General features: G+C 67.2%; 51 protein-coding genes (1 of these 51 cut by a window edge). 22 read left to right on the top strand and 29 right to left on the bottom strand.

Annotated features, from left to right (window positions below; translation table 11 throughout):
* A protein-coding gene (locus U5809_RS30460) for a LysR family transcriptional regulator (RefSeq protein WP_282508516.1) crosses the window boundary here: on the bottom strand, positions 1 to 59 show its 5' end (the start). Its footprint begins 853 nt before the window's first position; the window shows 59 of its 912 coding nt (coding positions 1–59); the start codon lies at positions 57 to 59; its stop codon lies beyond the left edge, outside the window.
* Between the two features lie 94 nt (positions 60 to 153).
* Here U5809_RS30460 and U5809_RS30455 point away from each other — a divergent pair, with 94 nt between their 5' ends.
* Together U5809_RS30455 and add are read left to right on the top strand one after the other, a co-directional pair.
* A complete protein-coding gene (locus tag U5809_RS30455) occupies positions 154 to 1,503 on the top strand; it encodes an NCS2 family permease (protein ID WP_282508517.1) in 1,350 nt (449 codons plus the stop codon).
* A 46-nt stretch (positions 1,504 to 1,549) separates the two neighbouring features.
* On the top strand, positions 1,550 to 2,650 hold the full coding sequence (gene add / locus U5809_RS30450) for an adenosine deaminase (protein ID WP_322089236.1): 1,101 nt from the start codon (positions 1,550 to 1,552) through the stop codon (positions 2,648 to 2,650).
* A gap of 30 nt (positions 2,651 to 2,680) precedes the next feature.
* Here the strand turns inward: add and U5809_RS30445 are convergent, their stop codons facing one another.
* The gene (locus tag U5809_RS30445) at positions 2,681 to 3,133 is read right to left on the bottom strand and encodes a nuclear transport factor 2 family protein (protein WP_322089235.1); all 453 of its coding nucleotides are present in this window, start codon (positions 3,131 to 3,133) and stop codon (positions 2,681 to 2,683) included.
* Between the two features lie 99 nt (positions 3,134 to 3,232).
* Here U5809_RS30445 and U5809_RS30440 point away from each other — a divergent pair, with 99 nt between their 5' ends.
* The 3 genes from U5809_RS30440 (at position 3,233) to U5809_RS30430 (ending at position 5,036) form a co-directional block, all read left to right on the top strand.
* Positions 3,233 to 3,835, top strand: a complete 603-nt coding sequence (locus U5809_RS30440; RefSeq protein ID WP_322089234.1) for a hypothetical protein — start codon at positions 3,233 to 3,235, stop codon at positions 3,833 to 3,835.
* Positions 3,760 to 4,650 (top strand): hypothetical protein, encoded by an 891-nt coding sequence (locus tag U5809_RS30435; RefSeq protein WP_322089233.1) that lies wholly within the window; start codon positions 3,760 to 3,762, stop codon positions 4,648 to 4,650. Before U5809_RS30440 ends, U5809_RS30435 begins: the two co-directional genes overlap by 76 nt.
* 200 nt (positions 4,651 to 4,850) lie before the next feature.
* On the top strand, positions 4,851 to 5,036 hold the full coding sequence (locus U5809_RS30430) for a hypothetical protein (RefSeq protein WP_322089232.1): 186 nt from the start codon (positions 4,851 to 4,853) through the stop codon (positions 5,034 to 5,036).
* Between the two features lie 34 nt (positions 5,037 to 5,070).
* Here the strand turns inward: U5809_RS30430 and U5809_RS30425 are convergent, their stop codons facing one another.
* Complete coding sequence (locus U5809_RS30425; RefSeq protein WP_322089231.1) at positions 5,071 to 7,302, bottom strand: penicillin-binding protein 1A; 2,232 nt, start codon at positions 7,300 to 7,302, stop codon at positions 5,071 to 5,073.
* Positions 7,303 to 7,399: 97 nt separating this feature from the next.
* Positions 7,400 to 8,935 carry a PLP-dependent aminotransferase family protein gene (locus tag U5809_RS30420; protein WP_322089230.1) on the bottom strand — a complete coding sequence of 512 codons (1,536 nt, stop codon included), beginning with the start codon at positions 8,933 to 8,935 and terminating at the stop codon, positions 7,400 to 7,402.
* A gap of 123 nt (positions 8,936 to 9,058) precedes the next feature.
* Between U5809_RS30420 and U5809_RS30415 the strand changes: the two genes are divergently transcribed.
* Entirely contained in the window at positions 9,059 to 9,697 is a 639-nt protein-coding gene (locus tag U5809_RS30415; RefSeq protein ID WP_322089229.1) for an FMN-binding negative transcriptional regulator, read from the top strand.
* Between the two features lie 56 nt (positions 9,698 to 9,753).
* On the opposite strand, the gene U5809_RS30410 is transcribed toward U5809_RS30415, so the two are convergent.
* Positions 9,754 to 10,335 (bottom strand): thioredoxin family protein, encoded by a 582-nt coding sequence (locus tag U5809_RS30410; protein ID WP_322089228.1) that lies wholly within the window; start codon positions 10,333 to 10,335, stop codon positions 9,754 to 9,756.
* A 225-nt stretch (positions 10,336 to 10,560) separates the two neighbouring features.
* Between U5809_RS30410 and U5809_RS30405 the strand changes: the two genes are divergently transcribed.
* Together U5809_RS30405 and U5809_RS30400 are read left to right on the top strand one after the other, a co-directional pair.
* Positions 10,561 to 11,301, top strand: a complete 741-nt coding sequence (locus U5809_RS30405) for a response regulator (RefSeq protein ID WP_322089227.1) — start codon at positions 10,561 to 10,563, stop codon at positions 11,299 to 11,301.
* Entirely contained in the window at positions 11,298 to 12,620 is a 1,323-nt protein-coding gene (locus U5809_RS30400) for an ATP-binding protein (RefSeq protein ID WP_322089226.1), read from the top strand. Before U5809_RS30405 ends, U5809_RS30400 begins: the two co-directional genes overlap by 4 nt.
* Before the next feature lie 84 nt (positions 12,621 to 12,704).
* Here the strand turns inward: U5809_RS30400 and U5809_RS30395 are convergent, their stop codons facing one another.
* The 4 genes from U5809_RS30395 to U5809_RS30380 form a co-directional block, all read right to left on the bottom strand.
* Complete coding sequence (locus U5809_RS30395) at positions 12,705 to 13,316, bottom strand: alpha/beta fold hydrolase (RefSeq protein WP_322089225.1); 612 nt, start codon at positions 13,314 to 13,316, stop codon at positions 12,705 to 12,707.
* 55 nt (positions 13,317 to 13,371) lie between these two features.
* On the bottom strand, positions 13,372 to 14,106 hold the full coding sequence (locus tag U5809_RS30390; RefSeq protein WP_322089224.1) for a metallophosphoesterase family protein: 735 nt from the start codon (positions 14,104 to 14,106) through the stop codon (positions 13,372 to 13,374).
* A gap of 97 nt (positions 14,107 to 14,203) precedes the next feature.
* Positions 14,204 to 14,740, bottom strand: a complete 537-nt coding sequence (locus tag U5809_RS30385) for a GNAT family protein (RefSeq protein WP_322089223.1) — start codon at positions 14,738 to 14,740, stop codon at positions 14,204 to 14,206.
* A gap of 12 nt (positions 14,741 to 14,752) precedes the next feature.
* Positions 14,753 to 15,385: a LysE family translocator gene (locus tag U5809_RS30380; protein WP_322089222.1), complete on the bottom strand. Its 633-nt coding sequence runs from the start codon at positions 15,383 to 15,385 to the stop codon at positions 14,753 to 14,755.
* Between the two features lie 305 nt (positions 15,386 to 15,690).
* On the opposite strand from U5809_RS30380, the gene U5809_RS30375 reads away from it, so the two are divergent.
* The 4 genes from U5809_RS30375 to U5809_RS30360 all read left to right on the top strand — a co-directional run bounded on the left by U5809_RS30375 (position 15,691) and on the right by U5809_RS30360 (position 19,779).
* Entirely contained in the window at positions 15,691 to 16,884 is a 1,194-nt protein-coding gene (locus tag U5809_RS30375) for a porin (RefSeq protein WP_322089221.1), read from the top strand.
* Positions 16,885 to 16,977: 93 nt separating this feature from the next.
* Positions 16,978 to 17,409 (top strand): GFA family protein, encoded by a 432-nt coding sequence (locus U5809_RS30370; protein ID WP_322089220.1) that lies wholly within the window; start codon positions 16,978 to 16,980, stop codon positions 17,407 to 17,409.
* Positions 17,410 to 17,579: 170 nt separating this feature from the next.
* Positions 17,580 to 17,753 carry a hypothetical protein gene (locus tag U5809_RS30365; protein WP_322089219.1) on the top strand — a complete coding sequence of 58 codons (174 nt, stop codon included), beginning with the start codon at positions 17,580 to 17,582 and terminating at the stop codon, positions 17,751 to 17,753.
* Positions 17,754 to 17,853: 100 nt separating this feature from the next.
* Complete coding sequence (locus U5809_RS30360; protein ID WP_322089218.1) at positions 17,854 to 19,779, top strand: SMP-30/gluconolaconase/LRE-like region family protein; 1,926 nt, start codon at positions 17,854 to 17,856, stop codon at positions 19,777 to 19,779.
* Between the two features lie 52 nt (positions 19,780 to 19,831).
* Here the strand turns inward: U5809_RS30360 and U5809_RS30355 are convergent, their stop codons facing one another.
* The 5 genes from U5809_RS30355 to U5809_RS30335 form a co-directional block, all read right to left on the bottom strand.
* Entirely contained in the window at positions 19,832 to 20,770 is a 939-nt protein-coding gene (locus U5809_RS30355; RefSeq protein WP_322089217.1) for a c-type cytochrome, read from the bottom strand.
* Positions 20,767 to 21,465, bottom strand: a complete 699-nt coding sequence (locus U5809_RS30350; RefSeq protein WP_322089216.1) for a c-type cytochrome — start codon at positions 21,463 to 21,465, stop codon at positions 20,767 to 20,769. The genes U5809_RS30355 and U5809_RS30350 overlap by 4 nt, the downstream gene beginning before the upstream one ends.
* Before the next feature lie 56 nt (positions 21,466 to 21,521).
* Positions 21,522 to 22,586 carry a substrate-binding domain-containing protein gene (locus U5809_RS30345; RefSeq protein WP_322089215.1) on the bottom strand — a complete coding sequence of 355 codons (1,065 nt, stop codon included), beginning with the start codon at positions 22,584 to 22,586 and terminating at the stop codon, positions 21,522 to 21,524.
* 8 nt (positions 22,587 to 22,594) lie between these two features.
* Entirely contained in the window at positions 22,595 to 23,386 is a 792-nt protein-coding gene (locus U5809_RS30340; RefSeq protein WP_322089214.1) for a transcriptional initiation protein Tat, read from the bottom strand.
* 239 nt (positions 23,387 to 23,625) lie between these two features.
* The gene (locus U5809_RS30335) at positions 23,626 to 25,794 is read right to left on the bottom strand and encodes a TonB-dependent siderophore receptor (protein WP_322089213.1); all 2,169 of its coding nucleotides are present in this window, start codon (positions 25,792 to 25,794) and stop codon (positions 23,626 to 23,628) included.
* Positions 25,795 to 26,193: 399 nt separating this feature from the next.
* Here U5809_RS30335 and U5809_RS30330 point away from each other — a divergent pair, with 399 nt between their 5' ends.
* On the top strand, positions 26,194 to 26,640 hold the full coding sequence (locus tag U5809_RS30330; RefSeq protein ID WP_322089212.1) for a hypothetical protein: 447 nt from the start codon (positions 26,194 to 26,196) through the stop codon (positions 26,638 to 26,640).
* Positions 26,641 to 26,666: 26 nt separating this feature from the next.
* Here U5809_RS30330 and U5809_RS30325 read toward each other — a convergent pair whose 3' ends face one another.
* The 5 genes from U5809_RS30325 to U5809_RS30305 all read right to left on the bottom strand — a co-directional run bounded on the left by U5809_RS30325 (position 26,667) and on the right by U5809_RS30305 (position 32,492).
* Positions 26,667 to 27,761 (bottom strand): porin, encoded by a 1,095-nt coding sequence (locus U5809_RS30325; RefSeq protein ID WP_322089211.1) that lies wholly within the window; start codon positions 27,759 to 27,761, stop codon positions 26,667 to 26,669.
* A gap of 101 nt (positions 27,762 to 27,862) precedes the next feature.
* Positions 27,863 to 29,200 (bottom strand): MFS transporter, encoded by a 1,338-nt coding sequence (locus U5809_RS30320; protein WP_322089210.1) that lies wholly within the window; start codon positions 29,198 to 29,200, stop codon positions 27,863 to 27,865.
* Positions 29,201 to 29,332: 132 nt separating this feature from the next.
* Positions 29,333 to 30,394: a Rieske 2Fe-2S domain-containing protein gene (locus tag U5809_RS30315; protein ID WP_322089209.1), complete on the bottom strand. Its 1,062-nt coding sequence runs from the start codon at positions 30,392 to 30,394 to the stop codon at positions 29,333 to 29,335.
* A 56-nt stretch (positions 30,395 to 30,450) separates the two neighbouring features.
* A complete protein-coding gene (locus tag U5809_RS30310; protein WP_322089208.1) occupies positions 30,451 to 31,416 on the bottom strand; it encodes a PDR/VanB family oxidoreductase in 966 nt (321 codons plus the stop codon).
* The gene (locus U5809_RS30305; protein WP_322089262.1) at positions 31,413 to 32,492 is read right to left on the bottom strand and encodes an aromatic ring-hydroxylating dioxygenase subunit alpha; all 1,080 of its coding nucleotides are present in this window, start codon (positions 32,490 to 32,492) and stop codon (positions 31,413 to 31,415) included. Before U5809_RS30305 ends, U5809_RS30310 begins: the two co-directional genes overlap by 4 nt.
* Before the next feature lie 199 nt (positions 32,493 to 32,691).
* On the opposite strand from U5809_RS30305, the gene U5809_RS30300 reads away from it, so the two are divergent.
* Positions 32,692 to 33,180 (top strand): MarR family winged helix-turn-helix transcriptional regulator, encoded by a 489-nt coding sequence (locus U5809_RS30300; protein ID WP_011354034.1) that lies wholly within the window; start codon positions 32,692 to 32,694, stop codon positions 33,178 to 33,180.
* 58 nt (positions 33,181 to 33,238) lie between these two features.
* Here the strand turns inward: U5809_RS30300 and U5809_RS30295 are convergent, their stop codons facing one another.
* The gene (locus tag U5809_RS30295) at positions 33,239 to 33,985 is read right to left on the bottom strand and encodes a TetR/AcrR family transcriptional regulator (RefSeq protein ID WP_322089207.1); all 747 of its coding nucleotides are present in this window, start codon (positions 33,983 to 33,985) and stop codon (positions 33,239 to 33,241) included.
* A 170-nt stretch (positions 33,986 to 34,155) separates the two neighbouring features.
* On the opposite strand from U5809_RS30295, the gene U5809_RS30290 reads away from it, so the two are divergent.
* The 5 genes from U5809_RS30290 (at position 34,156) to U5809_RS30270 (ending at position 42,495) form a co-directional block, all read left to right on the top strand.
* Entirely contained in the window at positions 34,156 to 35,337 is a 1,182-nt protein-coding gene (locus U5809_RS30290) for an isovaleryl-CoA dehydrogenase (protein WP_069749126.1), read from the top strand.
* Positions 35,338 to 35,368: 31 nt separating this feature from the next.
* The gene (locus U5809_RS30285) at positions 35,369 to 36,976 is read left to right on the top strand and encodes a carboxyl transferase domain-containing protein (RefSeq protein ID WP_322089206.1); all 1,608 of its coding nucleotides are present in this window, start codon (positions 35,369 to 35,371) and stop codon (positions 36,974 to 36,976) included.
* 19 nt (positions 36,977 to 36,995) lie between these two features.
* Positions 36,996 to 37,781, top strand: coding sequence for an enoyl-CoA hydratase/isomerase family protein (locus U5809_RS30280; protein ID WP_322089205.1), 786 nt, complete (start codon positions 36,996 to 36,998; stop codon positions 37,779 to 37,781).
* A 36-nt stretch (positions 37,782 to 37,817) separates the two neighbouring features.
* Positions 37,818 to 39,815: an acetyl/propionyl/methylcrotonyl-CoA carboxylase subunit alpha gene (locus U5809_RS30275; protein ID WP_322089204.1), complete on the top strand. Its 1,998-nt coding sequence runs from the start codon at positions 37,818 to 37,820 to the stop codon at positions 39,813 to 39,815.
* A gap of 565 nt (positions 39,816 to 40,380) precedes the next feature.
* Positions 40,381 to 42,495 (top strand): phosphocholine-specific phospholipase C, encoded by a 2,115-nt coding sequence (locus U5809_RS30270; RefSeq protein WP_322089203.1) that lies wholly within the window; start codon positions 40,381 to 40,383, stop codon positions 42,493 to 42,495.
* Between the two features lie 82 nt (positions 42,496 to 42,577).
* Here U5809_RS30270 and U5809_RS30265 read toward each other — a convergent pair whose 3' ends face one another.
* A complete protein-coding gene (locus U5809_RS30265) occupies positions 42,578 to 43,897 on the bottom strand; it encodes a galactosyl transferase GMA12/MNN10 domain protein (RefSeq protein WP_322089202.1) in 1,320 nt (439 codons plus the stop codon).
* Positions 43,894 to 44,088 carry a hypothetical protein gene (locus U5809_RS30260; RefSeq protein ID WP_322089201.1) on the bottom strand — a complete coding sequence of 65 codons (195 nt, stop codon included), beginning with the start codon at positions 44,086 to 44,088 and terminating at the stop codon, positions 43,894 to 43,896. Before U5809_RS30260 ends, U5809_RS30265 begins: the two co-directional genes overlap by 4 nt.
* A gap of 277 nt (positions 44,089 to 44,365) precedes the next feature.
* On the opposite strand from U5809_RS30260, the gene U5809_RS30255 reads away from it, so the two are divergent.
* The 3 genes from U5809_RS30255 (at position 44,366) to U5809_RS30245 (ending at position 47,559) form a co-directional block, all read left to right on the top strand.
* A complete protein-coding gene (locus tag U5809_RS30255; protein WP_322089200.1) occupies positions 44,366 to 45,508 on the top strand; it encodes a DUF2827 domain-containing protein in 1,143 nt (380 codons plus the stop codon).
* Between the two features lie 784 nt (positions 45,509 to 46,292).
* A complete protein-coding gene (locus U5809_RS30250; RefSeq protein WP_322089199.1) occupies positions 46,293 to 47,096 on the top strand; it encodes an EAL domain-containing protein in 804 nt (267 codons plus the stop codon).
* Positions 47,097 to 47,142: 46 nt separating this feature from the next.
* Positions 47,143 to 47,559, top strand: a complete 417-nt coding sequence (locus U5809_RS30245; RefSeq protein WP_322089198.1) for a hypothetical protein — start codon at positions 47,143 to 47,145, stop codon at positions 47,557 to 47,559.
* Between the two features lie 98 nt (positions 47,560 to 47,657).
* On the opposite strand, the gene U5809_RS30240 is transcribed toward U5809_RS30245, so the two are convergent.
* The 7 genes from U5809_RS30240 to U5809_RS30210 form a co-directional block, all read right to left on the bottom strand.
* Positions 47,658 to 49,631: an FkbM family methyltransferase gene (locus tag U5809_RS30240; protein ID WP_322089197.1), complete on the bottom strand. Its 1,974-nt coding sequence runs from the start codon at positions 49,629 to 49,631 to the stop codon at positions 47,658 to 47,660.
* A 24-nt stretch (positions 49,632 to 49,655) separates the two neighbouring features.
* Entirely contained in the window at positions 49,656 to 50,792 is a 1,137-nt protein-coding gene (locus tag U5809_RS30235) for a DUF2827 family protein (RefSeq protein WP_322089196.1), read from the bottom strand.
* A 31-nt stretch (positions 50,793 to 50,823) separates the two neighbouring features.
* A complete protein-coding gene (locus U5809_RS30230; protein WP_322089195.1) occupies positions 50,824 to 51,291 on the bottom strand; it encodes a DUF4019 domain-containing protein in 468 nt (155 codons plus the stop codon).
* Between the two features lie 26 nt (positions 51,292 to 51,317).
* Positions 51,318 to 52,472, bottom strand: a complete 1,155-nt coding sequence (locus U5809_RS30225) for a DUF2827 domain-containing protein (protein WP_322089194.1) — start codon at positions 52,470 to 52,472, stop codon at positions 51,318 to 51,320.
* 14 nt (positions 52,473 to 52,486) lie between these two features.
* Positions 52,487 to 53,632 carry a DUF2827 domain-containing protein gene (locus tag U5809_RS30220; protein WP_322089193.1) on the bottom strand — a complete coding sequence of 382 codons (1,146 nt, stop codon included), beginning with the start codon at positions 53,630 to 53,632 and terminating at the stop codon, positions 52,487 to 52,489.
* Between the two features lie 382 nt (positions 53,633 to 54,014).
* Positions 54,015 to 54,677: an OmpA family protein gene (locus U5809_RS30215; RefSeq protein ID WP_176048464.1), complete on the bottom strand. Its 663-nt coding sequence runs from the start codon at positions 54,675 to 54,677 to the stop codon at positions 54,015 to 54,017.
* A gap of 124 nt (positions 54,678 to 54,801) precedes the next feature.
* Positions 54,802 to 57,235: YadA family autotransporter adhesin (locus U5809_RS30210; RefSeq protein WP_322089192.1), on the bottom strand; the 2,434-nt coding region annotated here is incomplete at its 5' end.

Here is a 57,235-nt window from a genome sequence, read left to right as displayed (position 1 = left end):
AAGTGCTGGACCTGCCGCAGCGTGAGCGCGGGCAGCAGCGACGAGCGATCGGACGACATCGGGCAATAACGGTCGGGATGCGGTACGCGGCAGTATAAGACCGCGCTGCAGGAATCGACACACGACAATATTCGGAATCACAGGAGAACCACCATGTCAGCGACTGACACGATCCCGGCGCGAGCGCCGGCCAACTGGCTCGAACGCCGCTTCGCGCTCGCCGCGCGCGGCACGAGCGTGCGCACCGAGACGATCGCGGGCGTCACGTCTTTCCTCGCGGCTGCGTACCTGCTCGTCGTGATCCCGTCGCTGCTCGCGACGGGCGGCATGGAGCGCGGGGCGGCGACGACCGCGACGATCATCGTGTTCGTGCTGTTCACGACGCTGATGGGGCTCTACGCGAACCTGCCGTTCCTCGTCGGCCCCGGCATCGGCGGCTCGGTGATCATCGGCGTGACGCTCGCGACGACGGAGCATGTGGGCTGGCAGACCGGCCTCGGCATCGCATGCGTGTCGGGCGTGCTGTTCTTCCTGCTGACGATCCTCGGTGCGCGCGGCGTCGTGATGAAGCTGATTCCGGTGCAGATCAAGCTCGGGCTCGGTGCGTCGATCGGCCTGTTCGTCACGATGCTCGGGCTGCGCAATGCGGGGATGGTCGTCGCGAACGCGAAGACCAACGCGTTCGCGCTCGGCGACTTCTCGCGGCCGGGTGCGCTCGTCGCGCTGATCGGCCTCGCGGTCGCGATCCTGCTGCAGGCACGCAAGGTGCCAGGCGCGATCCTGATCGCGATCCTCGTCGCGGCCGCGGCCGGCGTGCCGCTCGGCGTCACGCATTTGCCCGCGTCGTTCGTGTCGCTGCCGCACAGCATCGCGCCGATCGCGTTCAAGCTCGACATCGGCAGCGCGCTGAGCCTCGCGGCCGCGCCGTACTTGTTCGCGTTCTTCGCGGCGGAATTCTTCTCGACACTCGGCACCGCGCTCGCGGTCGGCGCGAAGGCGAACCTGCTCGACGAACAGGGCAACCTGCCGAACATCAACCGGCCGTTCCTCGTCGATTCGCTCGCTGCGACGATCGGGCCCGTGTTCGGCATCCCCGCGCTGACCGCGCTGATCGAATCGGCGGCAGGCGTCGAGGCCGGTGGCCGCAGCGGGCTGTCGTCGCTGGCCGCGGCCGTGCTGTTCGCCGCGATGCTGCTGTTCGTGCCGGTCGCGCTCGCGATCCCGAAGGAGGCGACCGCACCGGCGCTGATCCTGATCGGGCTGTCGATGTTCGCGACGATCCGCCACACGCATTTCGACGACTTCACCGATGCGCTGCCCGTGATGTCGATGGTGCTGCTCACGCTGATGTCGAACAGCTTCGGCACCGGCATCGCGGGCGGGCTGCTGTGCTACGTGCTCGTCAAGCTGCTGGCCGGCCGCTGGCGCGACGTGTCGTGGGGGCTCGTCGTGCTCGCGATTCCGCTCGGCTATTACTTCTGGACCGTCGTGAAGCCGCACTGAGAGACGGCTTTCACGACGCAATGGCACTACCGAAAAAGAGACTGAAATGAAGGGAACACCAGGCAACGTCCCGGCCGCGCGCACGGGCATCGAGATCACGCCGGCCCATCGGGCCTTCTTCCACGCGCTGCCGAAGGTCGAGCTGCATTGCCACCTGCTAGGCGCAGTGCGGCACGACACGTTCGTCGCACTCGCGGAGCGCAGCGGCGCGCCGATCGAGCGCGCGGAGATCGACGCGTTCTATGCGCGCGGCGAGAAGCCGGTCGGCGTGCTGCACGTGCTGCGCGCGCTTGACAAATATCTGCTCACGCAGCCCGACGACATGCGGCGGATCGCATACGAGTATCTGGAAGATGCGGCCGCACACAACGTTCGGCATGCAGAGTTCTTCTGGAATCCGACCGGCACGGTTCATGTATCGGGCATCGCGTATGCCGATGCGCAGGCGGCGATCGTGACGGCGATCCGCGATGCCGCGCGCGATTTCGGGATCGGCGCGCGCCTGATTCCGAGCATCGACCGCGAGCAGGATCCCGACGAAGCGGTGGCGATCGTCGAATGGATGAAGGCGAATCGTGCGGACGAAGTGGCGGGGCTCGGCATCGACTATCGCGAGAACGACCGGCCGCCGGAACTGTTCTGGAAGGCGTACCGCAACGCGCGCGCGGCAGGCTTTCGCACGACCGCACACGCGGGCGAGTTCGGGATGCCGTGGCGCAACGTCGAGACGGCCGTCGATCTGCTGCAGGTCGATCGCGTCGATCACGGCTATACGATCGTCGACAACCCCGAGCTGTGCGCACGCTATGCGGAGCGCGGGATCGTCTTCACCGTCGTGCCGACGAATTCCTACTACCTGCGCACGCTGCCGCCGGAGCAATGGGCGGAACTGCATCCGATGCGCAAGATGCCGGGCCTCGGGCTGAAGATCCATCCGAACACCGACGATCCTACGCTGCACAAGGTCAATCCGAGCGAAGCGTGGGAGCTGATGTTCAGCCATTTCGGCTTCACCGTGGCCGACCTGAAGCAGTTCATGCTGAACGGGATCGACGGCGCATGGGTCGACGATGCAACGAAGGCTGCGTGGCGTGCGGCATGGGCGCCGGAGTTCGATGCGCTGGCCGCCACGCTCGCGACGGGCTGAGCGCGACCGTGTTGGCCGCCGGCCGGTGCTTCAACCGGCCGGCGGTTCGTTCAGGTTCAGGTGGTAGCGCAGGTCGCCCGCGAAATCGAACAGCGTGTAGTCGCGAAATGAAAAACGCCATACGCCGTCGACACGCTCGAATGCGTCGTGATAGCGGCCTGCCGCGATCGGTTGCAGCGGGAATCCCGCGACGGCCTGCAGCACCGTGTAGTACGAGCGCACTGTCGCGCGATGCGCGGTTTCGTCGATCTCGATGATCGGATTCGTGACGACATGCTTCGTGCGCGGTGTGCCGCACGGGTAGCGCTTCACGCTCGCGCTGAACAGCGCGAGCAATTCATCCGCGCCGATCGTCGGCGCACCTTCCTTCGTCTTGATGCGGGCGTGCCGGAACAGCTCGGCGACGCCCGGCAGGTCGCCGCCATCGAGCAATTCCGCGTAGCGGTACAGCAGGTTCGCGATTGCGACAGCGCTTGCGGTCATGCGGCCTCCGGTATCGATGGACGATGACGGCGATGGTGCGCGGTGCGTGGCCGGGCCGCTTCGTCCAGGTGGACTAAGGCGGCGCATCGTCCAGGCACGATGCCGCGCACGCGTTGCGCGACATGCCGCCTTGCAGGCTGGCATACATCGGTCGCGTTCGCTATATTGGCGTCCGGCAGCGCCCGGTCGTGTCGCTGCCGCCGTGCGCGCCCGCGCCGGCATTCCGACAACAATTCGAATCCTGAGAGGCCCGCCGTGCGCATTCCTGTTTTCTGTCTGATGTTGTTCGTCTCGTTGTCCGCGCGAGCCGGCAGTGCCTGCGATGCGCTGCTCGGCGATTACGCGCCGGCCGCCGGCAAGCCCGCGACCCTGCGCGTCGAGAAAGTGGGCGGCGAGATCGTGCTGCGCGGGCGCGACGCCGGCCGATGGAGTGTCGAAACGGCACCGACGCACGAGGCCGAACTGGAAACCGACGGCCCTGACAAGGCGCCGCCGGGCGCCTGTGTGCTCGACGTGCCGGGCGGGGAGTTGATCAAGATGCCGATCGGCGCGCCGTATCAGGTCACGTCGATCACGGGCAGCAACTTCACGACGAAACATTCGACCACGGGCGTCCTGCTGCGCATGTGCAGGGCTTCCAGGTCGACGGCATCGAGCTGTATCCGGTCGCGCGCAGCGGCGATTCGCCGCCGGCCGCGGTGAAGGCGGTACGGGGCCGCGAGGTCGCCGGCGCGGGGCCGTGCCCCGGCTACCATGCGCCCGACATGAGCCAGGCCGACTTCGACGGACTGTCGGACCGCGTGCACACCTACTTCGCCGGTCTCGACCCGGTGCAGCAGCGCGCATTCGTGTGCGGGCAGACGCTCGACGAAATCGTCGGCGACGGGCTGTCGTCGAGCGACGCGAAGACGGTCGATGCGATGTGGCGCTGGCTCGACGTGATGCTGCACGCACACCAGGTGCCGCGCGACGAGCATGGCAGCGACGATCGCTGGCGTGTGGCCGGCCAGTTGCTGCGGCACAACCGTTCGGACGACGGTGCCAAGGCGTCACCGGACCGAGCACGCCGGCAGGCGCTCGTGCGGGATCTGCTGGTGCCGAACCTGCCGCCGCCCGACACGTTGCGCGACGGCCGCGAGGAGCAGGCGAGCGACCTCGTCGCCGAGCTCGTGAAGTTGCCGGAAGCGGACGCGCTTGCCGCGCTCGGCAAGCTGCACGCGAGCGGCGCACTGAGCTGGCAGATCCACGACAACAATCCGTACCATCTCGCCGACGCCGCGTTGTCCGACGCGTTGAACCCGCCCGTGTCGGCGGCGGTGTTCGCGCTGCTCGTGAAGGATACGAACCCGGTGGTGCTGCAGAGCGACACGCTGCTTCACGGCGAGGTGATCGAGCATCATGTCGAGGGCGTGCGGCGGCTGTTGGGTGTCGGCGTAAAGCCGACCGCGAAGGTGCTGGCCGATGCGGGCGACGATCCGGAGATCCTGCGGCTGTTGAAGGCGGCTGCGGCGCGCTGAAGGCACCCGCCCCGGCTTACCGCGACGCACGACGACACGACGACACGACGACACGACCACGAGGGCGACCCTTCCGATGGGAAATCGATCCTGGCGCTATCTCCAGGCCGGTGACGGCGGCGACGCGCGAACGATCGAGTTCGCGGAATCCAACAATCGCTTTCCGCAGCAGTGGCGCTGAGCGGCACCCCGCGCGTTACATGCGAATCGGCGACGATGCGTTGTTCGACGGCAATGCGGCGCGCACGCCGCTGATGCCGTGGTTCGTGCGCCGCGTCGCGATCGCGCGCAACTGGAGCAGCGGCGAACCGGTTGCGGCATTGCGCGACGACGGCATGCCCGTCTGGTTGTACGCGGACGGGCGCGCATCGACGTCGCGTCGATGACACGTGCAGCCGGCGTGATCCGCCGGCCGCACGCTCAGCGGAACATTCTCAGCCAGTCGAACAAGCCGGGGTGCGGACGCCGTTTCGGCGCCGGCGCCGGTGCGCTGCGCGGACGGAAGTCGGGCGAGAACTGCGCACGCGGATCGATCGCGCGCGTACGCAGCGCCGCATCGTAGAACGACCCGACGATCGGCAACGCGCTATGCGCGCCCGCGCCCCAGTAGTCGCTGCGCAGCGTCACGCTGCCGTCGTCGAAGCCGACCCACGCGCCGGCCACCAGTTGCGGATGCATCAGGATGAACCAGCCGTCCGTGTTGTCCTGCGTCGTGCCGGTCTTGCCCGCGACGTCGGTGCGGATCCCGTAGCGCCAGCGGATGTCCGCGCCGGTCCCGTAATCGACGACGCCGCGCATCACGTCGACCAGCGTCTGGGCGGCGGCCACCGGCAACGCGCGTTCGGGCGGGGCGCTGTTGAATGCGGCGAGCACCTTGCCGTCGCGATCCTCGATGCGCGTGATCATCTGCGGCGCGACGTACACGCCACGATTCGCGATCGTCCCGTACGCGGACACCATTTCCTTCAGCGTGACGGGGCTCGTGCCGAGCGCGAGCGACGGTACCGCGTCGAGCGGGCTTTCGCGCACGCCCATCGCGCGCGCGAGCTGCGCGACCCTGGCCGCGCCTTCGCGCTGCATCACCTGCGCGGTGATGCGGTTACGCGACAGCGCGAGCGCGTCGCGCAACGTCATCGGCGCACCGGTGGGCGCCTCGGCATCGGTCGGGCGCCACACGGCGTGCGTGCCGATCGGGATCGCGACGGGGCGATCGACGAACGTATCGCCCGGCTGCATGCCGTCCGCGAACGCGGCGCCATAGACGAACGGCTTGAACGTCGAACCCGGCTGACGCCGCGCCTGCGCGACGTGATCGAACGGCTCGCTGCCGAAGTCTGGGCTGCCGACCCATGCGCGGATCGCGCCGTTGCGCGGATCGATCGCGACGAAGCCGGCCTGCACCTGCGTCTTGCGCTCGCACAGCGCGCGCATGAACTCGCGTTTCGCACCGAGCTGCTTCAGCGCCGGCACATCGGCGAGCCCCGCGTCGCGGGCCTGGCGATAGTCGGGCGTCTGGCGGATGAAGCCGCGGAACAGGTCGTTGCGCAGCCCGCAGCCGGACGGGCCGCGCCATGCGCTGTCCGCGACCGCCTGCAGGCGATCGGTTTGCTGCGTCAGCGCCTGGGTCGCCATGTCCTGCAGTTGCGCATCGAGCGTCGTGCGCACGACGAGGCCGTCGGAATAGAGGTCGTAGTTGTTGCGGTCGGCCCAGGCGATCAGCCACTTGCGCAGCTGCACCGCGAAGTGCGGAGCCGGGCCCTGCTGCGCGGTCTGCGGTTCGAAGTCGACGCGCAGCGGCTGGCGTTGCAGTTTCGCGAGCTGCTTCGGCGTGAGCATGCCCATCTGCGCCATCCGGTCGAGCACGATGTTGCGCCGCTGGACCGCGCGTTCCGGATTGAGCACCGGGTTGTAGTAGCTGTTGCCCTTCAGCATCCCGACGAGCGTTGCGCTTTCGACGATGTCGAGCTGGTCGGCCGACTTGCCGAAGTAGGTACGCGCGGCCATTTCGACGCCGTACGCGTTGTACAGGAACGGGACGGTGTTCAGGTAGGTCTCGAGAATCTCGTTCTTGCTGTACACCGACTCGATCTTGAAGGCGGTGATCAGCTCCTTCACCTTGCGCGTGAGCGTCAGCGAACGGCCGACTTCGTCCGGATACAGGTTGCGTGCGAGCTGCTGCGTGATCGTCGAGCCGCCCTGACGTTCGCCCGAGAACGTGTGCAGGCCGGCCGCGAGCGTGCGGCGCCAGTCGATGCCGTGATGCGAGTAGAAGCGGTGGTCCTCGGTCGCGATCAGCGCGTCGACCATATGCGGCGAGATCTGCTTGAGCGGCACCCATTCGCGATTGACGGGCCGGAATTCGGCGATCAGCTGGCCATCGGCGGACAGCACGCGCGCGGGGCGGTCGATGCGCGCCTTGCGGATGTCGCCGATGCTCGGCGTGAACGGGACGAACGCGATCAGCACCAGCAGACCCAGCGCCGGAATCGCGGCGAGCGTCAGCGCGACGCCGCGTCGCGTCGGGTGACGCAGGCGGTGCAGCACGCCGGCGCACAGCGCGCGGATGCGCGCGCCGCAGGCGGCGGCGAACGGTGCGACGCGGGCGCGGCAACGGAGCCACGCGTCTCGGAGAAACGGCACGAAGCGGTTCAAGGCGGCAGGAGCGCGGATGGAAGAGGCGCGATCCTAGCAAACGACACAGGTGCGGCCCCGGCTAAAACGGCCGTTTGCTTGCAGGATTTACAGACGATTACGTTTGTTGCCTGCCGACAACCTTTTGCGACGCGCGTGGCCGCGATTCCACTGACGAAACCACGTCCGCGAGCCGCTGCGCGGCCGCCTCCATCTGCGCGCGGCCGAACCCGCCGAAGCCGAGCACCAGGCCCGGGCGGGCCGTGCCGGGCGCGAACATCGGCGACACCGCGCGCACCGCGACGCCGGCCTGCGCGGCGCGCGCGACCACGTCGAGATCGTCGATGTCTTCCGCGAGCCACAGCACGACGTGCATCCCCTGGTCGCCCGGCTGTACCCACGCGCGTTCGCGCGGGAGCCGTGCGCCGAGCGTGTCGATCAGCAGCGCGCGCTGTTCCGCATACACGCCGCGCACGCGGCGGATGTGGCGGTCGAGATGGCCTTCCGCGATGAATGCGGCCAGCACGTGCTGATCGGCGGTCGGCGCGTGGCGATCCATCAGCACGCGCGCGCCGCAGAACGCGGGCACGAGATCGTCGGGCGCGATCACGTAGCCGAGCCGCAGCGACGGAAACAGGATCTTGCTGAACGTGCCGAGGTAGATCACGCGATCGGGGTCGAGCCCCTGCAGCGACGGGAACGGATAACCTTCGTAGCGCAGCTCGCTGTCGTAGTCGTCCTCGACGACCCAGGCGCGATGCGTGCGCGCCCACGCGAGCAGCGCGTTGCGCCGGGCCATGCTCAGCGGCATGCCGAGCGGGTACTGGTGCGACGGCGTGACGAACGCGGCGCGCGCGTCCGGCGCGAGCCGCATGCCGGCGTCGACGTCGAGGCCGTCGGCGTCGACCGGCACGCGCACCATCGCATCGCGTCGCCCGGTGCTTTCGAGCAATGCGGTGATGCCGCGATAGGCGGGATTCTCGACCCATGCGCGGTCGTTGTCGCCGAGCAGTATCTGACTCGCGAGATGCAGCCCCTGCTGCGTGCCGCTCGTGATCACGACCTGACCGGCATCGCAGCGCACCGAGCGTGACCGGCGCACATAGTCGGCGATCGCTTCGCGCAGCGGCAGCGCGCCTTGCGGATCGGCATAGCCGGACGGCGCGCCGGCGCCGCGGGCGCGCAGGCGGTTGCCGAGCCGGCGCCAGATGTCGTCGGGCGCGGTGAGGCCGATCGGCACCGAGATCGCGAACGGCATGGCCGGCAACGGGCTGAATTCGCGGGCGATCCGTGCGAAGGTGGCGGCGGGCTCGGGCAGGCCGGCGTGTGCGGGGCGCTGGCGCGGTGCCGGCGGTGCCGGTTCGTTGCCGGGCGGCGGTTCGGCGAGCGCGTTCGCGACCCGCGTGCCCGCGCCGCCGCGCGATTCGAGAAAGCCTTCGGCGATGAGCTGCGCATACGCGTCGACGACGGTACCGCGTGCAACCTGCAGCGAGGTGGCGAGCAGCCGGGTGGACGGCAGCGTGTCGCCGGGCTGGACGTCGCCGCGGCGCACGGCGTCGCGCAGCGCCTGCGCGAGCTGGCGGCTCAGGTCGCCGGCCGCGCGGTCGAGCGCGCCGAGCGACGGGATTTCGACGATCCGGGCCGTTCTTGCCATGATTCTGGTCTGCTGAGAATGTTTCAAACCGGCTCTACAGCATAAACCAGTTTGGGATCACAATCGCCGCATGACGGGCTCGCGCCCGCGCCATTTCCAACTCCGTACGACCGTGGAGCCGACATGTACGTCCCCGCCGATTTCAACGAGCCCAATCCCGACGCGCTGCGCGAGCTGATCGTCCAGCATCCGTTCGGCAGCCTGATCACGCACGGCAAGAGCGGGCTCGACGCGAACCACATTCCGTTCGAATTGCTGCCCGACGACGGCGGGCTCGGCGAACTGCATGCGCACGTCGCCCGCGCGAATCCGGTCTGGCAGGACGTCGCGAACGGTGACGAGGTGCTCGTGATCCTCCGCGCCGGCGACGCGTACATCTCGCCGACCTGGTATCCGAGCAAGCACGTCGAGCACCGGCAGGTGCCGACGTGGAACTACGTGGTCGTGCATGCGCACGGCCGCATCACGGTGCGTGACGACGAGAAGTTCGTGCGCGGCGTGGTTGCGCGGCTGACGCGCACGCACGAGGCGTCGCAGCCGGTGCCGTGGAAGATGGGCGACGCGCCGAAGGACTACATCGACACGATGCTGCAGTCGATCGTCGGGCTGCAGATCGAGATCACGCGGCTCGTCGGCAAGCGCAAGCTCGGGCAGAACAAGGCCGAGGCCGATATCCGGGGCGCCGGCGAAGCGTTGGTCGCGGACGGCAACCTCGCGATCGGCGAAGCGATGCTCGCGGCGGCCGACGCGAAGCGCGAGTAAGCGAGTGAGGGCACGATGCGCGTGCAGGCGCGTGCCGCGCCCGCACGTCGCACGGATCACTGCGTGCGTGTCGCATCCTTCGCCGGTGTGCCCGCCTGCGCGAGCGCGCCACGAATCGCGGCCTCGGTCTTGTCGTACCCGCCTTCGCCGTAGCGCGTATAGACGACCTTGCCGTTCGCATCGATCAGGTACAGTGCGGGCCAGTACTGGTTCCCGTACGCGCGCCACGTGTCGTAACGGTTGTCCTGCGCGACCGGATACTGAATGCCGAAGCGCTTGATCGCATCGGCGACGTTGCCCGCATCGCGCTCGAACGGATATTCGGGCGTATGCACGCCGACCACCACGAGCCCCTGGTCGCGATACTTGCGGTCCCATTCCTTCACGTACGGAATCGTATGAATGCAGTTGATGCACGAGTACGTCCAGAAATCGACGAGCACGACCTTGCCGTGCAACTGGCCGAGCGTCAGCGGCGCGCTGTTGTGCCAGCGGTCGATGCCGGTGAAATCGGGCGCCGGCGTGCCGGCCAGCGACGTCGGCATGCCCGCGTCGTCGCGGGTGCCGGCGAAGGCGGCGAGCCCGGCCGTGGCGGCGAGGGCGATGACGATGGCGGCGGTCTTGAGTCGGGGCAGCATGGCGTTCTCCTGATCGGTGGGGCCGCTGCTCGGGGGCGCGGCCGGACGGGTTTCGTCAGGCCCCATTAGGCGGCGCCGACGTATCTGCGATGTGTCCGGCCAGCCGCGCGTGTGCAATGTTGTGTGTCGTCACGGCGGCGAGATACATTGGGATACAAACGCGTGCCTGCCTTGCGGTATAACAGCGGACATCGCCAGCCCGAACCACGACACCGACAACGATTCATGGACAAGATCGACCACGTGCTGATCGTCGACGACGATCGCGCGATTCGCGAACTGATCGCGGACTACCTGGAAAAGAACGGCATGCGCGTGTCGCTGGCCGCGAACGGCCGCGAGATGCGCAACGTGCTGGACGACGGTGCGCCCGACCTGATCGTGCTCGACCTGATGATGCCGGGCGAGGACGGCCTCACGCTGTGCCGCGACCTGCGCGCCGGCAAGTTCCGCGCGGTGCCCGTGCTGATGCTGACCGCCCGCGGCGAGGAAACCGACCGCATCATCGGCCTCGAGATGGGGGCCGACGACTACCTGGCCAAGCCGTTCGCGGTGCGCGAGCTGCTCGCGCGGATCCGCTCGGTGCTGCGCCGTGCGCGCATGCTGCCGCCCGGCATGCAGGTGACGGAATCGGCCGAGATGCTCGCGTTCGGCGAATGGCGGCTCGACACGACCGGGCGCCACCTGCTCGACGCCGAAGGCACGCTGGTCGCGCTGAGCGGTGCCGAATACCGGCTGCTGCGCGTGTTCCTCGACAACCCGCAACGCGTGCTGACGCGCGACCAGTTGCTCAACCTCACGCAGGGGCGGCAGTCCGATCCGTTCGACCGATCGATCGACCTGCTCGTGAGCCGGCTGCGCCAGCGCCTGCGCGACGGTGCGCGTGAACCGCGCTACATCAAGACGCTGCGCAACGAGGGCTACGTGTTCTCGTCGGCCGTGACCGCCGTCGACGGTACGCCATGAGCGCGCGCACTCTGTGGCACTGGCCGCGCTCGCTGTTCGCGCGGCTCGCACTGATCCTGTGCGTGGGTCTCGCGCTCGCGCAGACGCTGTCGTTCTGGCTCACAGTGACCGAGCGCGACCAGGCGACCACCAACCTGATGATGGGCTACATCGAGCGCGAGGTCGCGAGCTCGGTCGCGCTGCTCGATCACCTGCCGCCGGCCGAGCGCGCCGCGTGGCTGCCGCGTCTCGCGCGGCGCAGCTATGCGTTCATCCTCGGGCCCGGCGAGACCGGCACGCCGCCGGAAGCGCGGCTGTCGGCGCGCGTCGAGCGCTCGATCTCGGACGGCATCGGCGGCGACTACCCGCTGACCGCGAACGCGATCCCCGGCGACCGCGAACATCTGCAGGTGCATCTGCGGCTGACCGACGGATCGCCGCTGACGATCGACATCCATCCGATGTCGACGGTGCCGCTGTCGGGCTGGCTGCCGGTCGTGCTCGCGCTGCAGCTCGCGGTGCTGGCCGCGTGCTGCTGGCTCGCGGTGCGGCTCGCGACGCGGCCGCTCAAGCAGCTCGCGCAGGCCGCCGACGCGCTCGGCCCCGACCTGAAGGGCGAGCGGCTGAACGAAGGCGGGCCGTCGGAAGTCGCGCGTGCCGCACGGGCGTTCAACGCGATGCAGGACCGTATCGCGCAGTACATGGCCGAACGCATGCAGATCCTCGCGTCGATCTCGCACGACCTGCAGACGCCGATCACGCGGATGCGGCTGCGCGTCGACGTGATGGACGACGACACGCAGGGTGCGAAGCTGCGCCAGGACCTGATCGAGATGGAACATCTGGTGAAGGAGGGCGTCGCGTACGCGCGGACGCTGCACGGCACCGAGGAAGCCGCGCGCCGCATCGATCTCGACGCGCTGCTCGACAGCATCGTGTGCGACTACACGGATGCGGGGCAGGACGTCGCACTGCACAGCCGCGCGCCGCTCGCGCTCGTCACGCGGCCGAAGGCGCTGCGCCGCATCGTCGGCAACCTCGTCGACAACGCGCTGAAGTTCGCGGGCGCGGCCGAGATCGACGTGCAGGCCGTGCCGGACGGCGGCGCGGTGATTGCCGTGCTCGACCGCGGGCCCGGCATTCCGGCCGATCAGCTCGACGCGGTGTTCGAGCCGTTCCGGCGTGTGGAGACGTCGCGCAACCGCGACACGGGCGGCACCGGGCTCGGCCTGGCGATCGCGCGGCAACTCGCGCTCGCGATGGGCGGCACGCTGACGTTGACCAACCGGCCCGACGGCGGCGGGCTCGAAGCGAGGCTCACGCTGAGGAATGCGGGGTGAGGCGGCGCGGCGCGTGAGCGTCGCGGTTTCAGGTGCGTGCCGAAGCCAACGCCAAGACTGACGGCGACGCCGGCGCGCGTGACGTCACACGCGCTGCAGATGCGCGTCGACGAGCGGGGCGAGCGCTTGCGCATGCACGGCCGCGAGATCGTGCCGGCCGCCCGGCACGACATGCAGCTGCGCATCGGGCAGTTGTTCGAGCAGGCGCCGGCCGGCCGCGACGGGGCTGATCGGATCGTCGTCGCCCCACAGCAGCAGCGTCGGCTGTGCAACGCGGCCGATTTCTTGCGAGAAGTCCGCGCGGAACGTCAGGAACCAGTCGGGCAACTGCGGGTTTGCCTCGGCGAAACCGGCCCGCCAGTCCTGCGCACCGAGCCCTGCCATGTCGAGCCCGCCGGACGTGACCGTCAGCACGAGGTGCGTGACGAGCCCCGGCTTGTCGAGCGCCGCGCGCATCGCGATTACGCCGCCCATCGATTGGGCGATCACGGCGGTCGGCCGGTCGATCTGCTCGAGGACATCGCGCACGAGGCTGTCGAAATCGTCGACGGCCGGATTGCGCGGCGTGTCGCCGAAGCCCGGATAGGCGACGATCCGCCGCTCGGCCGGATGCGTCAGCAGGCCGGCCAGCGGCTGCCAGAAAGCAGTGCTGCCCGATGCACCGGGCAGGAAGAGCAGTTGCGACGGAACGGGCATGGCGCTCGATTTTCCTTCGAAAGAAGCGAAGCGGGGTGATCGGGCGGCGCGCGTGTCAGCAGCGGCCGGTGCGCAGCGCGACGGTCCAGTCGTCGCGCCCGCGCGAGGCCGCGGTGACGGCGGCCGTGTGCCAGTCGTATTCGACCGCATGGAATTCGACGTTCCAGCCGGCCGCCGTGCGCGACACCATTGCGTAGCGCGCATGCGGCGAGCCCGTCTCGATACGGTGCGGATGCGGCAGGTCGTCCTCGTACGCCTGCAGTCCGACGCTGCCCGGATTGACGATCAGCCGGCCGTCGTCGAGCTTCGCGGTGCGCGGCACGTGCGTGTGGCCGCACAGGATCAGCGAGGCTGTTTCGCTGCCCGCGCGCTGCGCGATTTCATCGGGCGTGGCTGCGCGGCAGCCGTCGGGCGTGACCGTTTCGAGGAAGTAGACGAGATCGCTGGCCGGCGTGCCGTGCACCATCAGTACGTCGTCGTCGAGCGTCATGCGTTCGGGCAGCGCGGCGATCCAGTCGCGCTGGTCGTCGCGCAGCGTGTCGTGCGCCCAGCGATCGGACAGCCGCATCGCTTCTCGATCGTAGGTCAGCAACTGCCGCTCGTGATTGCCCTTGACGGTCGGCAAATCGAGCGCGATCAGGCGGTCGGCCGTTTCGGCCGGATGGAGCGCGCCCGATACGATGTCGCCGAGATTGACGATCACGTCGGCGCCGCGGCGGCGGACGTCGTCGAGCACCGCGTCGAGCGCGGCGAGGTTGCCGTGGATGTCGGAAAGCGCGGCAATTTTCATGGCGGAGTGTCGATGAGGTGAACGGCGATTGTCGCCAATTCGGCACGGGTCGTCCAATCGCTTCACGGCATCGGCGCGCGATGCCGCATGCTGCGCGTCAGTCGGTCGCGAGGCGCGCGTACATTGCGAAATCGCCCGGCGTGCCGCGCACCATCTTGTAGGCGCGCAACAGCCCTTCGTAGCGGTAGCCGCACTTCTGCAGCACGCGCGCGGAGCCCGCGTTGCTGGTCAGCACGACGGCCTGCATGCGCATGAAGCCGCCATGCGTGAACGCCCACGCGGTGACGGCTTCGCACACGGCGCTTGCGACGCCGCGCCCCCAGTACGGCGGCGCGAGGTCGTACGCAATCTCCGCCGAGCGGTTCACGGTGGACACCGTGTGCAGCCCGACCGTCCCCGCGAGCATGCCCGATGCGGTATCGATGATCGCGAGACGCCGGATCGAATCCGGATCGGCCGATTCGATGTTGTCGAACAGCGGCAGCAGATCGTCGGGTGTGCGCAGGTTCCAGCTCGTGTGGTGGAAGACGTCGGGGTTCGACAGGTACGCGTACCACGCGTCGAGGTCAGCGCGGTCGAGTTGCCTGAGCGACAGGCCGGGAAAGCCGGAGCGGGGCGGTGCGGCAATTTTCATCGGAACGGGCTCCTACGTCGCATGGCGCCGGTACAGCGCCAGCGAACCGGCGAGCGCGAGCAGCATCGCGCCGCAGGTGCGTTCGAGCCACAGCGCGCCCGAGCGTTTCAGCAGCCGCACCGCGCGTGCGCCGAGCAGCGCGTAGCCGAACATCACCGCGCCGTCGAGCAGCGCGAACGTGACCGCGAGTGCGACGTACTGCGGCGCGAGCGGCGCGGACGGATCGAGGAATTGCGGCAGGAACGCGGAGAAGAACAGATAGCCCTTCGGGTTCGTGACCGCGGTCAGGAAGCTCTTCGCGAAGATCGACGCATTGCGCTCGGCTGCCGTGCCGTTTTGCGCGGCGGCGACATCGAGCGCCCCCTTCGACATCAGCAGCCGGATGCCGACATACGCGAGGTAGGCGGCGCCGAGCCACTTCACCACCGAGAACCAGAACGCCGACGCCATCAGCAGCGCGCCGAGGCCGAGCGCGACCGCGACGATCAGCACGAAGTCGGACAGCATCGCGCCCGCGAAACCGTAGGCCGCGCGGCGCACGCCGTAGCGCGAGCCGTTGGTCAGCGCGAGCAGCACGGTCGGGCCGGGTGTCGCGATGCCGACGAACGCGACGGCGGCGAAGATCAGCAAGGTCGTTTCATGCATGACGGAACTCCCGAGGGAAGGGGCGCGCTCGATTATCGGGTGTGCCAGCCCGTGCTGTACAGGCGCGGCAGCCGTCAAAGACGGCCGCGCCCCGACTATCTCGATTTTGGCAAAAAACTGTTGTCATTATTCCGCTTTGGAACGGAACCGGTTCCATCTACCATGGCGGCCGCAGCGGGCATGCCCGCCGCGTCGTCGCGCGCGGACGCTGCCGGCCTCGGACCGCCGGCGGTTCTCGGCGCCCGCGCGCGCTACTCGCAACAGCACGCCAGAACAACGGGTTCACCGCCCGGAGACATAAAACCATGAACAAGCAACTGATCGCAGCCCCGCTGCTGCTCTCGCTCGCGGGTATCGCCGCCGCGCAAAGCTCCGTCACGCTGTACGGCATCGTCGACGCGGGCGTGACCTACCGCAGCAACGAACGGGTCGGCTCGGCGGGCGCCTACACCGGGCATTCGAACGTCGCGCTCACGACCGGCAACCTGTCGGGCAGCCGCTGGGGCATCAAGGGTTCCGAGGATCTCGGCGGCGGGATGCGCGCGCTGTTCGTCCTCGAGAACGGCTTCGACGTCACGAACGGCACGTCGGGCCAGGGCGGCCGCCAGTTTGGCCGCCAGGCATTCGTCGGCGTCGGCAGCGACCGCTACGGCACGGTCACGCTCGGCCGCCAGTACACGTCGCTCGACGACTTCGTGAGCCCGGTCGGTCCGTCGTCGTTCATCGGCGGTTTCGGCGCACATCCGGGCGACATCGACGATCTCGACCAGACCGCCCGCGTCGACAGCTCGATCAAGTACACGAGCGCGAATTACTCGGGCTTCACGTTCGGCGCGCTGTACGGTTTCGGCAGCCAGCCGGGCAGCATGAAGCAGCGCAACACGTGGAGCGTCGGCGCGGCGTACGCGGCGGGCCCGCTGCGCGTCGGCGTCGGCTACGAGCGTTCGGACAACAGCAAGACGGGCGCGACCGACCCGACGGCCGGCAAGTGGCAGAGCACCGATGACGGCCTCTTCAACTCGTCGATCAACGAAGGCTATGCGAGCGCGCAATCGCAGCAGGTGATCGCAACGGGCGCGACGTACGACTTCGGCACGGCTGTCGTCGGCGTGAACTACAGCAACGTGCAGTACCGCAGCGGCGGCCAGTCGCTGTTCACCGGTCACGCGACGTTCAACGTCGCGGGCGTGTTTACGCGCTGGAACGTGCAGCCGCAGACGCAACTGTTCGCGGGCTACAGCTACACGCGCGGCAGCGATGTCGATGGCGTCGACGATCGCGCGCAGTATCACAACGTCACGCTCGGCGCCGTGTACGACCTGTCGAAGCGCACCAGCGTGTACCTGCTCGGCGCGTACCAGCATGCGTCGGGCATGACGCTCGACGCGCTCGGCCGTCCGGTGGCCGCGACCGCGTCGGTGTCCGACAAGGCGAACGGCCACTCGTCCGACTCGCGGTCGCAGGCGATCGTCAGCCTCGGGCTTCGCCAGAAGTTCTGACGCAGCGGTCGTTGCGTGCGCAACGGGGCCCGCGGTCGACGCGGGCCTCGATGCATGCTCCTATACTGTCGCCTCCCTTTCAGAGGAGACGACATGACCCGAACGCTTTCCGCGCGCTGCCGGTGCGGTGCCGTGACCGTCACGCTGCGTGGCGAACCGGCGGCGCGCGCGAACTGCCATTGCACGATGTGCCGCGACTTCTACGGCACGCCGATGCTGTCCGCAACCGCATGGCCGCCGGAGCAGGTGAGCATCGACGGTAGCCACGCGACGTTCCCGCATCCGGAGAAGTCGATGTCGCGCACGTGGTGCGCGTCGTGCGGCGAGATCGTGTTCGGGACGAACCGGCTCGACATGCGCGTCGTGCCGAACAGCCTGGCCGCGCGTGCGCACGGCGGGCAACTGCCCGGCGACCTGCGGCCGACGATGCATCTGTTCTACCGGCAACGCGTGATCGACGTCGTCGATGCGCTGCCGAAATACCTTGACGGCTGGGACGGCCCGACGCTCGACCCGGCGGCCTGATCGATCGCTGCGCGTGCCGGCGTCGCCGGTGCGCGGTTTCCCCGCCGCATTCCTCTTTTCCCTCCCGCTTCCCCCGGTGCGCCAGATCGCGAAAAATCGATCGGGCCGAATATTATTTTTTCTCTTTCATTTCAATTTCGATTTGTAATCATTGAAATGATTTCCGGGGAATGAAAAAGCAATGCGGACATATCAGAAAAAATGACGTATTCGCATTGGTCGAACCGGAAGAAAATGCCGGGGAAAAGCACCGAAATCGTGCGGCCGGCAAGCCGTTGCGGCGTGGTTTCGCGGGTTTACCTTCGTTGACGAAAAAGCGCCGGACGGCAAAAGGCGCGGAGTGAATAATCCGTGATAAAGGCGAATGCGTATTTGCCGAAATCACCAATATTTCATGCGCCGCGATTTACAGTGTCGACCATTGATCGTCTGGGAGCATTATTCATGTCAATGAAACAAATTCGCGCGGCGTTGCTGGGAATGTGCATGGCGATGCTGGCGCCGGCGAGTCACGCGCAGGTGCAGTATTCGACGGACTGGCTCGCGAACACGTACGGCACGCTGGTCTCGCACGTCGGCAACGGCGCGCGCTCGATGTGGGTCGCGCCCGAAGGCGTGATCTACACGGCGTCGCGCTGGGACGAGAACGCGGGCGGCGTCGCGATCTACCAGAACGGTCAGCCGCTCGGCACGATCGGTATCCACGACGAATTCCAGGGCGGGGCGATCACCGGCAATTCGACGTCGCTGTTCGTCGCGCTCGGCTACAACCGCACGTTCGGCAGCGGCTCGGTGGGCCGCTACAACCGAAGCTCGAACCAGCGCGACCTGCGCATCCCGGTCAGCACGTGGACGGGCATTCAGTATGCGGACGTGATCACGGGCCTCGCGACGGGCGGCAACCTGCTGTACGTGAGCGACTTCTACGGCAATCGCGTGCGCGTCTATACGACCGACGGCGTATGGCAGCGCGACATCGGCGTATCGGGACCGGGCGCGCTGGCGCTCGATGCGGCCGGCAACCTGTGGGTCGCGCGCAAGAGTGCGGGCGTCGTCGCGCAGTTCAGCGCGACCGGCGCCGCGATGAGCACGATCCAGATGGCGGCCGGCGCGCGGCCGGCGTCGCTCTTCTTCGATGCTTCGCTGGGCCGGTTGATGGTGGGCGACGAAGGGCCCGACATGAACATCAAGGTCTACACCGGGCTGCTCGGCTTGCCCGTACAGGTCGGCACGTTCGGCGTGCAGGGCGGCTATCTCGACACGACGACGGGCATCAAGGGGCAGGTCGGCGACAAGCGCTTCACGCGCGTCGCCGCGCTCGGCAAGGATTCGGCCGGTAACCTGTACGTGCTGAACAATGCCTGGGGCGGCGGCTGGGATCTCGGCCGCAACGGCAGCACCGACCTCCATTCGTACAGCCCGACGGGCGCGCTGCAGTGGAAGCTGCAGGCGCTGAACTTCGAGGGGATCGCCGCGCCCGATCCGGTGACGGACGGCACGTTGTTCTACAGCGGCAACAACGTATATACGGGCTCGGCGGGCGGTACGTTCGTCGCGAACACGGTCGACCCGTTCACCTATCCGAAGGACCCGCGCCTCGACATGAACGACTACCAGCGCGGCCAGCACTTCGGCCAGGTCGTGAACGTCGGCGGCAACCGGATCCTCGTCGCGTCGGGCCAGAACCCCGGCAACTTCAACTTCTATTACTTCAACACCGCGAGCGGCTATATCGCGATTCCGGCCGGTTCGCTGCCGGGCAAGCCGTTCAACACGACGCTGCAGGTGACGGCCGGTTTCGACATCGACGGCAACGGCGACGTGTGGGCCGGGTTGAACGGATCGAACGTGATTGCGCGCTACCCGATGACGGGCTTCGACGCGACCGGCAAGCCGTCGTGGGGCAAGGCGACGACGACGCCCGTGCCAACTAGCGTCGCGCCGGTCACGCGCATCATCTACCAGGCCGACAGCGACACGATGATCCTCGCGCAGGGTCTGGCGGGCAACTGGGACTGGACCGCGATGAACGGGCACATCGAGGTCTATCACGGCTGGAAGAACGGCAACACGAACGCGCCGAACCCGGTGATCAACCTGACGAGCGCGAACCCGAAGTCGATCGCGGCGGCCGGCCACTACCTGTTCGTCGGCTATGTGCACACGGTGCCGAACATCGATGTGTTCGACCTGAACACCGGTGCGCTCGTCACGACGCTGACGAATTCGAACACGTCGGCGATGGATGTCGGCAACGACGTCGACTCGATGTACGGTGTGCGCGCGTACCTTCGCTCGACCGGCGAGTACGTGATCACGAAGGACAACTACAACGGGTCGAGCATCGTCGTGTATCGCTGGCATCCGTGACCGAGTCGGCCGCGCCTGCCGCGCCGGCCGACTCGACCGGCGCGGCCGATCGTCACGGCGCGCCGAGCACGCGGCCGTTCACGCTGCGTCCGTACATCGAGTCGGGCGAATCGTGGAACTTCGCGCGTGTGTCCTGCACGGAGCCCGTGAAGCGTGGGTCCTGCGGGCGTTCGTGGCTGTCCATGAAGGTCGCGACGTCCCACGCTTCCTGATCGGTCAACGTGCCGCCGAGCCCGAGCGGCATGTTCGCCTTGATGAAGCCGGCTGCGTTGCGGATGTCGCCCATCCCCGCGCCCCAGTTGAACGAGCGCGCGCCCCACAGTGCCGGGAACGCCGGCTTGCCGCCGCTCGACTGACCCTGACCGTCCGCGCCGTGACACAGCGCGCAGTGCTGCGTGTAGACGGCTGCGCCGCGTGTGTAGTCGGCTTTCTGCGCGGGCGGCGGCAATTTCGGGAATCCCTGGCCCGGCAGCTTCGTGCCGACCGGCGCGCCCTTCGCAAGCCAGTACGAATACGTCTCGAGCGCGACGAGGATCGGGTCGCCGGCCGGCGGCGCCTTGCCGTTCATGCTGTAGCGGAAGCACCCCTGCAGGCGTTCGGAGAACGTGTTCACGTGGCCGTTCTTGCTGCGGTACGCCGGATACAGCAGGTATGCGGCCCACATCGGGCTCGAATCGGGCCGGCGTCCGGCGTCGAGGTGACAGCTCGCACAGGTCAGCTTGTTGCCGACGTACTTGCCCGCGAACTCGGGCGTGTGCAGGAAGATCTGTTCGCCGAGCTTCACGGTCTTGCCGAAGTCGTCGGCAGGGATCGCCGATTCGGGCGGCGGCGTGAACGGCCTGGGCGCCGGCGCGGCGGCGGGGGCGGTCGCGGGCGAGGACGCGGCGGCCGGTGCGTCCTGCGGGGTCGCCGCGAACGCGAGCGCAGGCAACCAGGCCATGCCGAGCAACGTCGCGCGGGCGTGGCGGATCAGCGTCGTGCGGTCGATCATCGCTTGTCTCCTTGTGCGGCGCCGCCGCGCGCATAGTAGGCGGCCACCGCGTCGATGTCGGCGTCGGACAGCTTGCCGGCGATCATCGGCATCAATCCCATTGGCCCGGGCGGACGCGTGCCGTGTTTCCAGCCGTTCAACTGGCCGGCGACATACGCGGCCGGCTGGCCCGCGAGCGGCGGAAACGCGGTGCCGACGCCAAGGCCGCCGGGGCCGTGACATTGGGCGCACGCGGGCAGGCCCTGCGACCAGCGCCCGCGCGTGGCGAGCCACGCACCGGTGTTCGCCGGATCGATCGAGGCATCGTCGGGCGTGAAGACGCTGGCCGGCGCGGGCAGGCTCGCGAAGTACGCGGAGACGGCGTCGCGCTCGTGCGGCGACAGCAGCTTCGAGAGCGGCTGCATGATCGGGTTCTGGCGGCTGCCGTCCGCGAACGCGGCAAGCTGCGCGGACAGGTACGCGGCGTTGGTGCCCGCGAGGCGCGGGAAGCCGGCCGCCGCGTTGCCTTCGCCCTGGCTGCCGTGGCAGCCGATGCAGGCGGCCACGCCCGTCGCCGTGCCCTGCGTCGCGATCGTCTTGCCGGACGTTGCGTCCTCCGCGTGCGCGTGGCCGGCCAGCAGCGCGGCGGCGGCGAGCAGCAGCGGCGCGAACCGGCGTCGCGATGGTGCTCGCGGTGTATCGACCGTATCGTTCACGTGTCCCCCTCCTTGTTGTATGTGGTGTGCGCCCCGTGCGGCGGCGCGACCGGCGGTCAGCCGGCGGCGGGCCCGTCCTGCTGCGGCGCGAGGTGCTGCGTCGGCCGCGTCGCATCGTATCGGCCGAAACCGTAGCGCTCGAAGATCCGGAACGCTTCCGGCGACCGGATGAACGCGAGCCACGCGCGCGCGGCTTCCGGATGCGGCGCGTCCTTCACCATCGCGCCGGCATAGATCGCCGTCGTATTCTGCGCGGCCGGAATGTCGATGTGCATCAGCGGATGCCCGACCTGTTCCTGGAACGCCGCTTCGGATTGCCACAGCACGCCCGCGTCCGCGCGCCCCTGCATCAGGAACAGCGCGGTTTCCCGATGATGGATGTGCGTGAGTTCGGTCGTGCCGGCGCGCACCTTGTCGTCGTAGACGGCGCGTGCGAGCGTATCGCCGCCGGCCTTCACGAGCGACGCGCGGATCTGCCGCGCGACGCCTTCGAATGCCGGGTTCGGCATCGCGAGCTTCACGTCGGCGCGCGCGAGATCGTTCAGCGACGCGATGCGCTTCGGATTGCCGGCGCGCACCAGGATCGTCAGCTGGTTCGTCACGTACGGCACGGCCGGGCCCGTGAGCGTGCCGTCCGCGATCAGGCCGTCGATCTTGCCGAGCCCCGCGAAATACGCGTCGGGCTTGACCGTCCACGTCATGTTGCCGACGGTGATCGTGCCGCCGGCCTGGATCTGCTTCACGAGCAGCCCGGGCGGGATCGTTTCCCAGTAGATGCGGCCACGGTACTCGGGATGGTCCTCCTCGAATTTCGCGACGAGCGGCGCCATCGCGAAGAAGTAGTTGCCGCCGACGTACAGCACGAGCTTCGGTGCGGTGAGGTCGCCGTGGAAATCGGCGAGCACGTCGACTTGCGGCACCGTGAATTCGAGGCCGCGATGGATCGCGTCGTTGTTGCGGCCGTCTTGCCAGGGCGGAAAGACGGTCGCGTCGGTGGTGGCGGGTGCGGCGAGCGCAAGCGCCGACGCACCGCACAGCCAGGCAGCCAGCGCGGCCCGCAGCGTGCGCCGGCGGCGGCGCGACTGCGATTGCAATAGCGGTTTCGTTTGGATCGGTGTCATCGCGGCTCTCATTTCGCGTACGTGAAACCGGCCTGCTGCAGCTCTGGCAGCGTGCCGACCGCGCCCGGCGTGACGATTGCCGACGGGATCACGTGGTTGGTCAGGTCGGCCGCGAGCGCGTCGAGCGGCAGCTTGTCCGGGTTCGCATTTGCGCTGTCGAGCCGTTCCGCGAGTTCCCAGATCGCGTTGTGGCACGACAGGAACACGACGCCGCGCTGCTGTAGCGCGGCGAGGCTGTTGTCATGCGACGAGAATGCGCCGTCGGGCGCTTCATGGTCCTGCACGCCTTTCGATTGCGCGGGCTTTGCGTCGAGCAGCGTGTTGGCCGGGAACGCGGCGCCGGCGAATTTCGCGAGGCCGTATTTGTTCCACGCGGCCTGGTCGAACAGCGCGAGATGCGCGCTGCCGTGCGTGGCCGACACGACGAGGAAATCCGGATGACGGTAGGACCAGATCTGCGCGTTCAGTGAATTGCGCATCAGGTTCAGCCACGGGCCGCCGAGTTCGGTGTTGTCCCACACCTGCTTCGGGCCGCCGCGATAGCCGATCACTTCGGCGAGCGCCGCGTGATCCCACTGGTCGAGGTGCTCGAGGATCATCGGCACCGTCTTGAAGTCGCGCCGTCTCGGCGCGGCCGCGAGGCGGCGCGTGAGGTCGGCGAGGCGCGCGGCGCCGCCAGGCAGCAGCGTGGCGGTGTCAGGCGCCGCGGCGTGAGCCTGGCGCGTGGCGGCGAGCAGTGCGGTGCCGGCCGCGAGGCCGAGTGTCTTGAGCGCGCCTCGGCGCGCGTGCCGGTCGGACATGGGGTATCTCCCGGAATCGTTTTTGTGGGGGCGCGTTGCCGTGCGGCGGCGCGGCGTCACGATCGCGTAGCCAGTCTAGAGGCGCGCGATCGATCCCGGAAATCGCGATATCGGATGGGAGATATTCGAAGGTCTGATGATTGACCCGGAGGCAGGCGCCGCTGCGTGGCGCGGCGGTATGGAGGGGCAGGGGGATGCGCGGCCGACGGATGCCGTTCTGCGTCGGCCGCGCGGGTGCGTCAGAACGACACCGTCGTCGTCAGCGTAACGAGCCGCGGCTCGCCGACCGCGACGATCAGGTTGTTGTTGCTCGACGGGTAGTAGGTCTTGTCGAGCAGATTCTTCACGTTGAGCTGAAAGCGCGTCGGGAACTTGCCGATCGTCGTTTCGTACGCCGCGAACGCGTCGACGGTCACGTAGCCGGGCAGCGTGAAGCTGTTTGCGGTGTCGCCGGAGCGTGCGCCGACCAGGCGCGCACCGCCGCCGAAGCGCCAGCGGCCGGGCAGGTTTGCGATGGCCGTGTCGTACACGGCGAACAGGCTGCCCGTGTGGCGCGCGACGTTGACGAGCGGCGTGTTGCTGTCGCGATCGGTCGCATTCGTATATGCATAGCTGCCGATCACGCTCAGGTGGCGGGTGATTTGCCCGGCCACGTCGAGCTCGATCCCGCGCGAGCGCGCGGTGCCGATGGTCGACGTGATGTCGCCGACCGTGACCGCGACGTTGCGCTTGTCGATCTGGTAGACCGCGAGCGTGCCGGTGATCGCGGGCTTCAGGCTGAACTTCAGCCCGGCCTCGAGCACGCGGCCGTATTCCGGCGCGAGCGGCGCGGCGACGTTCGTTGCGACGTTCGGCTTGAACGAGCGGCTCACGTTCGCGTAGGCGGTCAGCGCCGGCGTCAGCGCATACGCGAGCCCGAACTGCGGCAGCCAGACGCTGCCGCGCGAACGGTCGGCGAACACGAACGGCCGCCCCATTCCCGATTCCTGCTGCCAGTTTTCCCAGCGCAGCCCGCCCACCGCGGTGAGGCGGTCGGTGATCTTCACCGAATCCTGCACGATCGTCGAATAGGCATGCACGACCGAGCGCGAATCGCTTTGTTTCGCGTTGGGCGTGCCGCCCGCCGCGAGCAGGCCATACACGGGATCGTAGAGATTGAAGCCGGTCGTCGCCTTGCCGCGGATCGTGTCGCCGCGAAAGCTGCGCTGTCGCTCGTATTCGCCGCCGATGTAGATCGCGTGGTTCATCCCCGCGAGCGTCACGTTGCCGAGCAGGCCGAGCGTCGCGATCTGGTCGGAATCGTTGCGTCCGAGGTTCGCATCGGACGAGCGCATCATCGCGCCGGTCTTGCTGTTGAACGCGGTGGCGCGCGTGATGGTCTGGTCGTAGCGGTCGCGGCCCCAGCCGTAGGTTGCGCGCACGCGCCATGCCTCGGAGAAGCGGTGCTCGATGCGCGTACGCAGCGTTTCCTGGATGCCGCTGCTTTGCGACCACGCCTCCTCGTAGCGGCGATAGCGCAGCGCGTCGTCGAGCTGGCCGTTCACGAGCACGGTGCCGCGATCGAACGGCATCGTGTAGTCGACGTACTGGTAGCTGACGTCGATCGACGTGTTCGCGTCGTGCCACGACAGCGCGGGCGCGATCAGCGCGTTGCGTTCGCGGCCGAAGCTGCGCCAGTAGCGGCTCGTGTCGTATTCGCCGGTCAGCCGGAACGCGAGCGTGCCGCCCGCGACCTGGCCCGGCTTGCCGAGCGGGCCCGTGAGATCGAACTGCGCGCTGCTGCCGCCGTGACTCGTGCGCGATGCGGAGATCGACCCGCCGAACGTGTCTTCCGGCTTGCGCGTGACGAGGTTGATCACGCCGCCCGGATCCTGCATCCCGTACAGCAGCGAGGCCGGGCCTTTCAGCACCTCGACGCGGTCGATCGTCGCGAGATAGCTGTGCAGCACCGGCGTGCGCACGCCGTCGACGAGCACCGAGCCGTCGTTGTTCGACCCGAAGCCGCGCTTGATGAACGCGTCGCGCGTGCCGCCGAGCGTGTTCGTCTGCGTGACGCCGCTGATGTTGCCGAGCACGTCGTCGAGCGAGCGCGCCTGCTGGTCCTGCATCACGCTGCTGCTGACCACCGCGACCGATTGCGGAATCTCCTTCAGCGAACGGTCGTCGCCGCCCGCGATGCTGGTGGTGCGCGGCTGGTAGCCGACCGTCGGGTCGACGGCCGACGATGCGTTGACGCTGATCACCGGGAGTTCTTGCCCGGCGGGCGTCGTGGGAGTCGATGCGGGTGCGACGGGTTCGGCGCTGGCCGCATGCGCGCCGCTCGCGGCGCACAGGGTGATCAGGACAGGCAGGCTTGCGCGCCACGGACGCAGGGTCCGGGCGCGGCGGGGCGTTCGACGGGATGGCATGAATCGAGGCAGGATGGAGTACTAAGGATCGTGTCGCGAGCCGCGGCGTTTTGTTGCGGCCAGGTTGCGCATAATATATGTAATGAGAATCATTTGCAATTGTAAAGGGATATCCGGCAGCGTCCGGGCCTCGGTTGCCGGGCCGCCGGCCGTCTGCTACCGTAACGGCCAAAATCAGACGCAGTGAAATTCAATGAGAGAACCGGGGGCCGCACCATGTCATCGTCCTGTCACGTCGCGTTCCGCGCGGCGCCAAGCACCGCGCACGACCATGCGGGTGACGAAGTGATCGCAGCCGTATTCCGCCATTCGAACGATTAAAGCAACGGAAGCGAATTCATCCGGCGTTGCGCCGGGCTTCAATCACTTCAACCACCACGCTGGACGGGAGACCAACCCATGAAAAAGATTTCCGCGCCGTTCGCGGCGGCCGCGCTTGCGGCATGCACGCTGCTGGCGGGCGTTCACCAGGCTGCTTGCGCGGCTTCGGACGCCGAACCCGCGATCGCCGCGCATTACGGCGCCGTGATCGAGGCCTATACGCAGGACATGGCCGCCGCGAAGGCGAAATACGACGGCAAGCGCCTCGCGTTCGTCGGCGCCGTGATCCGGATGGGCGGCGACCCGGGCGGCACCTACTTCGGCGCGCTGACGGCCGACGGCGAGCAGTTCGACACGCATTTCGACGTGGCCGACCAGGATGCGCTGAAGCCGAAATTCCCCGGCGGCGAGATCAAGCCGTTCGTCACGTCGTCGGCGTTCCGCTTCAGCTGCGTGAACGAGGGCTATATCGACGCGCCGGTGCTGCCGGGGTTGAAGCTCTCGCATTGCCGGCTCGCCGATTGAGGATGCGCTGGTGCGGTGTCCGGCGTTCAGAACTTCTGCTGGATGCCGGCCATCACGCCGAGCTGGTTCATCCCGGTGCCGACCGTCCCGCCCGCGGCGACCGCGTTCGCGGCCAGCTTGCTGTTGAACATGTAGCCCGCCGACGTATAGACGGTCGTCCGCTTCGACAGGAAATAGTTCGCGCGTCCGACGAGCAGCGTGGCATTCGTGCCGCCTTCGCTGTTCTCGCGGCGTTGCAGGTAGCGGACGCCCTGAAGATCGAGCGCGAGGTAGGGCGTCGCGTAGTACGTGCCCCCGGCGAAAATGATATCGGCCTGCAGGTGTTCGGCCGCCGCGAGGTTGCGGCGGATCCACCCGGCGCCCAGTTTCGCGGGGCCGATCTTCACGTAGCCGGCGACGATGTCGCGCGTGTCGGTGTACGCCGGATTGTTCAGCGGCGCGAGTGCGCCGCCACCGCCGCGCATCACGTCGTGCGACGCGGCGATCCCGAAATTGCTCGCGTCGTACGCGAGCATCGCCGTATATTGGCGGCAAGCGACGATGTCGCCGGGCACCTGTCCGGCGCAGCCCGTCGCTGACGGCCCCGCCGGCCCGGCCGCGTCGCGGCCGAAGCTGTAGGTGGCGCCGAGCGTCACGCCGTGGAACGTACCCTTGTAGCCGATCGCGTTGTCGCTGCGCGCGTTCGGCAGATAGGAGTCGAAATCCGCCATGGAGTGAATCGAAGGGCCGATCACGTCGGCATTGGTCAGCACGATCATCGACATGTTCATCTGGCGGCCGAGGGTCAGCGCGCCGAACGGACTGTTCACGCCGACGTTCGCCTGCCGCCCGAACAGGCGCCCGCCGTAGTTCAGCGCGCCGGTGCCGGGCTGGAAGCCGTTCTCGAGCACGAAGAAGGCCTGGTAGCCGCCGCCGAGATCCTCGGTGCCTCTCAGCCCCCACCGTGACGGCACCTCGCCGGTCAGCGTCGGCACGCCCGTGAACGATCCGCCGTGCGCGGCGTTGTTGTAGTAGGACATGCCGGTATCGATGATCCCGTACAGCGTGACGCTGCTTTGTGCGCAGGCCGGTCCGGCCAGCGCCATCGCCGTCGCGAGTGCGACGCCCAGTTTCGTTTTCATGGCTGTCTCCAAACAGTATGTAGATCTACTTATTGATTTTTTAATGACCCGGACGTATCCGGGATGCCGACGGGTATCGGCAAGACTGCGGGCGTTGCGTGTTACGACATCGCCGGATCGCGTTGCCGGCGAGGTACCGCGGCACGCGTGCCCGCCACGGCGACGGCGATCGCCGCGCCGGCCATCGGCACGAGGAACGCGAGGTAGAGGTGGGAAACGGACCAGCCGTCGTCCAGCAGCGCACCGACCGTCATCGGCGACAGGATTGCGCCGAGGCGGCCGATGCCGACCGCGAGGCCGATGCCGGTCGTGCGGATTTCGGCGGGGTACGGCGTCGGCGACAGCGCATACATGCCGGCCACGCACGCATTGATCACGGCGCCGAGGAACACGCCGACGGTCATCCCGATGCCGAGCGAGCCCGTGTTCGCGCCGAACACGACCATCAGTACGCCGCCGAGCAGCAGCGTCGCGCCGAGCAGGTTGCGCAGGCCGAACCGCGTCGACAGCAGGCTGAAGAGCGACGCGCCCGCAATGCCGCCGAGGTTGAGCAGTACGCCGCCGGTGACGCCCTGCGATGCCGACAGCCCGGCCTGGACCAGCAGCTTCGGCGTCCAGCTCACGACGAAGTAGAAGCTGCCCATCACGAGGAAGAACGCGATCCACAACGCAATCGTGCGGCGCGCAAGCGGTGCGCGCAGCACGGCTGTCCAGCTCGACGAGGGGCTCGCCGTGTCGATGGACGAGGTCGGCAGCGTGTCGATCGGCGCGCGCTTCATTCTCGCGAGGATGCGGTTGATTTTCTGCAGCGCGTTGTCCGGACGCCTCGCCAGCAGGAAGTCGAGCGATTCCGGCAGGAGCGCGAGCACCATCGGGATCGACAGCAAGGTCAGGATGCCGCCGAATGCGAACACGCTGCGCCATCCCCACGTCGACAGCAGGTAGCCGGCGATCACGCCGCCGGCGGTGGCGCCGATCGCGTAGCCGGTCGACTGCATGCCGATCGCGGCGCTGCGCCATTTGTTCGACGCGTACTCGCCGCTGATGACGGTCAGGCTCGCCAGCATGCCGCCGATGCCGAGCCCCGTGTACGCACGCGCGACGGCGAGTTGCAGCGTGCCGTGCGTGGCCGCGCAGGCGAGCATCCCGGTCGAGATCACGGCGAGGCAGAGCAGGATGATGCGGCGGCGGCCGACGCGGTCGGCCAGCGGCGCGATCAGCACCGAGCCGATACCCATGCCGGCCAGCCCGGCACTCAGCAGCAGACCGATTTCCTTGCCGCTCAGTTTCCATTCGGCCGCCAGATGCGGCGCGGCAAACGCGATGGCCAGCACGTCGAAGCCGTCGAGCATGTTCAGCACGACGCAGGCCGTGACCGCCATCGTCTGGAACACGCTCATCGGGGATTCGTCGATCGTATTGCGGATACTTGCGCTCACGTCAAAGATCCTTGAAAAATAGTATGACTAATCAAATTGGATGGAATCGAAGCCACGGTAAAGAATGGGACGAAAGCGAATACGAATGCGTGGGCTGGCGGGCATCCCGGGGCCCGCCAGCCCGCGCGATGCTTACGCGGGTTCGGGTTGCAGCAGCAGCCGCTCGATCACGCGCCGCGCGCGATTGGGGCCCGCGTCGACGTGAATGTCGATCTGGCGGCGGTCCGGAAAGCGCAGATGATTCCGGTATTGCGCTTCGATCACGGTCTTGTCCTCGTCGAACGTCGCGGCGGATTGCTCGATGACCGTTTGCGCGACGCGCTCCACGTCATGTTGCGGATTGGTCGCGACGGTCCAGAAGTAGTGCGTCGTCGTGTCCGTCTCGGGCGTGATGCCGTGGAAGCCGCGCATGTGAAAGCCGCCGCGCGCCGGATCGTGCAGGTCGCCGGTGCCGGCGTCCATTGCGCCGGTCCAGATCCGGATGTGCGACACGTGAAACTCGATTTCCTGCCAGCGATCGACGCGGCCCGCGAACGGCCAGGCGGCGGTGTAGGTCGGCGGCGGATCGGAATCCGGCATCAGGCGAACCAGTTTCACCGTGTCGCCGTCGCTGCCGACGCGGGTTTCCGCGCCCATGTGCAACTGCGCGTTGCCGCCGATCGTTTTCAGATGGACATAGCCGAGGTGGCTGAGGTCCATCAGGTTGTCGTGGATCAGTTGATACGGCGCGTCGTAATGGTAGTTGCCGCCGCCGAACCGGTACTGCGGATCCGCGTGGAACGCGTAGCGTGGCGGTGTGCAGGTCGGTTGAGCGTGCGCATCGGCGCCAATCCAGATCCACACGATCGCGTCCTGCTCGTACACCGGATACGACGACACGCACGCTTTCGCCGGAATCCGCTCCTGGCCGGGAATTTCCACGCATGCGCCGCCGCGGTCGAACAGCAGGCCGTGATAGCCGCAGCGCAGGCCGCGCGCTTCGAGCGAGCCGCACGACAGCGGCAGCGACTTGTGGCAGCAGCGATCCTCCAGCGCGCCGACTTCCCCGGACGGCAACCGGAACAGCACGACCGGACGGTCGAGCAGTGTGCGCGCGACGGGTTTGTCCGTCAGTTCGGACGACAGCGCGGCGACCCACCAGCGGTCCATCGGGAAATTGGTCGTATTGATTGGTGGTCGGGCATGTTGCTCCATTGATCGTCTCCAGTATTGTGGTTGGCCGCCGCGAGTCGGGCGGTCCGTCTGCGGATCTACAGATCGAGTACCAGCAGGTCGCTTCGCGATCGCGAACAGCACGGCATGAACTGGTCGCCGGCCGCCTGTTCCGCCTCGGTGAGATACGAATCGCGATGATCGGGCTCGCCTTCGAGCACGCGCGTCACGCAGGTGCCGCATACGCCTTGCTCGCACGACGTCAGCACGTCGACGCCGTTCGCCGCCAGCGCCGCGATGACCGTGCATTCGGCCGGCACGTCGATCACCTTGCCGCTGCTCGCGATCCGGACCTGGAACGCACGGTCCGCGCCGGACGACGTGACTGCGCCGCCGAAGAACTCGTAGTGCAGCCGCGCTTCTGCCCAGTTGCGCTCGCGCGCGGCGTTCAGCACGGCGTCCATGAAGCCGCGCGGGCCGCATACGTACAGGTGCGTGCCTTCGGGCGCGGCGGCGAGCACGGCGGCGAGGTCGAAACGTTGCTCGGGAGCACCGTCGTCGACATGGAAGCGGGTGCGATCGTGAAACCCGGCCGTGTTGATGCGCTCGACGAACGCCATGCGCTCGGTCGAGCGCGCGCAGTAGTGCAGGTCGAACGGTATGCCCGACGAGAACAACCGTTCCGCCATGCTGAGGATCGGCGTGACGCCGATCCCGCCCGCGAGCAACAGGTGGTGCGGGGCGTCGGGGGCGAGCGGAAATTGATTGCGCGGCACGCCGATCCGCACGGTATCGCCTTGCCGGACTTCGTCGTGAATGGCGCGCGACCCGCCGCGGCCGTCGGCATCGCGCAGCACGGCGATCTGATAACGATCGCCGTGCTCCGGGTGGTTGCACAGCGAATACTGGCGCACGAAGCCACCGGGCAGATGCACGTCGATATGGGCGCCGGCGTCGAAGCGCGGCAACGGCGAGCCGTCATCGCTGACGAATTCGAAGCCGCAGATGTCGCGCGCTTCCTGCCATTTGCGGGCCACCCGCACGGTAAGGGTCGGGGCGCTCATGACGCCTCCCTGACAGGCGCAATCGGGATCACGGGCCGCTGCGGACGCGAAACGTTTTCGTCGGCGAGCAGGCGTTCGATCACCTTGCGCGACAGCACGCCGCCGGCGTCGATGTTGAGCTTGAGCAGCTTGCGATCGGGCCACTTTTCCAGGTTGAGCTGCTGGCGTTCGAGCATCTCGAGATCCTCGGCGAAGATCTTGCCCTGGCCTTCGCGGATCTCGGCGGTCAGCGCGTGATCGTCGGGCCGGAAGTTGCGCGCCATGCCCCAGAAGTACCAGATCGAGGTATCCGTCTCGGGCGTGATGAAATCGACCACGATCGACGATGCCTTCAGGTCGGCCGGCGCGTCGTAGCCACCGTGGCCCGCGTGCGCGACGCCGACCTCGATCATCACGTGGCTCGGCGGCGTGAAGCGGCAGATCTGCCAGCGATCGACCGGCACGTCGTCGGCCAGGCCGTTGCCGCGCAACCCCATCTGCCAGAACGGCGGCGGCATCACGTTCTCCATGAAGCGGCTCGTGACGACTTCGTCGCCATGGCTGGTCGTCTTCGGCGGTGCTTCGTCGATTTCTTTCTGGCCGATGCTCGTCGCATGCACGTAGGTTTCGTGCGTGAGGTCCATCAGGTTGTCGATCATCAGCCGGTAGTCGCAACGGATGTGATACAGGCCGCCGCCGTGCGCCCAGGCCGGATCCTCGGCCCACGCCAGCGCAGGCAGCTTGGCCGGATCGGCTTCGGACGCCTCGCCCGGCCAGACCCAGACGAATCCGTACCGCTCGACCACCGGAAAGCTGCGTATCGACGGGAAGCCGCCGACGCGCTGGCCCGGCATGCCGGCCGCCTTGCCGTTGCAGCCCATTTCCAGCCCGTGATAGCCGCACACCAGTACGCCGTCGCGCACGAATCCCAGCGACAGCGGCGCGCCACGGTGCGGGCAGAAATCCTCGAGCGCGGCGACCTGGCCGTCCGCCGCGCGGTAGAACACCATCGATTCGTTGCAGATCTTGCGGCCCAGCGGCTTGCCGTCGATTTCATCGGGCGTGCACGCCACGTACCAAGCATTCTTGAGAAACACGTTCGTCGTCTCCTTCAGGTCGATGCCGCCGGTACGCGGCATCTCTACATTCCGTGTACTGAATGAGATTCAGTGTACTCATTGAGATTGGCTGGAGCAAGGCGAGCGGTATACTGGTTTTCCCGGGAAATGGCGCGAGGCAGCGCCATGCCGTCGGCGCGCGCAACCGGCGCGCGTCGCCTATGTCATCGACTCATTCATGGAAAAAACGAATCCCGCCGACGCGCCGGCTTTCCCGCTCGATCTGTACGACGAACCCGGGCACCTGATCCGGCGCGCACACCAGATCGCGGTTGCGATGTTCTACGAGAAGCTGGGCCGGGACGTGACGCCGGTGCAGTACGCGGTCCTGCGGATGCTTTACGAGTGTCCGGGGCTCGATCAGGTGACGCTCGCGCAGCGGGTGGCGCTCGACACGTCGACGACCGCGGATCTCGCGGTCCGGCTCGAAGCGAAGGGATTGATCGTGCGCGAAGTGCTGCCGCGACGTCAGCGCCGCTTGTTGCTGACGCCGGCTGGCGTCGAACTGCTCACGCACCTGATTCCGTCGGTGAAGGAGTTGCGTGCCGGCCTGTTCGACGGGATGGGAGAGGACGATTCGCAGGAACTGGTGCGCCTGTTGCGCAAGTTCGTCCATTTGAACAACGAGCAGAGCCGCGCGCCGCTGCGCGTCGGCGACGAGTCGTAGCAACCCCGAACCCCGCGACGGCGGGGATGCGGCGACGGGGCGTGCTGCCTGCCGCGCGTCACGCGCGCGTGCTTTCGCCTTCCAGCCGCCGCACGGCTTCCGCCACTTCGTTCCTGAAGCGCACGAGCGCCGCCTGTTCCGGCGCCGGCGGCTGCACGGCGGCCCACAGCATGTCGACCAGTTGCGCGGCCGTCGTTTCCGTATCGAGCTTGCGGTGCCCGAGGATCGCGTCCCACAGCACGTGCTCGATCGGCCCGAACACCATCGAGCGTAGCAGGCTCAGCGGCAGGTCCGCGCGCACCTGCCCGGCCGCCTGGCCACGCGCGAGCACGTCCATCAGCGGCGCGGTGTAGCGGCGCTGCAGCGCGGTGAGCTCGTCGCTCAGCGCGTGCTGCTTCGCGCGGCCTTCCGACAGCACCAGCGCGCACAGCCCCGTGCCGTTCACCAGCATCAGCCGCAGGTGGGTGCGCACGATGAACGCGAACTGCTGCTGCACCGACGCATCCTGCGGCATGCCATGCTCGAACGCGGCGATGATTTCGTCGTACCAGTCGGCGATCACGCGTGCGCACAGCTCGCGCTTGCCGCGGAAGTAGCTGAACACCGTCGCCTCCGACACGCCCACGCGCTGCGCGATCTCGGCGGCCGTCGCATGCTCGTAACCTTTTTCAGCGAACACTTCACGACCGGCGCGCAGAATGTCCTGCACGCGCTGCTGGGATTTGCGCCCGGCGGGCGCGCGCGGCGCGTCGGTGCGGTCGGCTTTGACGGTGTCGGTCATGGTGTCGGCGGTAGCGGCTGTCATGTACGCATGATATCTGAGTGTCACTCAAAAAACTATTGACGCCGCCCCCAACGAGGCGCGAAACTGTGCAAAATTTCCGCTGTATTGGTCAATGAATCGGTGCATTCATTCGATTTGAGCGAAACTCAGAAATCGGTGAGTGCGACACACTTTCTAGAGACGGAGGAGACATGATCAACCTGCCCGGCGTGCAATTCATGCTCGGTGAAGACATCGAGATGCTGCGCGACGCCGTCGCGACGTTTGCGGCGAAGGAAATCACGCCGCGCGCGGCGGAGGTCGACCGCACCGACCAGTTTCCGATGGATCTGTGGAAGAAGTTCGGCGATCTCGGCGTGCTCGGCATGACGGTGGCCGAGGAGTACGGCGGCGCGAACATGGGCTACACCGCGCACATGGTCGCGATGGAAGAGATCTCGCGTGCATCGGCGTCGATCGGCCTGTCGTACGGCGCGCACTCGAACCTGTGCGTGAACCAGATCCACCGCAACGGCACCGAAGCGCAGAAACAGAAATACCTGCCGAAGCTCGTGTCGGGCGAACACATCGGCGCGCTCGCGATGAGCGAGCCGAACGCCGGCTCCGACGTCGTCAGCATGAAGCTGCGCGCCGACAAGCGTGGCGACCGCTACGTGCTGAACGGCACGAAGATGTGGATCACCAACGGCCCCGATTGCGACACGCTCGTCGTCTACGCGAAGACGGACATCGAAGCCAACTCGCGCGGCATTACCGCGTTCATCGTCGAGAAGGGGATGAAGGGCTTCTCGGTCGCGCAGAAGCTCGACAAGCTCGGCATGCGCGGCTCGCACACGGGCGAGCTGGTGTTCCAGGACGTCGAAGTGCCGGAAGAGAACATCCTCGGCCAGTTGAACGGCGGCGTGAAGGTGCTGATGAGCGGCCTCGACTATGAGCGCGCGGTGCTGTCGGGCGGCCCGACCGGCATCATGGCCGCGTGCCTCGACGCCGTGGTGCCGTATATCCACGACCGCAAGCAGTTCGGCCAGTCGATCGGTGAGTTCCAGCTGATCCAGGGCAAGGTCGCCGACATGTACACCACGTTCCAGGCATGCCGCGCCTACCTGTACGCGGTCGGCCGCCATCTCGATTCCGCCGGCAGCGACCACATCCGCCAGGTGCGCAAGGATTGCGCGGGCGTGATCCTCTACACGGCCGAGAAGGCGACGTGGATGGCCGGCGAGGCGATCCAGATCCTCGGCGGCAACGGCTACATCAACGAATACCCGGTCGGGCGCCTGTGGCGCGATGCGAAGCTGTACGAGATCGGCGCAGGCACGAGCGAAATCCGCCGGATGCTGATCGGCCGCGAGCTGTTCGCGGAAACGATGTAACGCCCCACGTCACGCGAACGGAGCCCCGTCGATGCCGATCATCGAATCGAAACTGAACCCGCGTTCGGAAGATTTCCGCACGAATGCCGCCGCGCTCGAGGCGGTCGTCGCCGACTTGCGCGCGAAGATCGAACAGCTTGCGCAGGGCGGCGGCCAGGCCGCGCGCGACAAGCACCTGTCGCGCGGCAAGCTGCTGCCGCGCGACCGCATCGCGCAACTGCTCGATCCGGGCGCGCCGTTCCTCGAGTTCTCGCAGCTCGCCGCGAACGGCATGTACAACGACGACGCGCCGGGCGCGGGCGTCATCACCGGGATCGGCCGGATCGCCGGCCGCGAATGCGTGATCGTGTGCAACGACGCGACGGTCAAGGGCGGCACCTACTACCCGGTCACCGTGAAGAAGCACGTGCGCGCGCAGGAGATCGCCGCGGAAAACCGGCTGCCGTGCGTGTACCTCGTCGATTCGGGCGGTGCGAACCTGCCGAACCAGGACGACGTGTTTCCCGATCGCGACCACTTCGGCCGCATCTTCTTCAACCAGGCGACGATGTCGGCGGCGGGGATCGCGCAGATCGCCGTCGTGATGGGCTCGTGCACGGCCGGCGGCGCGTACGTACCGGCGATGAGCGACGAGTCGATCATCGTGAAGGAGCAGGGCACGATTTTCCTGGGCGGGCCGCCGCTCGTGAAGGCCGCGACCGGCGAGGAAGTCAGCGCCGAGGATCTCGGCGGCGGCGACGTGCATACGCGCCTGTCGGGCGTGGCCGACCATCTCGCGCAGAACGACGCGCATGCGCTGTCGATCGCGCGCAACATCGTCGATCATCTCGCGCCGAAGATCGCGTCGCCCGTGGCGCTGCGCGAGCCGAAGCCGCCGCGCTACGACGCGAAAAGCCTGTACGGCGTGATTCCGGTCGATACGCGCAAGCCGTTCGACGTGCGCGAGGTGATCGCGCGCATCGTCGACGATTCCGAGTTCGACGAATTCAAGGCGCGCTACGGCACGACGCTCGTCACGGGCTTCGCGCACATCTGGGGCCATCCGGTCGGGATCGTCGCGAACAACGGCATCCTGTTTTCCGAATCGGCCGTGAAGGGCGCGCATTTCATCGAGCTGTGCTGCCAGCGCAAGATTCCGCTCGTGTTCCTGCAGAACATCACGGGCTTCATGGTCGGGCGCAAGTACGAGAACGAAGGCATCGCACGGCATGGCGCGAAGATGGTGACGGCCGTGTCGAACGCGAAGGTGCCGAAGTTCACCGTGATCATCGGCGGCTCGTTCGGCGCCGGCAACTACGGGATGTGCGGTCGCGCGTTCGGCCCGCGTTTCCTGTGGATGTGGCCGAACGCGCGCATCTCGGTGATGGGCGGCGAGCAGGCCGCGTCGGTGCTCGCGACGGTGCGTCGCGACGGCATCGAGGCGAAGGGCGGCTCGTGGTCGACCGACGAAGAGGAAGCGTTCAAGCAGCCGATTCGCGACCAGTACGAGCGCCAGGGCCATCCGTATTACGCGAGCGCGCGGCTGTGGGACGACGGCGTGATCGATCCCGCGCAGACGCGCGACGTGCTCGGCCTTGGCCTGGCCGCATCGATGAACGCACCGATCGACGACACGCGCTTCGGCGTGTTCCGCATGTAACGCCCGGGAGGACTGACCGATGCGATACGAAACGATCAAGGTAAGTGAAGCCGGCCGTGTGGCGACCGTCACGCTCGCACGCCCCGACGTGCGCAACGCGTTCAACGAGACGACGATCGCCGAGCTGACCACGGCGTTCGAATGGCTCGATGCGCACGAAGGCGTGCGCGCGATCGTGCTCGCGGCGGAAGGCGCCGCGTTCTGCGCGGGCGCGGACCTGAACTGGATGAAGAAGATGGCCGGTTACTCGGACGACGAGAACCGTGCCGATGCGCGCAAGCTTGCACGGATGCTCGAGGCGATCCATCGCTGCGGCAAGCCGGTGATCGCCCGCGTGCATGGCGATGCCTACGCGGGCGGGGTGGGCCTGGTGGCCGCGGCCGATATCGCGATTGCCGCCGACGGCGTGAAGTTCTGCCTGTCGGAAGCGTGGCTCGGGCTGATTCCCGCGACGATCGCGCCGTACGTCGTGCGTGCGATGGGCGAACGCGCGGCGCGCCGTTACTTCACGACGGCCGAGGTGTTCGACAGTGCGCGTGCAGCATCGCTCGGCTTCATCCACGAAGCAGTGCCGGCCGATGCACTCGACGAAACGGTCGCGAAGCTGGCCGCGACGCTCGTCGCGAACGGCCCCGACGCGGTGAAGGCGTGCAAGCGGCTCGTCGCCGACGTGGCCGGCCGCCCGCTCGACGCGACGCTGATCGAGCAGACCGCCGACTGGATCGCGCGGACCCGCGCCGGCGCGGAAGCGCGCGAAGGGATCGCGTCCTTCCTCGAAAAGCGCACGCCGTCGTGGCGTGAATGATCGCGTGACCCCCACTCTCCGGACGACATCGAAGCCATGTTCGACAAGATTCTGATCGCCAACCGCGGCGAAATCGCGTGCCGAGTCGCCGCGACGTGCAAACGTCTCGGGATCGCGAGCGTCGCCGTCTATTCCGACGCGGACGCGAACGCGAAACACGTGGCCGCATGCGACGAAGCCGTGCACATCGGCGGTTCGGCCGCCGCGGACAGCTACCTGCGCATCGAGCGCATCATCGAAGCCGCGCGCGCGACCGGCGCGCAGGCGATCCACCCGGGCTACGGCTTCCTGTCGGAGAACGAGGATTTCGCGCATGCGTGCAAAGCGGCCGGCATCGTCTTCATCGGGCCGCCGGTCGACGCGATCGCGGCGATGGGGTCGAAGGCAGCCGCGAAGGCGCTGATGCATGCGGCTGCCGTACCGCTCGTGCCGGGCTATCACGGCGACGACCAGGATGCTGGCAACCTGCATCGCGAAGCCGACGAAATCGGCTATCCGGTGCTGCTGAAGGCGAGCGCGGGCGGTGGCGGCAAGGGGATGCGCGTGGTCGAGCGCTCCGACGATTTCCCGGCGGCGCTCGCGTCGTGCCAGCGCGAAGCCGCGAGCAGCTTCGGCAACGACCGCGTGCTGATCGAGAAATACCTGACGCGCCCGCGCCACGTCGAAGTGCAGGTATTCGGCGACACGCTCGGCAATACCGTGTACCTGTTCGACCGCGACTGCTCGGTGCAGCGCCGTCACCAGAAGGTGCTCGAGGAAGCGCCGGCGCCGGGCCTGCCCGACGACCTGCGCCGCGCGATGGGCGAGGCGGCCGTCGCGGCGGCGCGCGCGGTCGGCTATGTCGGCGCGGGCACGGTCGAATTCATCATGACGGGCGACGCGTTCTACTTCATGGAAATGAACACGCGCCTGCAGGTCGAGCATCCGGTCACCGAAATGGTCACCGGGCTCGATCTCGTCGAATGGCAACTGCGCGTCGCGTCCGGCGAGCCGCTGCCGCTGAAGCAGGACGAGCTGCGCGTGCAGGGCCATGCGCTCGAGGCGCGTCTCTATGCGGAGAACCCGGCGCGCGGCTTCCTGCCGTCGACGGGCACGCTGAAACACTTGCGGCTGCCGGCCGGCGTCGAGTTCTCGATCGGCGCAGCGGTGCGCGTCGACAGCGGCGTGCGCGAGGGCGATGCGATCACGCCGTTTTACGATCCGATGATCGCGAAGCTGATCGTTCACGGCGCGGACCGCGCGGAAGCGCTGAGCCTGATGCTGCGGGCGCTGCGTGCTTGCGAAGTGGTCGGCCTGCACACGAACGCGGCATTCCTGCAGCGCATCGTTGCGTGCGAACCGTTCGCGTCGGCCGATCTCGACACCGGGCTGATCGAGCGCAACCACGATGCGCTGTTCGCGCCGCAACAGCCGCCGCGCGCGATGCTCGCGCTCGCCTGCGCGGCGCTGCTCGCGCGTGAGCGCGGCGCGGCCGCGCAGGGTTCGTCGCCGTGGGGCGCATTGCCGGACTGGCGGCTGAACGGCGGCTATCGCCGCACGCTCGAATGGCATGCGGCCGATCGCGAAGCGGAGGTGACGGTCACGTACGAGGACGACGGCGCCGGCGCACGTATCGCGACCGGCGACGCGGCCGCGCAACCGTTCACGTGGACGCGCGGCGCCACGCCGCTCGATTTCGACGTGACGCTCGGCGGCGTGCGCAGCAGCGGCCGCGTGTATGCGGACGGCGACACGTTCCATGTGTTCACGCAGGGCACGTCGGAAACGTTCGAATGGCGCAACCTGCTCGCGCATGCGGGCGATACGGAGCAGGGCGGCGGCCGCCTGACCGCGCCGATGCCCGGCAAGGTGATCGCGGTGCTGGTCGAGCCGGGCCAGAAGGTCGAAGCGGGCACGCCGCTGATCGTGATGGAAGCGATGAAGATGGAGCACACGATCGGCGCGCCGAGCGCGGGCGTCGTTGCGGAAGTGCTGTACGGTGTCGGCGACCAGGTCGCGGATGGCGCGCAGTTGCTGATGATGGCGGAAGGCTGAGCAGCGCCTTCTCGCTGTGAACGGGCCGGCTGCCTTGGCTGCCGGCCCAAAAAAACCGCGTTGCGCTTCCCCGCGCGACCGCTGTCGAATCGGAACGGCTTCGATCGCGTCGATATCGACATCGACATGCCGAAGCAGTGCGAATCTTTCGATCGCATTACGCTTCAGCCACATCCACTCGCGTCACCGCTCGCGCGCACATCGCGCTACGCTTTCACGCGACACCGTCGTGTAACAAGTCGAACTTAGCATCTCGCGGTCGATATGACCGGTGCACACCCGTGCCCGAGTCACGTCATCACCCCCACGGAGAACCGTTATGCGAAAGTCGGCCCTGCGGCCTTTCGCGGTCGTTTGCCTGATCGCGCTGACAGCACTCCTCGGCGCGTGCAACGACGACCTGACTGCACCCGCCGCACCCGTCGCGCAGCAGAAGGCCGCATGCGGCGGCGCTGTCGTCGCCACCGCGCAGATGCACTGCCCGCCGGGTTTCACTGCACCGGCATCCTCGCCCGCTTCCTGATACCGGCCGTTTCCACCAGAAATCCAATCAAGAGCAACCAGCATGGCCACCCATTCGCGACGCGATTTTCTGAAGTTCTCCGCCGGCCTCGCCGGCGCGACCGCCGCCACCGCACTGCTTCCCGAGTCGATCCGCAAGGCGCTGGCAATCGAGCCGAATTCCGTGACGGGCACGATCCAGGACGTGCAGCACATCGTCGTGTTCATGCAGGAGAACCGCTCGTTCGACCACTACCTCGGTCACCTGAGCGGTGTGCGCGGTTACAACGACCGCTTCCCGGTCACGCTGCCGAACGGCAAGCCCGTATGGTTCCAGCCGCGGCAGGAGGACAAGACGAGCGTGATCGCGCCGTTCCGCTACGACACGACCAACCCGGGCGTCAACGCGCAATGTATCGGCGGCCTGCCGCATACGTGGGCGACGACGCACGGCGCGATCGACAACGGCCGCGCTGACCAGTGGGCCGTGCAGAAGTCGAACATGACGATGGGCTATCACGTTCGCGACGACATCCCGTTCCATTACGCGCTCGCGGATGCGTTCACGGTGTGCGACAACTACTTCTGCTCGATTCCGGGCAACACGCACCCGAACCGCATGTACCTGATGACGGGCATGGTCGATCCGCTCGGCACGGGCGGCGGCCCGCTGCTCGACAACACCGACTACATCGACAACCAGTTCGACAAGATCCAGTTGCCGCCCTTCAGCTGGACGACCTACCCGGAGCGCCTCGAAAAGGCCGGCATCTCGTGGCAGGTCTACCAACAGGGCACCGGGTTCGACAACTTCACTGGCAACTACGGCACGAACATGCTCGCGTGCTTCAACAACTTCGTGAATGCGCCGGCCGGTTCGTCGCTGCAGACGCGCGGGATGAGCACGCGGCCGATCACGCAGTTGAAGGCCGACGTGCAGGCCAACGCGCTGCCGCAGGTCTCGTGGCTGCTGCCGCCCGCCGCGTATTCGGAGCATCCGAAGTTCACGCCGCTGTACGGCGCGTACTACCTGTCGACGATCCTCGATGCGCTGACGTCGAATCCCGAGGTGTGGAGCAAGACCGTCCTGCTGATCATGTACGACGAGAACGACGGCTTCTTCGACCACGTCGTGCCGCCGTCGGCCCCGACGCTGCCGGGCTCGGGCATGAGCACCGTGGATGTGTCGCTCGAGCGGCACAACGTCGTGACGTCGACGCAGACCGGCACGTATACGGCCGACAACCTGCCGTACGGCCTCGGCCCGCGCGTGCCGATGTTCGTCGTGTCGCCGTGGTCGAAGGGCGGTTTCGTCTGCTCGCAGGTGTTCGATCACACGTCGGTGCTGCAATTCATCGAGAAGCGCTTCGGCGTAATGGAAACCAACATCTCGCCGTGGCGCCGGGCGATCTGCGGCGACCTGACGTCGGCGCTCGACTTTTCGAAATCGGATGTCTCACTGCCATCGCTGCCGAGCACGCAGGCGTACGTCGCGCAGGCGGACCTGCAATGCTCGCGCGCGTCGTCGCAGACAGCACCGGCCAGCACCGCGCAGCAGGTCGTGACGGCGCAGGAATCCGGCACGCGGCCGGCTCGCGCGCTGCCGTACGAACTGCACGTGACGGGCCAGCTCCAGGCGCAAGGTTATGCGGTGACGTTTGCGAATTCGGGCACGCAGGGTGCGCACTTCTGGGTCTATACGGGCGATCCGACCGCGATGCCGCGCCGTTATACGGTCGAGGCCGGCAAGCAGCTGACCGATACGTGGGCGCTCGATGCGAACGGCAACTACCTGGTGAGCGTGTGGGGGCCGAACGGCTATTTCCGGCGCTTTGCGGGTTCGGCCGCCGCGGATGCTGCTGCGAAGCCGGAAATCACGCCGTGTTACGACGTGGCGAACGGCGACGTCTACGTGACGATCGCCAATGCGGGCAGCGGCACGCTCACGGTCACGGCGACCGATGTCGCGTACGGCGGCGCGGCGCGCACGCTGACGATCCCGGCGGGGCAGCGCATCGAAGCGCACTGGGACCTGTCGTGCAGCAGCCAGTGGTACGACCTGCAGTTCGCGGTGGCGGGCAATGCCGGCTGGACGCGCCGCATCGCGGGGCACGTCGAAACCGGCAAGGCCAGCATCACCGACCCGGCGGCCGTGGCGCCGACGATCACGCCGATCTGACGGCAGCCGGTACGACGATGCGCCGGCCGGCTGAATCCGGCCGGCGCGTCGCCTTCGAGGTATCGATGCCGAAGCGGTGGCGTCAGCGCAGCAGGCCGTCGTCGTGCGCCATCACCAGCGCGCGCATCGCGGACCACATGCCGAAGTAATGCACGATGTAGCTGTCCGCACGGCGGAACAGCCAGGGCGTGTTGAAGCTGACGAGATCGGTCACGCCTTCGCCGTGCAACTGCCCGTCGTGCGCCATCGCGCGAATGAAATGCAACTGGTCGCCGTCGCTCGCATAGACGCTCGAGCGGTCGTGCAGCGCGGCGATCGTCGTCATCAGGTCGCGCAGCATCGCGTCGTTGCGTTCGGTGCGGCGGAATGCCATCACGCCGGAGTTGAACGCCCACTGGCCGATATCCTGCGCGAGCAGCCAGTCGCGCCCTTCGAGCAGTGGCTCGAGCGGTTGGTGCTGGTTCGCGATCAGCACGTCGGCATCGAGCCACACGACCCAGTCATGATGCTGCAGGTACGCATGCAGCAGCCACGGCTTGAACCAGTTGCCCGTCGCGTTCAACCCGATCTCGGCGGGAATGTCGCGATGCACGTAGAGCGTGTAGCCGTGCGCATCGCAGTAGCGCCGGAAATTGCGCTCGGCGACGCGTGCGTAGCTGCCGATATTCGGCGTGTACAGCATCATCAGCGCGATCGGGCGGCCGGGGTTGTACGTGCAGCGCTCGGCGGCTTCGTCCGGTGCGGCGACGTCGTGATCGAACGAGAACATCGGCTGGCCGGCGGCGCGGCATCGATTGATGTACGCGACGAGCATGTCGCGGAAACGCGGCGTCGCGCCCTTGCGTTCGGGATCGTGAGGTGTGTCGTCGATGCTGATCGCGAACGTCGGTTCGCGGCTCCACATCGGATCGAGGTGGGGGCCGCACGGCATGACGGCGTACAGCCCGTCGATCAATGTCATGTAGGGATGCGTGTCGAGCCCGGCGAACAGCGCGGCCTCCGACGTCGGCCTCGGCTCGCTGCCGAGCTTGCAGCGCTGCACGAGCTGCATCACGATCGCGCGCACGTCCGCGGTGTTGCGCCAGATCTGCACGTCGACCTGCGGCAGCGGCGGCGCGAACGCGTCGACCAGCAGCATGTCGCGCCCGGCCATCAGGCGCTCGAGCGCGACGGGCTCGATGATTGCCGCATCTTCGCCGAGCAGCAGCACGAGTTCGTCGGGCTGCGCGTGGCGCAGCACCTGGAGCAACGATTCGTAGCGGTACAGTGGCCGCAACGGCATGGCCTGCGGCATCGCGGACGCGTCGACGATCTCGTGGCGATAGCCGTGCACCTGCGCGTAGCAGCGGTGATTCTCGAGGCTGGCGGGTGCGGGCTGGCTGAAATGGCTGAGGACGATCATCGCGCGCTCCGCAGGCGGGAAAGCGGCCTGCGCCGCAAGCGTTCGCCGAAGCGGCGCAGCAATCCCGGCAGCTCGCGAATGGCCTGCGCGGTATTGTTCAGCTGCGGACCCCACCCGGACACGCTTTCCTGCGAGTGCCACCGCCGTTCGTCGTGGATCTTCCGGAAGACTTGCGCGGCATCGTGGTCCATTCTGTCAGCCTTTCTTGTAATCGTGGTGTGGCGTGGTCGTGTGTTGCCCGTTCGAGCCCCCGGAAAAGCCGGCCGACTGGCGGCGCGGCGGGTGGCACGAGTATCGCATAACGGTCCGGCGGATTTGCACGGCCGGGGCGGGCGCTGACCATCCCTGACAGTGTGCGGCCGGTGCTCCGCTAGAATGCCGGGTTGGTCGCCGCCGCTTGACGCGGGCGGCGCTTCGCGCGCTACACTGCGCCATGCCACTCCTCTCCAACCTTCCATCCTGCCGACGATGACGTCTCCTGTCCTGAACGGCCTGCGCATCGGTATCACGATCGGACTGCGTGCCCCCGACGAAAGCCTGTGGATCAACGGCATCAAGCAGAACGCGCTGTTTCTTGCGAAGCTGCTGATGGCGTCGCCGCACGGCTACCGCGTGACGCTGGTCAACACCACCGATGTGCCGCTCACCGATGCGCTGCCCTGGGATCGCAGCGTCTTCGACACGCGCACGTTCGACGACATGAAGGATTCGCTCGACGTGGTGATCGAACTCGGCGGCCAGGTCAACGGGGAGCAGACGGCCTACCTGAAGGCGCGCGGCGCGAAGCTCGTCAGCTACTGCTGCGGCGTCGAGTACATCAACGTGATGGAATCGATGCTGTTCGGCCGCCGACTGTGGGATTCGCTGTTCATCAACCGCGGCTACGACGAGGTGTGGGCGATTCCGCAGATCGCACCCTCGTCGTTGCCGTTCCTGCAGTCGCTGCGCCGCTGCCCGGGGCGCGTCGTGCCGTTCGTGTGGGATCCGATGTTCCTGAGCGCGCGTGCCGCGTCGCTGCCCGGGCACGGTGAATACCGGCCACGCAGCGAGCCCGGCAAGCGGCTGACGGTGATGGAGCCGAACCACGACGTGGTGAAGTTCTGCGTGTATCCGATGCTGATCATCGACGAAGCGTATCGGCGAGACCCCGACGCGATCTGCTTCACGCACGTGACGAACGCCCTCCATCTCGCACATGACAGCCCCGAGTTCGTGATGCTGATGAATTACCTGGACATCGTGCGCGCGGGCAAGGCGAGCTTCGTCGGCCGCTTCGAGACGCCGCTGTTCCTGGCCGACCTGACCGACATCGTCGTGTCGCACCAGTGGTCGAATCCGCTGAACTACTTCTATTTCGACGTGTGCTGGCAGGGCTATCCGCTCGTGCACAACGCGAGCCTTGCGCCCGATCTCGGCTACTACTATCCGGACAACGACGTGCAGCAGGGCGCCGATGCGCTGCTGCGTGCGCTGCATACGCACGACGACGACTGGGAAGCGTACACGCGGCGCCAGCGCGAGATCCTCGGCCGCTATACGTCGGCGAATCCGGCGCTCGTCGCCGAATACGACGGGCTGCTCGCGAACCTGATCGGCGCATCGGCCGTATAAGGCCGATTTTCCACGGCGGACATTCATTGCGCCGCCGGCCGCCATCGGGGTTGTCCCGCCCTAATGTCTGACGAAATAATGCCGTTAAAAAAGAAACCGTCGAACCCGATCGGTTCGACGGTTTTGAAGGCACGAAATTGACGGCTCCGAGGGAAGTCCGTCAGAAATAATTTTATAGGTTAACAAGTCTTGAAGATTGTTAAACATGTTTCAATCCATAATCATCACATAAATAAAACTTGATATTATTGATTCCACGCAGTGGATTCTGTTTTGAGATTTAATAATGTCGTTTGAGACGTGAAAATTGAATGCTGCGATGATCGAATGATGAGCGGCGGCCGGTTTTCGCTGGATGGCGGCCCGAGCTGGAAGCCGTTGCTGCAAGCTCGTTCATCACGGGTTCGCGGCATTTCTCGGGCCTGTATTTGTCTGATCAATTAATGATTTCCCGATTTGCAGTGCTGTAATATCGTGAAAGAAATGGATTCGGATAAAGCTGTCTGAGTGGCGAAAATAAACGATCTGGATTCGGGGTTTCGTACTTTGTGTTGTGTAACCTGTCGCACTGTCGACATGGTTCGTGCATGGTGTATTGGCAGTTACTGAATATCGTTGAAAATATCGAATTTGACGGCGCGCCGAAGCGAAAAGTACGCTCCCGGAAAAAATCGACATAACAGGATGGGCCGGGTAGGCGGCGGAGCGCGTCAGGATCGGTTTGCTCCGCATATTTGTTGAGGTCGAGCCGCGATCGGCGGCTCGCCATTTGCCGGAGCGCCGGATGAATGCGGTCGAAGCTCGCCTTGAGGCGAATCGGGAAGCGAATCGAGACGAAATCGATCTCGTGTTCGGCGCCCCCGACCATCATGCCGACCTCGCGTCGGTACGCAGTTTCGTGGAAAGCCGGCTCGGGTTCGCACATGAGCCGGTGTGCCGGGCCGACCTGTCGGGCGGTGTGCTGTACCAGGAGCGCCTGGCGCGGCTGCGGTGGGGCGAGCGCGATGCGCTGCCGCCGCTCGCGTTCCTGCCGCGCCTCGAGGCGCTCGGGCTGATGCGCTGGTTCGACCGGCTCGTGGTCGGCCGGACGATCGACGCGCTGCGCGCCGATCCGGCTGCGGTGTACGGGTGCAACGTCGGGGCGGTGAGCGCGGTCGTCGACGACGCGTGGCTGGCGATCTTCAGACGGCTCGAGCGCGAGCCGTCGGTGGCGGCGCGGCTGGTGGTCGAGATCACGGAGACAGGGCCGCTGAACCCTGTCGCGGGCCGGTCGTTCGTGAACCGCTTCCAGCAGGCCGGTTGCCGGATCGCGATCGACGATTTCGGCGTCGGTTTCAGCGCATTGAACAGTCTGGTGGTCGGCAATCCCGACATCGTGAAGCTCGACCGGTCGATCCTGTCGATGATCAAACGCAACGCGATCGGGCGCTACCAGTTCCGCAGGTTGATCGCGTTCGCGCACGAAGGGGCGCGGCACGTCGTCGTCGAAGGCGTGGAGAGCGAGATCGACCGGCAGATCATCTTGGATGCCGGTGTCGCTTGGGCGCAGGGCATCCGCTTTTCATGGCGGTCGCCGGCCGCCGCGTGACGGCGCGAGAGCAGGTGCAGCAGGACGAATCGCAAAGGGGTGTGGCATGGCGGGGACGAAGGCCGGAGTCGGAACGGGCACGCAGGCAACCGATGCGCGCGAGCTGGTCGCGATCGCCGAGCTGGCCGACATGCTGTGGCAACTGGGCGCCGAGTCGACCGATGTGCCGATCGACGTCGCGCCGTATCTCGACGGCCTGAAGGCCATTGCGCGTCGCATTCAGCGGATGAAGCCGCTCGATGCCAACGGCTGCGAACTGGCGGCGCGGCACTATTACGCGGGTGTCATTGCCGGCGCGTGCGGCAACGATTCGGCGATCGCACGCGGCGTGTCCGATAGTCTCGTCAAGCCATCTGGCGGCGTCAGCCGGCCGGCGGCGCGTTGCTTCGCAGTGCTCGCGCGGATGGGCCGGTGGCATGGCCGTACGTTCGCCGCACAGAGCGGTGATCGGGTGCTGGTCTAGCGCCTGTTCACGCCCGTCACGGGCCCCGGCGCAGCGCGAGACGCGCGGCCCGCGCCGGCATCATCCGCACACAGCGGCCCCGATTCGCATCCCGTCGCTCAATCCTTCCCGAAACCGCCGAGCACCAGCGCCATCGCGCGATCGACCGCGTCGTCCCATTGCCCGACGTGCGCGGCGCGCACGATCCGGATGCCGGGATAGAGCGCGGTGCGTGACCCGATTTCCCAGCGTGCATCGGCCTTCGGGCTGAGCAGCAGCACGGCCGGCACGCCGAGTGCGCCGGCGAGGTGGATGTGCGCGGTGCAGGTGGTCACCACGGCATCCAGCGCCAGCATCAGCGCCGCCAGGTCGCTGAAGTCGCCGATCGCGTGTTGCGGGAACGTCACCGGCAGGTCCGATTGCTCGGACTGTGCGGAAAGATCCCGGTTGATGCAGTACGCGGCGTAGCCGTGCATCCGCGTCAGCGGCGCGAGGTCGCGAAGGCTGGCCGCGCGATGGAAGCGCGCGTCGCTTTCGTCGCGCCCGCGCCAGTTGAGCCCGATGCGGCGCGTACCGGCGGCATGGCCGTCGCGCTGCACGCGCTCGCGCCACTTGGCGGCGTGTGCGGGCGGGCACGACAGGTACGCGGTCGCCGATCCATTGGGCGCCGGTGCGTAGCCGAATTGCGCGGCGAGCACCAGGAACGAACACCAGTAGTCGTGCGCGATCTGCGACGTGTCGACCCACGCGCCGTGCGCACCGATGAATTCGATGTGCGGGAACGTGTGACGCAGCAGGCCCGTCAGCGCGTCCGGAACGACGACGGTCACGCTCGTGCAGCCGAGCGTGTCGAGCGCGCCCAGGTAGCGCGCGTACTGGAGCTGGTCGCCGACGCCGCCGTAGCTGAGCACCAGCAGCCGCTTGCCGTGCAGCGGCTGGCCCTGGTAGAGCCGCTCCGTCGGCAGCCCGAACTGCGCGGCGGTGAGCACGTTTTCGCTGGCAATCGTGGCGCGGGCTGCCTCGTCGCGCCGGCCGGCGCGCAGCAGCAGCTCGGAACGCGCCAGCTCGATGCGGCCGCGCGTCGCGTCCGGTAGCGCGGCCGGATCGCCAAAGCGCTCGAGTGCCGCCAGCCCGGCATCGGGCGCACCGGCGAAGCCGTAGCACGACGCGAGTTGCAGCGCGATCGCATCGTCATCGAGCCCGCGTCCGCGCGCACGTTGCCAGCGTGCAATTGCATGGCCCCACTCGCAGCGCGACTCGTGGTCGAGCGCGCGGTTCCAGTTCGTTTCGGGCGCGTCGGTGTCGGCGGCGGGCGCTGCCGGGTGGCGCGGATCGGTTTCGGCCGTCGCTTCGATCGTGACCTGCTCGACCGAGATGGCCAGCCGCTGCGGGTCCCAGCGCATATTCGGCACGCAAAGCAGGTTCAGCGAGTCGATCCGGTAGAACGTATAGTCGAGGCCGGCAAAGGTGGCGATGATCGGCGCCTCGCCGACTTTCCGGTATTCGATCCAGCACCAGGGCAGATGCGTCTCGATCAGCCGGCGCGCGCCGCGCAGCGCGTCGAGCTCCATGCCTTCGATGTCGAGCTTCAGGAAATCCAGCCGCGGCAGGCCGAGCGAGTCGAGCCTGACGACCAGTGTCGGCGTGCCGCCTTCCGCGTGCGCGTCGACGAGCGAGACCTGGCCGAAGTCGGCGTCCTGCCCGTAGTCGACGTCGGGGACTTTCATCGTGCCGTTGGCGCCGGCCAGCCCCATGTTCAGCAGGTGGACGTTGTCGAGCTGGTTGAGCGCGACGGTGCCGCCGAGCGCATGGAACAGCGTGCGCTGCGGTTCGAACGCGTACACGCGGCCGCCGCGCGCACGCAACCGATGGGCGATCGGCACGCATACGAGCCCGGCATTCGCGCCGCCGTCCACGGCGATCGCATCGTCCGGCAACTGGTCGATCACGTGCATGATCGCGTCGAGCTCGACCTGGATGTGCGGCCGCCCCGTCTTGATCAGTGCCTCGGCCTGATGCGCGCAGTGCCGGTTGATGACGAACGGACCGTGAATCGAATCGATCACGACGAAATTGCGGACGGTCTGATTCATGGGCGGTAGCGTGGACGAATGAGGTCAGCCGAGTGCGCGACCGGCGAACAACTGCTGGATCTGCCCGGAGTAAGCGCGAACGTTGTGCTCGGCGAGCGTGTCGACCTGATGCAGGCAGCGGCGGGCCGCGGCCGAGTAGTCGTCGAGCCGCGTGTCGTGCGTTTGCGCGGCGGTCGCGATTGCACGCGCCGCATCGAAGATCTCGAAGTCCGGGTAGTAGTAGCCGACGTCACGCAGGAACGGCGAGTTGTGTACGAGCGGATAGTTGCCGTAAAGCGCGTCGTACAGCAGGTAGTTGAGGCCGTTTTCCCAGTGGTGGGACACGACGATGTCGGTGTGATGCGCGGCCCACGCGACGAACGGCGCGCGCACGTCGGCGGTCGCCTTGCCGTCGCGCACCATCTCGAGCCCGAGGGCGAGATGCTTGAAGGCGACGTTTTCCTTCTTGTCGAACGTGTTGGTCATGTACACGTGCTCGACGAGCTCCGGGTGTTCGACGTAGCACGCGTTCGCGGCGAGCATCGGCACGATCGAGCTTTTCACGACGTTCAGGTTCGGCTCGAAGAACGCGATGCGCTTGGCCGGGCCATGGTTGCGGTAGCCGAAGCGCGCCTTCAGTTCGGGATCGGCGTCGAGGCTGCGCTCGATGAAATACGGCGACCAGATATGCGGCAGTTCGATCACCGGCGCCCTATATACGGCCTGGAAATAGGCCGCGCACGTGTGCATGTGCTGCGGGTTGGTCCAGATCTCGTCGAACTGCACGCGGTGCGGGTTCGGCCGCCAGTCGTTCTTCTCGAAGTTGATCGTCTCGACCGCGATCACGTAGTCGTTGCCGAAGCGATACGACACGCACTTGCCGCCGCGCTGGCGCACGACGTCCGTGTGCGACGGATCGATGAACGCATTCATCTCGATCAGCAGGTCGGTCTGGTGGACGACGGCCGACAGCGGCCGCAGCGCGTCGCCGAACGCGTCCATCATCAGCGCCTGCGGATACTCGGTGATGCCGTTGTCGTGCGCGAGCCAGACTTCGCCGATCAGCGGCGACTGCTTCAGCAGCATGTACAGGTACACGCAATGCTGGTTCGCGCCGTTGTACCAGATCGACTGCGTCGCGTCGCGCTGCACGTTCATCGTTATCGCGACATTGAGTTTCATGATGGCTCCGTGGTGCGAGGCGTTGCGCGGGTTACGGCGTGTAGTTTTGCGACTGGCGCGGCACATAACCGGTCATGTGCCAGCGGCCATCGTCCTCGAGGCGGAAGCTCAGCTTCTCGTAGGCCATTGCGCCGCTCGTCAGCGTGGTGACGTAGTCGACGTTCGCGTAGAGCCCATCGGGTGTCGTCGACGCATTGGTGTAGCGGATCCGCGTGATCTGCGCCCAGCCGCGATGGCGGACCGTACCGACCGACTGGCGTGCACGCTGCATGTCCGACGCGAACTTGTCCTGCTTGATGCGCGCCTTCACGAATGCGGCAGCGTCGGTCCACACCGCGCCGTACTGGCCGGCGTCGAGCTGCTTGAACACGGCGTCCGAGTCGCGGAGCAGCGCGTCGGCCGATTCGCCGTCGGCTTGTGCATGCGCGCCGATCGCGATCGAAGCGAAGGCGCAACCGATCAGCCATTTGGCGCGGGTGAGGGGCGTGCGTGCGGTCATGTCGGAGTCCGGAAGAAGGCGGCGCGTCACGCGTCGCGATAGAGGGTGGCGATCGCGTCCGTATAGGCGGCGACGTTCTCGGGGTTGTAGATACTCACGGAGCTGAGCACGTGCTTCGACTGCTCTCGGTACGCCTCCAGATTCGCGTCGTGCTCGGTGAACGCCTGCAGCAGCGCGCGGCCGCCGGCCTGGCAGTCGAAGTCCGGATAGAAATACCCGGCCTTGCCGAGGAACGGTGAGTTGTGGATCAGCGGATAGTCGCCGTACAGCAACTCGTAGTACAGGTAGTTCTGCGCGTTTTCCCACGTGTGCGACACCACCGCATCGCCGTACGCAGCCATGAACTCGTACACCGCGTAGCGGCTCTCGAACGTCGTGACCCCGTGGTTCACGATGTCGAGGCTCTTGGCGAAGTGGACGAACGTCGTATGCTCCTTCAGGTGGATCGTGTTGCACACGCGCACGTATTCGAGGAATTTCGGATTGGCGCGGTACGCCTCTTCCGTGACCAGCATCGGGATGATGCTCGTCTTCACCATGCAGATGTTCGGCTCGAACATCGTCACGCGCCAGCGCGGCTTGCCGGGCTGATAGCCGAAGGTCAGGCCCGCGCCGAGTGTCGCGCGTGCCTTGTCGAACAGCATGGGATGCCAGATGTGCGGGACGATCGTGACCGGCGCGCGCAGGCCGGTCTGGTAATAGTGCAGGCACGAGCGCTCGAACTCGGGAATCGTCCACACGGCGTCGTACGGCGCGCCCGAGAACAGGAAGCCCGACGGCTTGTTGAACATCGCGCGTTCGATGTCGATCACGTAGTCGTTGCCGACCCGCATCGTGACGACCTTGCCGCCGCGGTCGCGGAATGCGCGCAGGTAGTCCGAGCCGAACTGCGCACTCATTTCGATCAGCACGTCGCAGCGTTCCAGCGCTTCGTCCATCGACAGCAGCGGCACGTCCCACTCGCCGAGCATCATCTGCGGATCGGCGACCTGTTCGCCGCCGTTCACCATCACGGCTTCCGCGACGAGCGGCGACTGGCGCAGCAGCAGGATCAGCAGCAGGCAGTTCTGGAAAATGCCGTTTTCCCACAGCGACTGGCCGGCGCCGCGCACGAACAGCGAAACGCCGACGACGAGACGCTTGCCCTCGCCGGGCGCTTGACGGGCATTGGAGTCCGACATGCGTATGCTCCGGTTCAGGCGACCAGACGCGAGACAAACGCGTCGAGGTTCGCGGGGTTGTCGATCGAGACCGACTGCAGCAGCCGGCCGGCTTTCGCGCGGTAATCGTCGAGGCGTTCGTCGTGATGCAGCCACGCGTCGAGCAGGGCGCGGCCGCCCGCGGCGGAGTCGAAGTCCGGGTAGTAATAGCCGGCGTCGCCGATCAGCGTCGAGTTGTGGATCAGCGGATAGCCGCCGTACAGCACGTCGTAATACAGGTAGTTCTGGCCGTTTTCCCAGTGGTGCGACACGACGGCATCCGCGTGGCGCGCCATGAAGCCCGGCAGGTCGAGTCGCGGTTCGAACGTCGCCTTGTGGTGGCGGACGAGATCGAGGCTGTTCGCGAAGTGCACGAAGGTCGAATGCTCCTTCATGTGCATCGCGTTGACGACGAACATGTGCTGCACCGCGTCCGGCCGCGCGCGGTAGAACTCGTCGCATGCCAGCATCGGGTAGTGGCAGGACTTGGCGACCGAGATGTTCGGTTCGAGCATCGCGAGGCGCCACGGACGCTGGCCCGGCCGATAGCCGAACGTCGCGCCTTCGCTTGCGAGCGCAGCCACGCGGCGCTCGAGGAAGTACGGCGACCAGATGTGCGGCATCAGGTGGACGGGCGCGCGCAGGATGGTCTGCAGCATCGGCGCCGCGGTCTTGTCGTATTGCGGCAGCAGCCACACTTCGTCGAACGGCGCGCCGTTGAACACGTGTCCGGACGGTTTCCCGAAGATCGGCGTTTCGCACAGGCCCGCATAGACGTGTCCGCAGAAGAACGCGGTGATCTTCTTGCCGAGCGCCTTCATGTGCCGGAGCCATTCGACGGGCAGCTGCGCGCCCATTTCGATCACGACGTCGAGTTCGTGCGTGACGTCGGAGGGTTTCACCAGCGGGATGTCGAGGCCGTCGAGTTCGAGGCCGGCCGGCAGTGCGTTCGCATCGCCGCCGTTCAGGAAATAGACGGGGCCGACGCGATCCGAGCGCTTGAGCATCATCGCGAGGAACGCGATGTTCTGGTGAATGCCGTTTTCCCAGATCGCCTGGCCGTCGCGCGCAAACAGCGAGATGCCGACGGCGGGCCGTTGCTTGCGGGTGCCGCCCGCGGCGGCTTCATTGATGTCCGTCACCGGTTGGTTTCCTCTGCGGCGTCGTGCGTCCGGGCATCGCGTCGAGCGTCTGGCCTGGAAGCGGCGCGCCGTGGGTTGTCATGGTTGGATTCGCGCCGGTGCGTTGCGGCAGGCGAATCGGGCGACGTGGTTCGCGAGGGCGGCAGCCGGATTCCGGCGTGTCGTCGGGCGCGCCTGGCACGGCGCGCGATTCGGGCAGGCTGCCCCGGCGACTGTCTGCGGCGATTGTGGCATGGAAACCGCCGTTTTTGGCAGGACGTGACGAACTTTGACATACTCGCCGGCCCACGGGAGCGGGGCACCGGCGATGCGGCGCCCGCGTTGTCCGGCGCGGCGCTGGCGGCCTGCCGGATCGGCCGCCGCACCTGCGGCGGCCGGCTGCTCAGTGCTGCAGCCGGATTTCGACGCGGCGGTTGCTCGCGCGGCCTTCGGGCGTCGCGTTCGATGCGACCGGATCGGCCTTGCCGCGGCCCGACACGGTCAGCGCGTCGGTCTTCAGGCCGTGCGCTTTCAGATAGGCGGCGACCGATTCGGCGCGGCGCTTCGACAGCGCGAGGTTGTAGTCGTCGCTGCCCACTGAATCGGTAAAGCCGGTGACGCTCACCTGCGAGTACGTGTGGTCCTTGCGCTCGCTCAGCAGGCGGTCGAGCGATTCGCGCGCGGTCGGCGCGAGCGTCGCGTGGTCGGTCGCGAACAGCGCGTCGCCCGACAGGTTGACCTGTTCGACGACGGCGGTCGCCGGTTCGGCGGCCGAGGCCGCTTCGGCCGGCGCGGCGCCGCACTGGAAGACCAGCGTGGCCGGATCGGATTTGTCGCGCAGCGCGCGGGCCGAGTCGACGGCGCGCACGGGCTGGTCGCCGCAGATCTTTCGGGCGGCCTTCATGCACGTCTGCGGGCCTGACAGCAGGCCGTGGCAGTCCACCTGGAACGTGCGCACGCCGTCGCGCGGCTGCAGTTCGGAAGCGCTGTAGGTCGGGCCGGATGCGGTCGAGCACGCGGCGAGGGCCGTTGCGGAAAGTGCGAGCGCAAGAGCGAGTTTGTTCACGGTTACATCCTCAATGCTTGGGTTGACTGAAGCCCGCCACGGGTTGCGCGGCGGGCTCGTCCGGCCGTCGGGGCCGCCGCCGGCCGTCCGGCTGGCGAGCCGGGCGGCCTGGCGGCGCGACGCGTTACTTCCACTGATACAGCATGCCGGCGCCGATCACCTTCTGACCGCCGCTGAAGCCGCCGTTGATCGACGCCTTCAGGTTCTCCGTGATGCGGGCCTGCATGTTGACTGCCATCGCCTTCTGGCCGAGGAAGGTCGACGTACCCACGCCCATCCCGAAGTTGGCGTCGCGATCGAGCTGCGGGATCGATGCCATCGCGCCGACGGCCGCGATACCCTGCTTCGCCATCTGGTCGGTCTGCTGCAGTTGCGAACCCAGCGAGTTGATCTGCGTCTGCTGGCCCGACAGTGCCGTCGACAGCGTCGTCTGCACCTGCGTCAGCTGGTTCACGTTCACCGCGTCGGTGCCTTGCGTACCCGGCGCGACGTTCGTGATCTGGCGCTGCTGCGTGTCGCTACCGACCGACACCACGTTCGAACGGCCGCCGTCGTTCGAATTCGCGCCGATCGCCACCGAGTTCGAGCCGGCGGTGACGGTCGGGAGGTCGGTGCCCTTGCCGTTCATGTCGGCGGCGATCCCGTTGCTGTTGTTGGCGCGAATCGTGTTGTTGTTGATCGTCGTCGACAGCGAGTTCAACGAGTTGTTGATGTTCGTCACGCCGGTCGACAGCGAGGCCACGTTGCTGTTCGTCGTGCTCAGGCCGGTGGACAGCGAACCGATGCCCGTCGAGGTCGACGTCGACAGCGAGTTGACGTTGCTGTTCGTCGAGCTCAGGCCGGTCGACAGCGAGTTGATCGCGGTCGAGGTCGACGTGGACAGCGAAGCCACGTTGCTGTTGGTCGCACTCAGGCCCGTGGACAGCGAGTTGATGCCGGTCGACAGCGACGCGACATTCGACGCAGTGGAGGTCGACAGTGCATTGACCGCGTTGTTCGTCGCGTTCAGCTGGCTGCCGTTGATCGCGTCCGTGCTCGTGGCCGAGATCCGGCCCGCGGCGACGTTCGTGATCTGGCGTTCCTGGCCCTGTGCACCGACGCTGACCACGCCAACCGGCGAGCTGCCCGCGAAGAAGTACGTGACGCCGCCGATCGTGGCGCTCGAGGTGCCGACGGCCGCAGCCGTGACCGAGTTCGCGCCGAGTGCGACCGAGTTGGCGACGTTCGCTTGCGCGTTCGTGCCGAAGGCGAGCGCGTCGGCGGCCGTGGCCTTGGCGGCCGAGCCGTAGGCCTGTGCGCCGGTGGCGCTGGCCGTGGACTGGCTGCCCAGCGCGATCGTGTTGTCCGCGGTGGCCTGGTTCGAGCTGCCGAGGGCGAGCGCGCTGGCGCCGTTTGCCGTGTTCGCGTTGCCGAGCGCCACTGCGCCGTTGCCGGTCGCCGTGTCGTTCGCGCCCATCGCCACCGCGCCGGTGCCCGTTGCGATGCTCGGGTCGCCGATCGCGACCGCGCCGTCGCCGGACGCCGTGTTGCCGGAGCCGATCGACACGGCCTTGCCGCCCGTTGCCGATGCGTTCTGGCCGATGGCGACCGCACCTGCCGACTGTGCGTTCGAGCCGTCGCCGACAGCCACGCTGCTGGCGCCTGCCGCGCTGGCGTTCACGCCGGCGGCGAGGGCGTTGGTGCCCGTTGCGCCCGTGTTGTCGTAGTTGGCTTGCTGCGTGCCGTTGTCGTTGACGCTGTAGTAGTGCGTCTTCGCGGCGTTGATCGCGGTCGAGGTCGAGGTCGACAGCGACGTCACCGAGCTGTTCGTCGTGCTCAGGCCGGTGGACAGCGAGCCGATGCCGGTCGACGTCGAGGTCGACAGCGACAGGATCGTGCTCTCCGTGCTGCTCAGGCCGGTGGACAGCGAGCTGATGCCGGTCGAGGTCGAGGTCGACAAGGACGTGATCGAGCTCGCGGCCGACGACAGGCCCGTCGAGGTCGAGGTCGACAGCGACGAGATCGAGCTGGTGGCCGAGGACAGGCCGGTCGACGTGGAGGTCGACAGCGAGGTGACCGTGCTGTTGGTCGTGCTCAGACCGGTCGACAGCGAGTTGATGCCGGTCGAAGTCGACGTCGACAGGGACGTGATCGAGCTGTTGGCGGACGACAGGCCGGTCGAGGTCGAGGTCGACAGGGACGTGATCGAGCTGTTCGCCGACGAGAGGCCGGTCGACGTCGAGGTCGACAGCGAGGTGATCGAGCTGTTAGCCGACGACAGGCCCGTCGAGGTCGAAGTCGACAGCGAGGTGATCGAGCTGTTGGCCGACGACAGGCCGGTCGAGGTCGAGGTCGACAGCGAGGTGATCGAGCTGTTAGCCGACGAGAGGCCGGTCGACGTCGAGGTCGACAGCGAAGTGATCGAGCTGTTAGCCGACGACAGGCCGGTCGAGGTCGACGTGGACAGCGAATCGATCGAGCTATTAGCCGACGACAGACCCGTCGACGTCGAAGTCGACAGCGAAGTGATCGAGCTGTTGGCGGACGACAAACCGGTCGAGGTCGAGGTCGACAGCGAG

Origin of the sequence: Burkholderia sp. BCC1999 (genome assembly GCF_905339975.1) — a bacterium.
Taxonomy (GTDB): domain Bacteria; phylum Pseudomonadota; class Gammaproteobacteria; order Burkholderiales; family Burkholderiaceae; genus Burkholderia.
The sequence above is the reverse complement of the archived record's forward strand: the minus strand, read 5'-3'. Positions and strand labels throughout refer to the sequence as shown.

Bases quoted from the DNA above. Each gene is read 5' to 3' on its own strand.
- U5809_RS30455 (WP_282508517.1), top strand. From the start codon at position 154: ATGTCAGCGACTGACACGATCCCGGCGCGAGCGCCGGCCAACTGGCTC.
- add (WP_322089236.1), top strand. From the start codon at position 1,550: ATGAAGGGAACACCAGGCAACGTCCCGGCCGCGCGCACGGGCATCGAG.
- U5809_RS30445 (WP_322089235.1), bottom strand. From the start codon at position 3,133: ATGACCGCAAGCGCTGTCGCAATCGCGAACCTGCTGTACCGCTACGCG.
- U5809_RS30440 (WP_322089234.1), top strand. From the start codon at position 3,233: ATGCCGCGCACGCGTTGCGCGACATGCCGCCTTGCAGGCTGGCATACA.
- U5809_RS30430 (WP_322089232.1), top strand. From the start codon at position 4,851: ATGCGAATCGGCGACGATGCGTTGTTCGACGGCAATGCGGCGCGCACG.
- U5809_RS30420 (WP_322089230.1), bottom strand. From the start codon at position 8,935: ATGGCAAGAACGGCCCGGATCGTCGAAATCCCGTCGCTCGGCGCGCTC.
- U5809_RS30415 (WP_322089229.1), top strand. From the start codon at position 9,059: ATGTACGTCCCCGCCGATTTCAACGAGCCCAATCCCGACGCGCTGCGC.
- U5809_RS30410 (WP_322089228.1), bottom strand. From the start codon at position 10,335: ATGCTGCCCCGACTCAAGACCGCCGCCATCGTCATCGCCCTCGCCGCC.
- U5809_RS30405 (WP_322089227.1), top strand. From the start codon at position 10,561: ATGGACAAGATCGACCACGTGCTGATCGTCGACGACGATCGCGCGATT.
- U5809_RS30400 (WP_322089226.1), top strand. From the start codon at position 11,298: ATGAGCGCGCGCACTCTGTGGCACTGGCCGCGCTCGCTGTTCGCGCGG.
- U5809_RS30395 (WP_322089225.1), bottom strand. From the start codon at position 13,316: ATGCCCGTTCCGTCGCAACTGCTCTTCCTGCCCGGTGCATCGGGCAGC.
- U5809_RS30390 (WP_322089224.1), bottom strand. From the start codon at position 14,106: ATGAAAATTGCCGCGCTTTCCGACATCCACGGCAACCTCGCCGCGCTC.
- U5809_RS30385 (WP_322089223.1), bottom strand. From the start codon at position 14,740: ATGAAAATTGCCGCACCGCCCCGCTCCGGCTTTCCCGGCCTGTCGCTC.
- U5809_RS30380 (WP_322089222.1), bottom strand. From the start codon at position 15,385: ATGCATGAAACGACCTTGCTGATCTTCGCCGCCGTCGCGTTCGTCGGC.
- U5809_RS30375 (WP_322089221.1), top strand. From the start codon at position 15,691: ATGAACAAGCAACTGATCGCAGCCCCGCTGCTGCTCTCGCTCGCGGGT.
- U5809_RS30370 (WP_322089220.1), top strand. From the start codon at position 16,978: ATGACCCGAACGCTTTCCGCGCGCTGCCGGTGCGGTGCCGTGACCGTC.
- U5809_RS30365 (WP_322089219.1), top strand. From the start codon at position 17,580: ATGAAAAAGCAATGCGGACATATCAGAAAAAATGACGTATTCGCATTG.
- U5809_RS30360 (WP_322089218.1), top strand. From the start codon at position 17,854: ATGTCAATGAAACAAATTCGCGCGGCGTTGCTGGGAATGTGCATGGCG.
- U5809_RS30355 (WP_322089217.1), bottom strand. From the start codon at position 20,770: ATGATCGACCGCACGACGCTGATCCGCCACGCCCGCGCGACGTTGCTC.
- U5809_RS30345 (WP_322089215.1), bottom strand. From the start codon at position 22,586: ATGACACCGATCCAAACGAAACCGCTATTGCAATCGCAGTCGCGCCGC.
- U5809_RS30340 (WP_322089214.1), bottom strand. From the start codon at position 23,386: ATGTCCGACCGGCACGCGCGCCGAGGCGCGCTCAAGACACTCGGCCTC.
- U5809_RS30335 (WP_322089213.1), bottom strand. From the start codon at position 25,794: ATGCCATCCCGTCGAACGCCCCGCCGCGCCCGGACCCTGCGTCCGTGG.
- U5809_RS30330 (WP_322089212.1), top strand. From the start codon at position 26,194: ATGAAAAAGATTTCCGCGCCGTTCGCGGCGGCCGCGCTTGCGGCATGC.
- U5809_RS30325 (WP_322089211.1), bottom strand. From the start codon at position 27,761: ATGAAAACGAAACTGGGCGTCGCACTCGCGACGGCGATGGCGCTGGCC.
- U5809_RS30315 (WP_322089209.1), bottom strand. From the start codon at position 30,394: ATGGAGCAACATGCCCGACCACCAATCAATACGACCAATTTCCCGATG.
- U5809_RS30310 (WP_322089208.1), bottom strand. From the start codon at position 31,416: ATGAGCGCCCCGACCCTTACCGTGCGGGTGGCCCGCAAATGGCAGGAA.
- U5809_RS30300 (WP_011354034.1), top strand. From the start codon at position 32,692: ATGGAAAAAACGAATCCCGCCGACGCGCCGGCTTTCCCGCTCGATCTG.
- U5809_RS30295 (WP_322089207.1), bottom strand. From the start codon at position 33,985: ATGACAGCCGCTACCGCCGACACCATGACCGACACCGTCAAAGCCGAC.
- U5809_RS30290 (WP_069749126.1), top strand. From the start codon at position 34,156: ATGATCAACCTGCCCGGCGTGCAATTCATGCTCGGTGAAGACATCGAG.
- U5809_RS30285 (WP_322089206.1), top strand. From the start codon at position 35,369: ATGCCGATCATCGAATCGAAACTGAACCCGCGTTCGGAAGATTTCCGC.
- U5809_RS30280 (WP_322089205.1), top strand. From the start codon at position 36,996: ATGCGATACGAAACGATCAAGGTAAGTGAAGCCGGCCGTGTGGCGACC.
- U5809_RS30275 (WP_322089204.1), top strand. From the start codon at position 37,818: ATGTTCGACAAGATTCTGATCGCCAACCGCGGCGAAATCGCGTGCCGA.
- U5809_RS30270 (WP_322089203.1), top strand. From the start codon at position 40,381: ATGGCCACCCATTCGCGACGCGATTTTCTGAAGTTCTCCGCCGGCCTC.
- U5809_RS30265 (WP_322089202.1), bottom strand. From the start codon at position 43,897: ATGATCGTCCTCAGCCATTTCAGCCAGCCCGCACCCGCCAGCCTCGAG.
- U5809_RS30260 (WP_322089201.1), bottom strand. From the start codon at position 44,088: ATGGACCACGATGCCGCGCAAGTCTTCCGGAAGATCCACGACGAACGG.
- U5809_RS30255 (WP_322089200.1), top strand. From the start codon at position 44,366: ATGACGTCTCCTGTCCTGAACGGCCTGCGCATCGGTATCACGATCGGA.
- U5809_RS30250 (WP_322089199.1), top strand. From the start codon at position 46,293: ATGAATGCGGTCGAAGCTCGCCTTGAGGCGAATCGGGAAGCGAATCGA.
- U5809_RS30245 (WP_322089198.1), top strand. From the start codon at position 47,143: ATGGCGGGGACGAAGGCCGGAGTCGGAACGGGCACGCAGGCAACCGAT.
- U5809_RS30240 (WP_322089197.1), bottom strand. From the start codon at position 49,631: ATGAATCAGACCGTCCGCAATTTCGTCGTGATCGATTCGATTCACGGT.
- U5809_RS30235 (WP_322089196.1), bottom strand. From the start codon at position 50,792: ATGAAACTCAATGTCGCGATAACGATGAACGTGCAGCGCGACGCGACG.
- U5809_RS30230 (WP_322089195.1), bottom strand. From the start codon at position 51,291: ATGACCGCACGCACGCCCCTCACCCGCGCCAAATGGCTGATCGGTTGC.
- U5809_RS30225 (WP_322089194.1), bottom strand. From the start codon at position 52,472: ATGTCGGACTCCAATGCCCGTCAAGCGCCCGGCGAGGGCAAGCGTCTC.